This window comes from Pseudolabrys sp. Root1462 (genome assembly GCF_001426945.1).
Taxonomy (GTDB): Bacteria; Pseudomonadota; Alphaproteobacteria; order Rhizobiales; family Xanthobacteraceae; genus Pseudolabrys.
Map to the genome: position 1 here is coordinate 258,635 of NZ_LMFS01000001.1, position 55,585 is coordinate 314,219.

General features: G+C 62.4%; 54 protein-coding genes and 3 tRNA genes (1 of these 57 only partly in view). 32 read left to right on the top strand and 25 right to left on the bottom strand.

Going from position 1 to position 55,585, the window contains the following annotated elements; all coding sequences use genetic code 11:
- The first annotated feature begins 173 nt into the window (after window positions 1-173).
- From ASD45_RS01130 to ASD45_RS01140, 3 genes are all read left to right on the top strand, one after another.
- The gene (locus ASD45_RS01130; protein ID WP_056909801.1) at window positions 174-671 is read left to right on the top strand and encodes a phasin; all 498 of its coding nucleotides are present in this window, start codon (window positions 174-176) and stop codon (window positions 669-671) included.
- Window positions 672-897: 226 nt separating this feature from the next.
- A tRNA-His gene (locus ASD45_RS01135) sits at window positions 898-974 on the top strand.
- 51 nt (window positions 975-1,025) lie between these two features.
- Entirely contained in the window at window positions 1,026-2,225 is a 1,200-nt protein-coding gene (locus ASD45_RS01140) for an MFS transporter (protein ID WP_056909802.1), read from the top strand.
- A 58-nt stretch (window positions 2,226-2,283) separates the two neighbouring features.
- On the opposite strand, the gene ASD45_RS01145 is transcribed toward ASD45_RS01140, so the two are convergent.
- Complete coding sequence (locus tag ASD45_RS01145) at window positions 2,284-4,374, bottom strand: L,D-transpeptidase family protein (protein WP_244485141.1); 2,091 nt, start codon at window positions 4,372-4,374, stop codon at window positions 2,284-2,286.
- Window positions 4,375-4,410: 36 nt separating this feature from the next.
- On the opposite strand from ASD45_RS01145, the gene ASD45_RS23260 reads away from it, so the two are divergent.
- Window positions 4,411-4,644, top strand: coding sequence for a hypothetical protein (locus ASD45_RS23260; protein ID WP_156380664.1), 234 nt, complete (start codon window positions 4,411-4,413; stop codon window positions 4,642-4,644).
- Between the two features lie 322 nt (window positions 4,645-4,966).
- On the opposite strand, the gene ASD45_RS01150 is transcribed toward ASD45_RS23260, so the two are convergent.
- The 3 genes from ASD45_RS01150 to trxB form a co-directional block, all read right to left on the bottom strand.
- Complete coding sequence (locus ASD45_RS01150) at window positions 4,967-6,022, bottom strand: DMT family transporter (RefSeq protein ID WP_056909803.1); 1,056 nt, start codon at window positions 6,020-6,022, stop codon at window positions 4,967-4,969.
- Between the two features lie 62 nt (window positions 6,023-6,084).
- Window positions 6,085-6,975 (bottom strand): LysR family transcriptional regulator, encoded by an 891-nt coding sequence (locus tag ASD45_RS01155; protein ID WP_056912523.1) that lies wholly within the window; start codon window positions 6,973-6,975, stop codon window positions 6,085-6,087.
- Window positions 6,976-6,998: 23 nt separating this feature from the next.
- Complete coding sequence (trxB, locus tag ASD45_RS01160) at window positions 6,999-7,964, bottom strand: thioredoxin-disulfide reductase (RefSeq protein ID WP_056909804.1); 966 nt, start codon at window positions 7,962-7,964, stop codon at window positions 6,999-7,001.
- Between the two features lie 254 nt (window positions 7,965-8,218).
- On the opposite strand from trxB, the gene ASD45_RS01165 reads away from it, so the two are divergent.
- From ASD45_RS01165 to ASD45_RS01195, 7 genes are all read left to right on the top strand, one after another.
- Window positions 8,219-8,680, top strand: coding sequence for an Lrp/AsnC family transcriptional regulator (locus ASD45_RS01165; RefSeq protein WP_056909805.1), 462 nt, complete (start codon window positions 8,219-8,221; stop codon window positions 8,678-8,680).
- 376 nt (window positions 8,681-9,056) lie between these two features.
- Complete coding sequence (locus ASD45_RS23850; RefSeq protein ID WP_200949617.1) at window positions 9,057-10,337, top strand: ice-binding family protein; 1,281 nt, start codon at window positions 9,057-9,059, stop codon at window positions 10,335-10,337.
- The gene (locus ASD45_RS01175; RefSeq protein WP_244485143.1) at window positions 10,241-11,044 is read left to right on the top strand and encodes an autotransporter outer membrane beta-barrel domain-containing protein; all 804 of its coding nucleotides are present in this window, start codon (window positions 10,241-10,243) and stop codon (window positions 11,042-11,044) included. The genes ASD45_RS23850 and ASD45_RS01175 overlap by 97 nt, the downstream gene beginning before the upstream one ends.
- Before the next feature lie 351 nt (window positions 11,045-11,395).
- The gene (locus ASD45_RS01180; protein WP_162249380.1) at window positions 11,396-11,935 is read left to right on the top strand and encodes a chromate transporter; all 540 of its coding nucleotides are present in this window, start codon (window positions 11,396-11,398) and stop codon (window positions 11,933-11,935) included.
- Window positions 11,932-12,486 (top strand): chromate transporter, encoded by a 555-nt coding sequence (locus tag ASD45_RS01185; RefSeq protein ID WP_056909809.1) that lies wholly within the window; start codon window positions 11,932-11,934, stop codon window positions 12,484-12,486. Before ASD45_RS01180 ends, ASD45_RS01185 begins: the two co-directional genes overlap by 4 nt.
- Before the next feature lie 98 nt (window positions 12,487-12,584).
- Window positions 12,585-13,289, top strand: a complete 705-nt coding sequence (locus ASD45_RS01190) for an aspartate/glutamate racemase family protein (protein ID WP_082540907.1) — start codon at window positions 12,585-12,587, stop codon at window positions 13,287-13,289.
- A 221-nt stretch (window positions 13,290-13,510) separates the two neighbouring features.
- The gene (locus ASD45_RS01195) at window positions 13,511-15,478 is read left to right on the top strand and encodes a sel1 repeat family protein (protein ID WP_156380665.1); all 1,968 of its coding nucleotides are present in this window, start codon (window positions 13,511-13,513) and stop codon (window positions 15,476-15,478) included.
- Between the two features lie 34 nt (window positions 15,479-15,512).
- Here the strand turns inward: ASD45_RS01195 and ASD45_RS23935 are convergent, their stop codons facing one another.
- From ASD45_RS23935 to carB, 4 genes are all read right to left on the bottom strand, one after another.
- Entirely contained in the window at window positions 15,513-15,758 is a 246-nt protein-coding gene (locus ASD45_RS23935; RefSeq protein ID WP_348271236.1) for a YciI family protein, read from the bottom strand.
- Entirely contained in the window at window positions 15,759-15,902 is a 144-nt protein-coding gene (locus ASD45_RS23940; RefSeq protein WP_244485147.1) for a hypothetical protein, read from the bottom strand.
- Between the two features lie 83 nt (window positions 15,903-15,985).
- Window positions 15,986-16,459: a transcription elongation factor GreA gene (gene greA, locus ASD45_RS01205; protein ID WP_056909812.1), complete on the bottom strand. Its 474-nt coding sequence runs from the start codon at window positions 16,457-16,459 to the stop codon at window positions 15,986-15,988.
- Between the two features lie 255 nt (window positions 16,460-16,714).
- Window positions 16,715-20,191, bottom strand: coding sequence for a carbamoyl-phosphate synthase large subunit (carB, locus tag ASD45_RS01210; RefSeq protein WP_056909813.1), 3,477 nt, complete (start codon window positions 20,189-20,191; stop codon window positions 16,715-16,717).
- A 346-nt stretch (window positions 20,192-20,537) separates the two neighbouring features.
- On the opposite strand from carB, the gene ASD45_RS01215 reads away from it, so the two are divergent.
- The 3 genes from ASD45_RS01215 to ASD45_RS01225 all read left to right on the top strand — a co-directional run bounded on the left by ASD45_RS01215 (window position 20,538) and on the right by ASD45_RS01225 (window position 22,852).
- The gene (locus ASD45_RS01215; protein WP_056909814.1) at window positions 20,538-20,840 is read left to right on the top strand and encodes a hypothetical protein; all 303 of its coding nucleotides are present in this window, start codon (window positions 20,538-20,540) and stop codon (window positions 20,838-20,840) included.
- Between the two features lie 11 nt (window positions 20,841-20,851).
- A complete protein-coding gene (gene corA, locus ASD45_RS01220; RefSeq protein WP_056912524.1) occupies window positions 20,852-21,874 on the top strand; it encodes a magnesium/cobalt transporter CorA in 1,023 nt (340 codons plus the stop codon).
- A gap of 111 nt (window positions 21,875-21,985) precedes the next feature.
- On the top strand, window positions 21,986-22,852 hold the full coding sequence (locus tag ASD45_RS01225) for a YihY/virulence factor BrkB family protein (RefSeq protein WP_056909815.1): 867 nt from the start codon (window positions 21,986-21,988) through the stop codon (window positions 22,850-22,852).
- Between the two features lie 4 nt (window positions 22,853-22,856).
- Here the strand turns inward: ASD45_RS01225 and ASD45_RS01230 are convergent, their stop codons facing one another.
- The 6 genes from ASD45_RS01230 to ASD45_RS01255 all read right to left on the bottom strand — a co-directional run bounded on the left by ASD45_RS01230 (window position 22,857) and on the right by ASD45_RS01255 (window position 26,637).
- Window positions 22,857-23,063: a hypothetical protein gene (locus tag ASD45_RS01230; RefSeq protein ID WP_056909816.1), complete on the bottom strand. Its 207-nt coding sequence runs from the start codon at window positions 23,061-23,063 to the stop codon at window positions 22,857-22,859.
- Between the two features lie 72 nt (window positions 23,064-23,135).
- On the bottom strand, window positions 23,136-23,507 hold the full coding sequence (locus ASD45_RS01235) for a hypothetical protein (protein WP_056909817.1): 372 nt from the start codon (window positions 23,505-23,507) through the stop codon (window positions 23,136-23,138).
- Window positions 23,500-24,858: an acyclic terpene utilization AtuA family protein gene (locus ASD45_RS01240; protein WP_056909818.1), complete on the bottom strand. Its 1,359-nt coding sequence runs from the start codon at window positions 24,856-24,858 to the stop codon at window positions 23,500-23,502. The genes ASD45_RS01235 and ASD45_RS01240 overlap by 8 nt, the downstream gene beginning before the upstream one ends.
- 76 nt (window positions 24,859-24,934) lie before the next feature.
- Window positions 24,935-25,010, bottom strand: a tRNA-Ala gene (locus ASD45_RS01245).
- A gap of 90 nt (window positions 25,011-25,100) precedes the next feature.
- Complete coding sequence (locus ASD45_RS01250; protein ID WP_056909819.1) at window positions 25,101-25,793, bottom strand: class I SAM-dependent methyltransferase; 693 nt, start codon at window positions 25,791-25,793, stop codon at window positions 25,101-25,103.
- Between the two features lie 121 nt (window positions 25,794-25,914).
- Entirely contained in the window at window positions 25,915-26,637 is a 723-nt protein-coding gene (locus ASD45_RS01255) for a DJ-1/PfpI family protein (RefSeq protein ID WP_056909820.1), read from the bottom strand.
- Window positions 26,638-26,688: 51 nt separating this feature from the next.
- On the opposite strand from ASD45_RS01255, the gene ASD45_RS01260 reads away from it, so the two are divergent.
- Window positions 26,689-27,678, top strand: coding sequence for a GlxA family transcriptional regulator (locus ASD45_RS01260; protein ID WP_056909821.1), 990 nt, complete (start codon window positions 26,689-26,691; stop codon window positions 27,676-27,678).
- 45 nt (window positions 27,679-27,723) lie between these two features.
- On the opposite strand, the gene ASD45_RS01265 is transcribed toward ASD45_RS01260, so the two are convergent.
- The 3 genes from ASD45_RS01265 to carA all read right to left on the bottom strand — a co-directional run bounded on the left by ASD45_RS01265 (window position 27,724) and on the right by carA (window position 30,346).
- On the bottom strand, window positions 27,724-28,245 hold the full coding sequence (locus ASD45_RS01265; RefSeq protein ID WP_056912525.1) for a hypothetical protein: 522 nt from the start codon (window positions 28,243-28,245) through the stop codon (window positions 27,724-27,726).
- Window positions 28,246-28,392: 147 nt separating this feature from the next.
- Window positions 28,393-29,121, bottom strand: a complete 729-nt coding sequence (locus ASD45_RS01270; protein ID WP_156380666.1) for a hypothetical protein — start codon at window positions 29,119-29,121, stop codon at window positions 28,393-28,395.
- A 28-nt stretch (window positions 29,122-29,149) separates the two neighbouring features.
- A complete protein-coding gene (gene carA, locus ASD45_RS01275; RefSeq protein ID WP_056909823.1) occupies window positions 29,150-30,346 on the bottom strand; it encodes a glutamine-hydrolyzing carbamoyl-phosphate synthase small subunit in 1,197 nt (398 codons plus the stop codon).
- A gap of 91 nt (window positions 30,347-30,437) precedes the next feature.
- Here carA and ASD45_RS01280 point away from each other — a divergent pair, with 91 nt between their 5' ends.
- The 6 genes from ASD45_RS01280 to ASD45_RS01305 all read left to right on the top strand — a co-directional run bounded on the left by ASD45_RS01280 (window position 30,438) and on the right by ASD45_RS01305 (window position 37,567).
- Window positions 30,438-31,565 carry a cupin domain-containing protein gene (locus ASD45_RS01280; RefSeq protein WP_056909824.1) on the top strand — a complete coding sequence of 376 codons (1,128 nt, stop codon included), beginning with the start codon at window positions 30,438-30,440 and terminating at the stop codon, window positions 31,563-31,565.
- Window positions 31,565-31,792 carry a hypothetical protein gene (locus ASD45_RS01285; RefSeq protein WP_056909825.1) on the top strand — a complete coding sequence of 76 codons (228 nt, stop codon included), beginning with the start codon at window positions 31,565-31,567 and terminating at the stop codon, window positions 31,790-31,792. Before ASD45_RS01280 ends, ASD45_RS01285 begins: the two co-directional genes overlap by 1 nt.
- 12 nt (window positions 31,793-31,804) lie before the next feature.
- On the top strand, window positions 31,805-32,254 hold the full coding sequence (locus ASD45_RS01290) for a GatB/YqeY domain-containing protein (protein WP_056909826.1): 450 nt from the start codon (window positions 31,805-31,807) through the stop codon (window positions 32,252-32,254).
- Between the two features lie 328 nt (window positions 32,255-32,582).
- Window positions 32,583-34,589 (top strand): DNA primase, encoded by a 2,007-nt coding sequence (gene dnaG / locus ASD45_RS01295; protein ID WP_056909827.1) that lies wholly within the window; start codon window positions 32,583-32,585, stop codon window positions 34,587-34,589.
- 321 nt (window positions 34,590-34,910) lie between these two features.
- Window positions 34,911-37,025 (top strand): RNA polymerase sigma factor RpoD, encoded by a 2,115-nt coding sequence (gene rpoD / locus ASD45_RS01300; RefSeq protein ID WP_056909828.1) that lies wholly within the window; start codon window positions 34,911-34,913, stop codon window positions 37,023-37,025.
- 140 nt (window positions 37,026-37,165) lie between these two features.
- Window positions 37,166-37,567, top strand: a complete 402-nt coding sequence (locus ASD45_RS01305; protein ID WP_056909829.1) for an acyl-CoA thioesterase — start codon at window positions 37,166-37,168, stop codon at window positions 37,565-37,567.
- A gap of 90 nt (window positions 37,568-37,657) precedes the next feature.
- Here the strand turns inward: ASD45_RS01305 and ASD45_RS01310 are convergent, their stop codons facing one another.
- Window positions 37,658-37,969, bottom strand: a complete 312-nt coding sequence (locus ASD45_RS01310) for a hypothetical protein (RefSeq protein ID WP_244485149.1) — start codon at window positions 37,967-37,969, stop codon at window positions 37,658-37,660.
- Window positions 37,970-38,098: 129 nt separating this feature from the next.
- Here ASD45_RS01310 and ASD45_RS01315 point away from each other — a divergent pair, with 129 nt between their 5' ends.
- From ASD45_RS01315 to ASD45_RS01335, 5 genes are all read left to right on the top strand, one after another.
- Window positions 38,099-38,662 (top strand): type 1 glutamine amidotransferase domain-containing protein, encoded by a 564-nt coding sequence (locus ASD45_RS01315; RefSeq protein WP_056909830.1) that lies wholly within the window; start codon window positions 38,099-38,101, stop codon window positions 38,660-38,662.
- 167 nt (window positions 38,663-38,829) lie between these two features.
- Window positions 38,830-39,078: a hypothetical protein gene (locus ASD45_RS01320; protein WP_056909831.1), complete on the top strand. Its 249-nt coding sequence runs from the start codon at window positions 38,830-38,832 to the stop codon at window positions 39,076-39,078.
- A gap of 168 nt (window positions 39,079-39,246) precedes the next feature.
- Window positions 39,247-42,684 carry a P-loop NTPase fold protein gene (locus ASD45_RS01325; RefSeq protein WP_056909832.1) on the top strand — a complete coding sequence of 1,146 codons (3,438 nt, stop codon included), beginning with the start codon at window positions 39,247-39,249 and terminating at the stop codon, window positions 42,682-42,684.
- A gap of 314 nt (window positions 42,685-42,998) precedes the next feature.
- Entirely contained in the window at window positions 42,999-44,201 is a 1,203-nt protein-coding gene (locus tag ASD45_RS01330; protein WP_056909833.1) for an aminotransferase class V-fold PLP-dependent enzyme, read from the top strand.
- A gap of 121 nt (window positions 44,202-44,322) precedes the next feature.
- Window positions 44,323-45,138, top strand: a complete 816-nt coding sequence (locus ASD45_RS01335; protein ID WP_056909834.1) for a lytic murein transglycosylase — start codon at window positions 44,323-44,325, stop codon at window positions 45,136-45,138.
- A gap of 55 nt (window positions 45,139-45,193) precedes the next feature.
- Here the strand turns inward: ASD45_RS01335 and ASD45_RS01340 are convergent, their stop codons facing one another.
- The 3 genes from ASD45_RS01340 to ASD45_RS01350 all read right to left on the bottom strand — a co-directional run bounded on the left by ASD45_RS01340 (window position 45,194) and on the right by ASD45_RS01350 (window position 46,863).
- Window positions 45,194-45,481, bottom strand: a complete 288-nt coding sequence (locus tag ASD45_RS01340; RefSeq protein ID WP_244485151.1) for a hypothetical protein — start codon at window positions 45,479-45,481, stop codon at window positions 45,194-45,196.
- A gap of 98 nt (window positions 45,482-45,579) precedes the next feature.
- On the bottom strand, window positions 45,580-46,524 hold the full coding sequence (locus ASD45_RS01345; RefSeq protein WP_056909835.1) for an OmpA family protein: 945 nt from the start codon (window positions 46,522-46,524) through the stop codon (window positions 45,580-45,582).
- Window positions 46,525-46,608: 84 nt separating this feature from the next.
- Window positions 46,609-46,863, bottom strand: a complete 255-nt coding sequence (locus ASD45_RS01350) for a hypothetical protein (RefSeq protein WP_056909836.1) — start codon at window positions 46,861-46,863, stop codon at window positions 46,609-46,611.
- Between the two features lie 412 nt (window positions 46,864-47,275).
- On the opposite strand from ASD45_RS01350, the gene ASD45_RS01355 reads away from it, so the two are divergent.
- Window positions 47,276-47,509 (top strand): hypothetical protein, encoded by a 234-nt coding sequence (locus tag ASD45_RS01355; RefSeq protein ID WP_056909837.1) that lies wholly within the window; start codon window positions 47,276-47,278, stop codon window positions 47,507-47,509.
- Window positions 47,510-47,748: 239 nt separating this feature from the next.
- On the opposite strand, the gene ASD45_RS01360 is transcribed toward ASD45_RS01355, so the two are convergent.
- Window positions 47,749-48,999: an MFS transporter gene (locus ASD45_RS01360; RefSeq protein WP_056909838.1), complete on the bottom strand. Its 1,251-nt coding sequence runs from the start codon at window positions 48,997-48,999 to the stop codon at window positions 47,749-47,751.
- A 396-nt stretch (window positions 49,000-49,395) separates the two neighbouring features.
- Here ASD45_RS01360 and ASD45_RS22870 point away from each other — a divergent pair, with 396 nt between their 5' ends.
- A complete protein-coding gene (locus tag ASD45_RS22870) occupies window positions 49,396-50,031 on the top strand; it encodes a lytic transglycosylase domain-containing protein (protein WP_082540579.1) in 636 nt (211 codons plus the stop codon).
- Window positions 50,032-50,097: 66 nt separating this feature from the next.
- Here the strand turns inward: ASD45_RS22870 and ASD45_RS01370 are convergent, their stop codons facing one another.
- Entirely contained in the window at window positions 50,098-50,826 is a 729-nt protein-coding gene (locus tag ASD45_RS01370; protein ID WP_156380667.1) for a hypothetical protein, read from the bottom strand.
- A gap of 289 nt (window positions 50,827-51,115) precedes the next feature.
- Between ASD45_RS01370 and ASD45_RS01375 the strand changes: the two genes are divergently transcribed.
- Window positions 51,116-51,191 (top strand) — tRNA-Ile (locus ASD45_RS01375).
- A 45-nt stretch (window positions 51,192-51,236) separates the two neighbouring features.
- Here the strand turns inward: ASD45_RS01375 and ASD45_RS01380 are convergent.
- Window positions 51,237-52,250, bottom strand: coding sequence for a helix-turn-helix transcriptional regulator (locus ASD45_RS01380; protein ID WP_244485153.1), 1,014 nt, complete (start codon window positions 52,248-52,250; stop codon window positions 51,237-51,239).
- Between ASD45_RS01380 and ASD45_RS01385 the strand changes: the two genes are divergently transcribed.
- Together ASD45_RS01385 and ASD45_RS01390 are read left to right on the top strand one after the other, a co-directional pair.
- Window positions 52,239-53,606, top strand: a complete 1,368-nt coding sequence (locus tag ASD45_RS01385) for an aspartate ammonia-lyase (RefSeq protein ID WP_056909841.1) — start codon at window positions 52,239-52,241, stop codon at window positions 53,604-53,606. The genes ASD45_RS01380 and ASD45_RS01385 overlap by 12 nt on opposite strands.
- Before the next feature lie 103 nt (window positions 53,607-53,709).
- The gene (locus ASD45_RS01390) at window positions 53,710-54,933 is read left to right on the top strand and encodes an MFS transporter (protein ID WP_056909842.1); all 1,224 of its coding nucleotides are present in this window, start codon (window positions 53,710-53,712) and stop codon (window positions 54,931-54,933) included.
- A 79-nt stretch (window positions 54,934-55,012) separates the two neighbouring features.
- Here ASD45_RS01390 and ASD45_RS01395 read toward each other — a convergent pair whose 3' ends face one another.
- A complete protein-coding gene (locus tag ASD45_RS01395) occupies window positions 55,013-55,318 on the bottom strand; it encodes a hypothetical protein (RefSeq protein ID WP_056909843.1) in 306 nt (101 codons plus the stop codon).
- Between the two features lie 191 nt (window positions 55,319-55,509).
- Here ASD45_RS01395 and ASD45_RS01400 point away from each other — a divergent pair, with 191 nt between their 5' ends.
- Window positions 55,510-55,585, top strand: partial view of a dihydroorotate dehydrogenase electron transfer subunit gene (locus tag ASD45_RS01400; protein WP_082540580.1) — the start only. The gene runs 788 nt beyond the window's last position; only the first 76 of its 864 coding nucleotides appear in the window; the start codon lies at window positions 55,510-55,512; its stop codon lies beyond the right edge, outside the window.

Sequence of the window (55,585 nt, forward strand, 5' to 3'; positions counted from 1 at the left end):
TTATGTTGCAGTGCAATATTTTTATTGCAACGCACTCAATTCAGTATATATTGGTGTTCAAGATCGCTCCCCCAAGGTCGGGAGCGCGCAAGTCATTACTCGCATTCTTGCTCGGACCGGGAGAGGGCAGCGGTCCGCGCGTAGCCGGAAATGTCCTCACAAAGGATCATCCCATGTCCGACCAAACTGCCGTGGAAACCAAGCCGAAGCTGTTCGCCGTGAACGCCGATTCGATGTTCCAGATGCCGAAGTTCGAAATTCCGAAATTCGACGTTCCGACTATGGAAGTGCCGCCGGCATTCCGCGAATTCGCCGAAAAGGGTATCGCGCAGGCCAAGGACGGCTACGAGAAACTCAAAGCCAATGCCGAAAAGACGACCGAGACTCTCGAAGAGACCTATTCCATCGCTTCGAAGGGTTACGCCGACTACAGCCTCAAGCTGATCGAGACCGCGCGCGCTAACTCGAACGCCGCCTTCGACCTGATGGGCGAGCTGATGGGCGCGAAGTCGTATTCGCAGGTCCTGGAGCTCTCCACCGCGTTCATGCGCAACCGCTTCGACGCGCTGACGGCGCAGGCCAAGGAGCTGACGGCGCATGCCCAGAAGGTTGCGGCCGACTCGGCCGAGCCGATGAAAGAAACCTTCGCCAAGTTCAACCAGGCCGCCTGAGCGGCCCGGTTCGGATCAGACTGATCAATTGCCCGGGCCGGCCTGGCCCGGGCTTTTTGTTGCCTGAACGGCGCTGCCAAGGCCATTGTGGCCCCAAAAATCAAAGTTTTCGCTGGCGGCCAAAGCGCTTGCCAAAGTCGGACGCGGCTCTTAGGTTCGCGCCGCATCGGGGCCCTTTACGGGCCCCGTAAGGCTTGCGGCCCTGGTGCCGCCGGCGACGTGATATGCAGGCGTAGCTCAGTTGGTTAGAGCGCCGGTCTGTGGAACCGGAGGTCGGTGGTTCAAGTCCACCCGCCTGTACCATCTGCGAAGGTCGTGCAGACCGCCCCAAGTCGCCGAAAGAAGTCTGCGCCGGTGTTCTTTACGCTCCTCTTTCCCTACTTCCTCGGCAACTTCCATCGGCCTTTCCTGGCCGTGGTGGCGGGCGAGCTGTCGCGGGATCTCGGGCTCGATGCCGGCGGCCTCGCCAACATGCAGGCGACCTTTCTCCTGGCCTTCGCCTTGACGCAGGTGCCAGTGGCGTTGACCCTCGATCGTGTTGGACCTCGCCTGATCCTGATGCTGAGCCTCTGTGGTGCCGTCGGCGGCGGCATCCTGCTGTCGGCCTCGACCCAGCCTTGGCATGCACTCGTCTCGATGGCTCTGCTCGGCGCCGGCTTCTCGCCGGTGATGATGGTTGGCTTTTATGTCATCGGTCGCGTTTACGCGCCCCAGCAATTTGCAACCATGTCCTCACTGCTGTTCGGCCTCGGCACCCTGGGAGACCCCGTCAGCGGTGCGCCGCTTGCGGTAGCCGTTGGCATGTTCGGATGGCGTGTGACCATGTTCGGCATGGCCTGCATCACGGTCGTAAGCCTTCTGTTGGTCGTCGTCGTGCTGCGCGATCCTCCGCGCCTCGAAATCTCCGGAGGCAAGATCTCGGCTTTGGCGGCGACCCGGCAGATCCTGGCAACCCGCGCGCTGTGGCCCATCGTGCCGCTCGCTTTCGTCAGCTACGGCGTGGTGGCCGCAGTCCGCGGCTTATGGATCGCGCCTTATCTTGCGCAAGTGCATCACTTCGGCCCTTACGCCGTCGGACTCAGTGCCACCACGATGGGACTGGCGCTGGCGTTGGGCGGGATTTTCTATGCGCCGGTGAACCGCTATCTGCGTGACGCCAAAGTCACGGTGGCAGCCGGCGCGGCAGTGACGGTCGTCGCGTGGTTTGTACTCGGCCAGTTCGGTGATCGGTCGGGGTCACTCGCGCTGACGCTGCTGTTCGTCGTCGCCGGCTTCGGTGCAACCTTCGCGATCCTGCTTGCGCATTCCCGCGCCTTCTTGCCGGCACACGTTCTTGGGCAGGGGGTGACCATGATGAACCTGCTGTTCTTCGGCGGCGCCAGCCTCGGCCAATGGCTGTCCGGCCGCTACGTGAAGGCGTCGGTCCTCGCCGCTGTCCCGCCGGACCTTATCTACGGTCGGCTGTTCACGGCGTTTGCCTTGCTGCTCGCTGTAGCGCTTGTTGTCTACCTATTCTCCCCGCGCGAACGGTCGGCTTCAGCGGTCCATCGCTAACGAAAAACGCCGGCGATTGCTCGCCGGCGTTTTCGCATTTTGTCTGGGACTTAGGTGCTTAGCGTACGACGACCCGGCCGTCGCGGCCATAGCGCGGGCCGATATTGCGACCCGGGCGATAGACCGGCTCTGGCTGCGGGCGACCGAAGCCACCGAACAGCGCCTCGAAGAAGTTCGGGCCGCTGCTGTAGCCGCCACCGCCGCCACCGGCGAGCGCGCCGGGCGGCAGGCGCACCGGCTTGGACGAGGTGTTCGGCGGCCGCTCGACCGCGATATCGGCGACCTTGCGATCGCTGCCCTTGAGTATCGCGATCATGCGCTGGTCGCGGCCGTAGACGTCCTCACGGAATTGCAGCTTGCCGTCGGCATCGACAAAGGCGGTCTGATAGGTGAGGTGCACCCAGATCGGCTTCGGGAAGTTGAGGTTGATTTCCGAGCCGCCGAACATGCTCTCAAGCTTGGCCGCGGTGTAATGGCCGTCGGGCATCGCCAGCGACAGAATCTTCTCGCCATACACCAGCGGGTTTTCGACGCGCATGCAGCCGTGGCTGAAGGCGCGCTTCTCTTTCTTGAAGAGATACTTATCCGGGGTGTCGTGCTGATACACCAGGAACTTGTTCGGGAAGTTGAAGCGGATACGGCCGAGCGCATTGCCCGCACCCGGCGGCTGATAGATGCGCACCGTGCCATCCGGCGCCTGTTCGACTTTGAGGCCGATACGATCGAGCGCGCCCGGATCTTCCTGCAGCGCCGGGAGATATTCTTTTTCAATGATCGACGGCGGCACGTTCCAGGTCGGATTGACCGTGATGAATTTCATCTCGGCTGAAATCATCGGCGTGGCATGGCTGCCCGCCTTGCCGGCGACGATCTTCGTCGTCCAGTACACCTTGCCGTTATCCCACAGCGTCAGGCGATAATCGGGCACATTGACGATGACGTGCGGATTGCCGAGGTCGCGCGGGAGCCAGCGCCAGCGTTCCATATTCACGACGACGGTGTCGATCGGATCGTTTGAAGCGCGGTCGATCTTCGACGTCTCCTGCTTGTCGCCGTTGAGCGCCCGCAGCGTCGCCGGGCCGACATTGCCGTCGGTGTCGAGATCGGCTTGGGTCTGGAAGGTCTTCACCGCTTCAACGACGGCGTCATCATAGAGCGGGTTATTCTTATCGCCTGCGACGTCGAGCCGCTTGCGCAACTGTACGACGCGCTCGCCCTTCATACCGGGGCGCAGGATCGGCCCGGAAGCGATCTGCACCGTCGGCGCGGGCTTCGCGTCTTCGGTCGGGGTGGCCTGCACCTTGCCGGCGCGTAGTTCGGCGAGTTTGGCGCGCAACGCCTTGAACTCGGGCTGCGGCGGATTGTAGCCGTCGAGCGCCTTGCCGGCGTCGTCCGCCTTGGCCAGCGTCTCAAGCACCTTTTCCGGTTCCGGCGCCTTGAGGTCGAACTGGATATCGGCAGCAACGCGCGAGAAGTGGATGCGGCCAATCTGCGCTTGGCGCGCGTAGGTCAGCACCGCGTTGGTGAGCTTGAGTTCGTCCTCGGCCAGCGCGTCGGCGGTCGTTGCCGCGGCAAAATCGGGGGCGGGATAATCGCGGGCATCGAGGCCGGCGCTGTCGGCATCCTTCAATGTCGCCATCGCCGCCTTGGCACGGTCGGTGACTTTGCCATTGTCGAGCCAGAGCGGCGCGTAGTCGCGCGCCTTGTAGAAGGCTTCGATGCCGGAGCGCTCAGCCTTGCGGCTGACGACGCGATCGAGCGCCTTGCCGGTGACCATGTCACGCAGCTTGTCGGCCACGGCCTTGTTGGCCGTTGGGCTTTCGGCGGGAGCGGTGGTGGCGGCCGTGGTGGCGGCCGGAGCAGGGGTCGCGGCAGGCGCCGGGGCGGCGGCTTGCTGCGGCGCATCAACCGGCTTGACGTCGGCCGGTTTGGCGTCGGCCGACTTATCGCTCGGCTTGGCGGCCGGGGTCTCGGCGGCCGGCGGGGCGGTGAAGTCCTTCAAGGTCGGCGGCGCACCGGCATCGGTGAGCGGCACGGCGGCGTTGAGTTGGTCCTCGACGGATTGGGCGAGACTCGCCTGGCTGGTCAGAACCAGCACCAGTCCGATAGCAGTGGTTGCCAGCAGACGGTCAAAACTTACGACTTTCACCGCGGAATCTCCCAAGGGCTGTCGGGGAAGGCCCCAATGCAGGGCCTTTCCATTCTACTCGATAGGCTGTTGATCGTTACGAAATTTCCAAGACCGATGCCGCAATCCACCGGCCAGTGTGACTATTTTACACTGGTGCGGCGCTACCGCCGGCTGCCTGAACGGCTCAACCGTTGGCTCGTCTGCATGTTCCCGAATCGTGATGCCGTCGATGTCATGTCGGGTAAAAACCGCAAAATTCGGACCGCCGCTGTGACCGGGGTCACATGACCGGCAGCCGCTCTCCCCGCGGTGCGCTCACCGCCGGGGCGGCAAGCGCACCGCGGGACAAAAAAACCGGGCCCCATGCGGGGCCCGGTTGCAGATCGCCGGCGTGGGGGCCGGCAAACCTCAGAGGGGAACTTGCTGCGTCAGCGGCGACTCTGGGAGGATATACATCCGCCGTCGTAGCGTGATCGAACTATGCAATCTGCATTGCTTGGCAGCAATGGCACCGCGCGAATGTCAGCCATGCACTCATGGGTGCGAAAAAAGCGCACAGGTCGCACCGCGTTTCGCATGGCGTGACCGTGCGGTGGCACAGCGGCTATCTTCAGTGTCGGTGCGTGTGATGCATGTCGGGGACATGCGGATGGCTGTGACGCAGCGGCGCGTGACGGTGCACATGCGTGTGCGGCTCACCCGGCGGATCACGTAATTCGTGCGCGTGCCGGTGATGTTCGTCATGAACGTGCAGATGACTGTGCGTCATCGGCTCGTGCGCGTGCTCATGCTCATGATGCTCGGTGAGATGCAGGTAAACTCCCGCGGCCATGAGCGCGCCCGCGATGACGAGTTGAAGCGTTACAGGTTCATGCAGAAAGGCAAGTGCGACCGCCGCACCGAGAAACGGCGCTGTGGCGAAATAGGCGCCGGTGCGCGCGGTGCCAAGGTCGCGCAGCGCCAGCACGTAGAGCGCGAGACTTACTCCGTAGCCGATGAAACCGACGATCGCCGCGGTCAATGTGATGCCGAACGTCGGCCAATGGCCACCCACCGCGAACGCCAGAACGAGATTGACGGGGCCGGCGACCAGTCCCTTGATCGCGACGATCTGCAGCGGATCGGCCAGCGACACCTTGCGGGTCAGATTGTTGTCGAGGCCCCACGCGACACAGGCGGCGACGATCGCCGCCGGGCCGGTGATGGTTGCCAGCGTTGCTGTACCCGACCACGACAACAGGAGTGCGCCTGCGATCAGAAGCAACATGCCGAGGGCGATGCGCCGGTCGAAATTTTCGTGAAACACAAACCACGCCAGCAGCGCCGTGGCCGCGCCCTCGAGCGTCAGCAACAGCGATGCCGTCGAGGCCTCCGTGTGCGCCAGCCCGAACATTAGCAACAGCGGCCCGACGACACCGCCAGAGGCGATGGCGCCCGCAAGCCACGGAACATCGACGCGCGCCAACGGCGTTTCCTGCGCTGCCCCGTTCGATCTAAGTGAGCGCAGGATCCGGCGCAGGATGCCGGTGCCGATCCCCGCGCCGCAATAGAACAGGCCGGCCAGCAGGGCAGGGTCTACGGTGCCGAGCAAAGCCTTGGCGGCGGGCGTCGAGGCGCCGAACAAGGCGGCTGACAGAAGCGCTAATCCGGCGGCACGGCGGTTCATGATGCCAGCCTCGCTTCAGCCGCAGCCTCGGTCGTAATATCTATCCCGCACTCAAGGGCGGCTTAGAAATTCCAACGCTGCGCATTGGCGACGAGGAAGTCGCGGAAGACCTGGATACGAGCAACTGATTTCAGTTCTTCGGGGTAAACGAAGTAGGCGTCGAGCGCGAGCGTGTCCTGTTCGCCGAACAACTGCACCAGGCCGCCGTTTTCTTCCACCAGGTAATCCGGCAGCATGGCGACGCCGAGGCCGCGCTGGCAGGCCCGCAACAGGCCGAGCACGTTGTTAATGCTCAGTTGCGGGACGCGCGAATTCTTGGCTTCGCGGCCGACCTCGACCAGCCAGCGGCGGTTGGCGAAATGCGCCGGGACATTGCCGCCCAGCAGCAATATGCGGTGGTTATCGAGTTCGTCATGCGTGCGCGGCGTGCCGAAGCGCTTGAGATAGTCCGGCGACGCGTAGGCGTGGAAGTGCACCGAGAACAATTTACGCTGGATCAGGTCCGGCTGTGTCGGCTGACGCAGGCGCAGCGCCACGTCTGCCTCGCGCATGGCCAGATCGAGTTCTTCGTCCGTGGTGATCAGAGTGATCTGGATGTCGGGGTAAAGATCGAGGAATTCGCCGAGCCGCGGCGTTAGCCAGTGCACACCGATGCCGGCGGTGGTCGAAACCTTCAGTTCGCCGTTCGGCCGCTCGCGGGAGTCGGTCAGCTTGGTGCGCGCCGCCTCCAGCTTCATGAACACTTCATGCGCCGTGCGGTACAGCATGTCGCCCTGTTCGGTCAGGATCAGGCCGCGCGCGTGGCGATGGAACAGCGAGACATTGAGATCCGTCTCCAGCGCCGATACCTGGCGTGACACCGCCGATTGCGACAGGCCGAGACGTTCGCCGGCGTGGGTGAAGGAGCCGGCTTCCGCTGCGGCGTGAAACACCTTCAGCTTGTCCCAGTCCATCGTGTTGTTGGAGTGACTCATCGTCATTCTGCCGCCGCCCTTTGATCCTCTTGCGCCGCGATGAAGCGTTCGGTCTCGAGCGCCGCCATGCAGCCTTGACCGGCGGCGGTGACCGCTTGCCGGTAGATGTCGTCCGTGACGTCGCCGGCCGCGAACACGCCCGGCACGGACGTCGCGGTCGAGTGGCCCGCCGTGACGATGTAGCCGGACGGCTTCATCTCGAGCTGGCCGACAAACAATTCGGATGCCGGCTGATGGCCGATGGCGATGAATACGCCGTCGGCGTTGTGTTCGGAAACGACGCCGGTCTTCAGGTTCTTGAGGGCGATGCGCCGGACCTTGAGCGGGTTTTCGTCGCCGCTCACATCATGCAGTACGCTGTCCCAAACCACTTCGATCTTGGGATGCTTGAACAGACGGTCCTGCAGGATGCGTTCGGCGCGGAAATGGTCGCGCCGGTGCACGACGGTGACCTTGGAGGCGAAATTGGTGAGGAACAGCGCCTCTTCGACCGCGGTGTTGCCGCCGCCGATGACGAAGACTTCCTTGTTCTTGTAGAAGAAGCCGTCGCAGGTGGCGCAGGCCGAGACGCCATAGCCCTTGAACTTCTGCTCCGACGGCAAATCGAGCCAGCGCGCCTGAGCGCCGGTCGCGACGATCAGCGCATCGGCGATGTAGATGTCGCCGGAGTCGCAGGTGAGCTTGAACGGCCGGTTCGACAGATCGACGCTGTTGACATGGTCGTAGACGATGTTGGTGCCGACATGCTGGGCCTGGGCCTGCATCTGCTCCATCAGCCAGGGGCCCTGGATGACGTCGGCAAAACCCGGATAGTTCTCGACGTCGGTGGTAATGGTGAGCTGGCCGCCGGGCTGAATGCCCTGAATCAGGGTCGGCTGCAGCATGGCGCGCGATGCATAAATCGCGGCGGTGTAGCCGGCCGGCCCAGAGCCGATGATGACGACCTTGGCGTGGATAGTCTTGGACATGATTGTTCGCCCCCAATGGCTGAACAGGGAAAAGCAAAGACGGGGGCCCCGGCGCCGGTCACCGACCCCTCAGGGCCGGCTCCAAAGCTGCACCCAATCTATGGCTTTCTAGGAGCCATGCAAGATACGCAACCCCGCCGACCCACAAGCTTCGGTGAACGGTGAGCAAACTGCGCAATAATCTTTCGCGAAAGAATATTTCAAGGTATGGATATTCCGCCGGAGACGCCCTGATTCCGCGTGAGGAGATAGCCGTGCCTGCGACCCTTGATGCCATCGACCGCAAGATCCTGAAGGAACTTCAGGACGACGGCCGGATGACCAATGTCGAACTCGCGCGCCGGGTCGGCATTTCGGCGCCCCCATGCCTGCGCCGTGTGCGGGCGCTGGAGGAAGCCGGTTACATCAAGGGATACCGCGCACTGCTCGACGAGAAGCTGCTCGGTTACGAGGTCGTGGTCTTCGCTTTCGTGCATCTGTCGAGCCAGGCCGAGGCTGACCTCAGTGCTTTCGAGGCCTTTGTGCGTGCTCAGCCGCTGGTGCGCGAGTGCTGGATGCTCTCGGGCGAGATCGACTTCGTGCTGAAATGCGTGGCGCCCGACCTGAAGACCTTCCAGACCTTCGTCGAGAAGCTCACCTCGGGGCCGAACGTGAAGAACGTCAAGACCTCCCTGACGCTGCGCCAGTCCAAGGACGCGGCCATGGTGCCGATGTAGTTCCAACTTCGCTACAGCGCATTATCGATGGCGATCTCGACGCACAGTCCCGATTATCGCGCGCCACAGGCCGAATCGTCGGCAATGCAAGCCGGTGATTGCGCGGCCGCTGCCAACGCCGACTCGATTTATAAACGGTGAGCGATTCGGAACAAGGTAGCCGCGTATAGGCGCGTCTTGTTGCGTTCAATTGTTCCGTTTTTAAACATGTCATGAGGTTAGGGCACGGTTGTATGCTTGCACCACCGCCGACTCATGTCTCTGTGAAACAATAAAAATTGTCGTCGCCGTGGCGGCGTTTGATGTCGAGGAAAAGCTTTTGCGCGTTTTTTCGACCGAACGTGCACAGCTTGTATTGTCGGTGCGATCGCTTCGCATGCGAGGGGGCCTCGCCGCGCTTCTTGTCATGCTGGTGGCATCGACGACGCCGAGCCGGGCGCAGGCACCACCGCCTCTGGGGACGCTGATCGATTTTTCGGTGCTGGCCGGTTCGACGATCACCAACACCGGCACCAGTGTGCTGATGGGAAATATCGGCGTCAGCCCCGGCGCCGCGGTGACCGGATTCCCGCCGGGCATCGTTCTGGCGCCGGGGGCGATTCATGCCGCCGACGCGGCGGCGCTCCAGGCGCAGTCCGATCTCACCGCTGCATACCTCTCGCTCTTGGGAAGGCCGACCACCGTCGACCTGACGGGCCAGAATCTCGGCGGACTGACCCTCATTCCGGGTGTTTATAACTTCGCGTCGTCGGCTCAACTCACCGGCACGCTCACGCTCAATGCGCTGGGCAATCCCAGTGCGGTTTTCATCTTCAACATCGGTAGTTCGCTTACTACTGCCAGCGCTTCCAACGTTCTGCTGATCAACGGCGCCCAGGGTGGCAATGTTTTCTGGCGGGTCGGCAGTTCGGCTACGCTCGGCACCGGCACGATATTCAGCGGCGATATCATGGCGCAGTCCAGTATCACGCTGAACACCGGCGCTTCGATCAATTGCGGCGCGGCTTTCGCCCGCACGGGCGCCGTGACACTTGATACAAATACGATCTCGCTCTGCGCCCTGTTGCCGGCAGTGCCGCCTGGAACTCCAGTCGTTGTGCCAGGTGGCGGCGTCGTCATCATTGGTCCCGCCGGCGTGCCGCTGCTCGACTTTCTGCTGCCGTCCACCGCCAACAACAGCCAGCACGCCGTCGCCACAGCGATCGACAATTTCGTGTCGAGCGGCGGCCAGCTACCGCTGGCATTCCTCAATCTCTACAATCTTTCGCCGGCCGAGATGGCGGTGGCTTTCGCGCAGTTGCAAGGTGAAGCCGGGACCGGCATCGCGCAGGCCGGCACCCAAGCGATGAATTCGTTTCTGGCGCTGCTGACCAATCCGTTCAACTCGGCTCGCGGTCAGGTGCCGCAAATTCCGCTGGCGCCGCGGCGGCCATTGATTGTCAAAGCGCCGATCTACAAGGCCCGGCCTATAGGGCTGCTGACGCCGCGTCCCGTCAGGCGAGCCGCTGGAACGTCTGGAGCGCGGCCTATGGCGGCCATAACAGCACGGGCGGCGATGCGGTGGCGGGAAGCCATGACCGCTCGGTCCGCAACTTCGGACTCGCCCTCGGCCTCGACTATCGCCTCACGCCTAACACGGTCGTGGGCTTCGCGCTGAGCGGCGGATCGACCAATTACAGTCTGGCCGGCGGTTACGGCAGCGGCCACAGCGACATGTTTCAGGCCGCGATCTACAGCTCCACACATATCAACGCGGCCTATCTGTCCGCCGTGCTGGCCTATGGCTGGCATCACGTCACCACCAGCCGTTATGTAACCGTGGCGGGAAGCGACAACCTAACCGCCGATTTCAATGCCTATGATGTCGGCGGCCGGCTCGAAGGCGGCTATCGCTTCGTTGTTCCGGGCATCTTCGATTCCCGGACGATCGGTGTCACGCCCTATGCCGCCGTGCAGTTGCAGGCATTCCGCACCCCGGCCTACAGCGAAGTCGCCACCTCCGGCGCTCCGACGTTTGCGCTGTCATATGAAGCACGCACCACGACGACGCTGCGCACCGAACTTGGCACCTGGCTGGACAAGCGCTACGGCCTCGACCGCGACAGCGCGCTTTTGCTGTTCGGTCGCGTGGCCTGGGCGCATGACACCTATTCCGATCCGTCAGTCGTCGCCAGTTTCCAGGCACTGCCCGGATCGAGCTTCACCGAATTCGGCGCTGCGCCGGTGCGGGACTCGCTGCTCCTGACGGCCGGCGCCGAACTGTCGATGCGCAACGGTTGGGCCGTCATGGCCAAGCTCGATGGCGAAGTGGCCAATGGCTCGAATACTTATTCGGGGACGGTCCGGCTGCGTTATGCCTGGTGATCGCCGGATCCCCCGGACCATCTCAAGCTTGCCGCCGTTCCAAACGGACAAGCTCATCCTCACCCCGCATCCTGAGCCGCCCTTGCTGCGCGATGCTGCTTGCAGTCCGGCAAGATCAATTTCGAGCTGAAATGCGTGGCGCCCGACCTGAAAATATTTTAGATCTCCACGAAGTCATCTCGGGCCATAGGACGTCTTCAACACATCGCTGACGCTGCGCCAGCCCCGCGATGCCGGCAACGGTACCGATGGGACTCCTCACCGATCGCCCCGACCACGAACCAGCGGAATGAACGGTGCCGGCTATGCCCGCCGTAGAGAAATATGATCGAAAATTCGGCTTCCCCCGTCGTGCCCCCGACACTTCTCTCGCTCTTCACCGTCTTCCTGCGCATCGGACTGTTCTCGTTCGGCGGCGGGCTGAGCGGCTGGATCTTTCGCGAGGTGGTGACCTTGCGCGGTTGGATCGACGAAGACGAATTCATGTCGGGATTGGCCGTGGCGCAGATCCTGCCGGGAGCCAATGTCGCCAATCTCTCGCTCTATATCGGGCAGAAGCTGTTTGGCATCACAGGTGCGGTGGTGGCGCTGGTCGGTCTGCTGAGCGGGCCATTCTTTGTCGCCATCGCACTGGTCAGCGCCTATAGCGCGATGACGTCGTTCGACTGGACCGAGACTGTGATGGACGGTGTCGCCGCGTCCGCGATCGGGCTTTTGCTGGTCGTCGCCGCAAAGGGGGCCCGGCGTGCGTCGCGGCACCTCGGCGCGAGCATCGCGCTCATCGCGACATTCCTGGGCGTCGCGATTTTTCATCTGTCGCTGCTGCTTGTCGTCGCGGTCGTCGCGCCGTTGTCGGTGTGGGCGGCATGGCAGCGGAGCGCAAAGCCATGAAGGATGATCCACTCCTCGCGCTGATCGCGGTATTCGTGCCGTTTTCGCTGATCTCGATCGGCGGCGGGCCGAGCATCATCGCCGGCATTCAGCATCAGACCGTGGATGTGCAGCATTGGATGTCGTCGCGCGAGTTCATTAATTTCTTTGCCATTTCGCGGGCGGCGCCCGGGCCGGGCTCGATGCTGACCACCTTGATCGGGTGGCACGTCGCCGGATGGACCGGCGCGCTGGTCGCGACGCTGGCGTTGTTCGTGCCGTCCTCGATCATCTGTTATGCGGTGGCGACCGTCTGGCGCCAGCACCGCGGCAAGCGTTGGCACACTGCGCTCGAGCAGGGCCTGGCGCCGATCGGCATTGGGCTCATTCTCGCCGGCGCGGTCTCGATCCTGCGGATTGGCCATGGCGGGCCGTTGGCGTGGGCGGTGGCTGGGGGCGCCGGCGCGCTGCTGCTGTGGCAGCCGCGGCTGCATCCGCTGTTGCTGTTTGTGCTGGGCGGCGCAATTTTCGTAGCCGCGCGTCTTCTGTCTTCGGGCCTGCCGATGCTTTGAGGCGCGCGAGCCTCGACATCGCACGCGGGCGGATGCACGATGAACGCCATCGTGATCGCCGACAGCCGGGGGCGACCTTGAAGCGGATCTTGCTGGGCATGCTGACGCCGTCGTCGAACACGGCGCTGGAGCCGATCACACAGGCGATGGTCGCCGGTCTGCCGGAAGTGTCGGCGCATTTCTCGCGCTTCAAAGTGACGGAGATCGCGCTGTCCGACAGCGCGCTCGCGCAATTCGACGACAGCGAGATTCTACGCGCTGCCGAACTGCTGGCTCATGCCAAGGTCGACGTCATCGGCTGGAACGGCACCTCGTCCGGCTGGCTCGGCTTCGATCGCGACGTCAGGCTCTGCGAGCGCATCACGGCGGCGACCGGCATTGCCGCCACCACGTCGATGCTGGCGCTCAATGAGATCCTGCAAAAGACCGGCGTCACCCGGCTCGGTTTCGTCACGCCCTACCGCGACGACGTGCAGGCGAAGATTCTGGAGAACTACGGCAAGCTCGGCATCGGCTCCGCTGGCGAGCGGCATCTGCGGCTGCAGGACAATTTCTCGTTCGCCGAGGTGACGCCCGAGCAGATCGAGGAGATGACTTTGGCTGTGGCCAGGGACCAGCCTCAGGCCATCGCCATCATCTGCACCAATCTCCGCGCCGCGCCCCTTGTCGAGAAGCTGGAGCGCGCCACCGGCGTGCCGGTCTACGACACCATTGCAACGGTCGTGTGGAAGAGTCTGATCCTCGCCGGCGCCGACCCGAGGCGAGTCACCGGCAGGGGGGCGTTGTTCCAGCGCGTTACCTGAACGAGCCCTTTCCGCTGCCCGCGACCTGACCCCAGATTGTGCGGTCCGGCCCCCGGTATTGCCTTGGCAATCCCCGCCTGGGCTTGGCTTCCGACTGGCCGACCCCGGGGCACATTCGCCTGAAGCTTCGGTGAGGTGTCGATGCCTGTTTGGAACTTCTTTCCTACGCTTTTTGGTTGCGGTACTCTTGCCCCTTGGGGCTGGTCTTGGGGGCGTTAGTAATGTCGAACGAGTCGAGCGACGGTGCGTCGGATAGTCCAAACGGCAAGAGCGAAATAACAAATCACCAAGAGCCGAACGGGACTTCGACGAAATCGGGCAAGGAAAAGGCCAGCGAGTGGGCACGCAAGCTTTATGGCTTCCTTTCTCAATCGTTGGGCCGGACCGGCATCATCGTCGGTGTTGTTCTCCTCGTCATCTTGGCATTCGCGGCTTTCTTCGTCGTTGACAAGATCCTCTCCTTCTATTTGACCAAGGGATACGTCGAGCAGATAGGCGACGCGTTCGACCTCAATAGAAATCTGGTGCGTGCGCTTGTTCTGGCGAGTTTCGTTATCGTCGTTTATTTCGGGAATGCTGCCTGGTCGTTCTCTCGCCGGAAGAGGATGATCGGAATCGCCGGTATCCTCGCGTTGCTGATCGGTCATTCGCTCGTGCTGTGGGTGGCCACTCGACAGCAGTTTTTCAACCGCGAAGGAGCGGCGACCAAATGCTATGTCGTTACACGAGACGGGTCGGTGACCTACGGCGAGCGTGTTGGTATTGATCCTGCCACCGGGCGCCAATGCCGCCCCGTGACCGCAGAGGTGCTCGAGCGTCTTCGCGAATACGAAAAGGGCAAGCGGCCGCAGTTGGTCACGTCAAATGAACCTGTCTTCTTCGAGCCTCGTACTGGCGAACCTGTGGTTTGGTACTATCGGTCAAAAAACAATGGGATCGAAATATTCGACTTGATGGGTTTCCATCCAGAGACAGGCGAGGAGTTATTGCCTGTCGACAAGGATACTGTCGAAGCCTGGAAGGCGCAGACAAAGGCTCGCCTAGCGCGTATTCCAAAGCGCGTTGACCCCAAAGAGTATGCATTCTTCGACGCCCGGAGCGGGACGCCTCGCGCGTGGTATTGGAAGGATAAGGCGGGGCATTACGAATTCTTCGATAGCCCCGGATTTCATCCCCTGACCGGTCAAACTTTGCTCGTCGTGACTCCCGAGATTGTCGACGAATCTCGCTCAAAGGTCGAGCCGCGAGTTCCCAAAGCTGTCGACATCAAAACTGCAACCCCGTTCGACCCGCAGACTGGCGAAACAAGGCTGTGGTTTTCACGCGATGCGAAGGGACAACTGGAGTTCTTTGACGGACCTGGGTTCAATCCCAAAACCGGTGTGAAGCTGGAGCCCTTCACCAGAAGCGTGATGGAGCAATGGCAAAACGACCTGAAGGAGCAGCAAGAAAAGATCGAGCGCGAACGTCGCCAGCGTGCCGAAGAAGTCGAGCGGTTCAGGCGCGAGCAGGCCGAACGGGAAGCGGCCGAGAAAGAGAAGCAGGCGGCGCAAGAAGCGGCTGAACGCGACAGGGTGGCGCGCGAAAAGGAGCGGATTTCAAGGGCAGCAAACGATTGCGATACGCTGGCTGGTAACCCGAACGATACACAACATGTTGGCTCCGGTACCTCATTCGACTCGCTCAAGGCGCAGGCGAGGGAGGCGGTCACGGCGTGTGATCTCGCGGTCACTCAGAATCCGAACCAGTCCCGCTTCCGCTATCAGCTCGCACGTGCTCTGCATTGGACGGATCGTCCTCGGGCTGCGAGTATTCTCGAGCGACTTGTGCGAGAAGGATATCCGGCGGCTTACGACAATTTGGGCTGGCTCTATCTTACAGAGAGAAAAAATCCGCAGATGGCCATGCGGCTGTTTCAGGAAGGAATGGCCCGTGGCGATTCAGATTCGATTGTTAGCCTAGTTGAGATGATCGATCGAGGGCATTTGCAAGTCGCCAATCCGGCAGCCGAAAAAGCCAAGCTGCTCTGTCGCGCTGCTCAACTCGGCCATCAGGCGGCACAATTGTCATGTCAAACGGCGCTCGCTGAGGCCCAGCGTGCTGAACAAGAGCGGCAGCAGCAACTTCAAGCGCAACAGATGATGCTGCAGATTATGGGTGGCGCGATTTCCAACATCCCGCGCCGGTAAGCGCCTTGGGCGTTCGGAAGCGTCGGCCGACCGGCTACATCACCTCGAGCCGGCCGCCGTTCGAATAGGACAGCTTGACGGTGACCTCGTTGAGCAGCCAGGGCCGCACCGTGTAGCTGCGCGCGCCGGCCTTGTGCATCGGGTCGGTGGCGGCGATTGCCTTGGCCTCTTCGAGCGACGCGGCGCGGAGGATCACCATGCCTTCGCCTTCCCAGGCATCCTCGGCATCGTTCCACATCGGCCCGGCGCCGAACATGATGCCGCGCTTCTCCAGATCGATCTAGAAGGCGAGATGCTGCTCGAGGTTGGCGAGCACCGGCTCCATGCCGTTCGTCGGTTTGGTGAAGATGACGTAGAGCTGCTTGCGCAGCATCGCCTCGCAAGCCTTGAGAACTTCGGCTTTGGGCAGCGATTGCAGACTCATTGGCTCCTCCCGGTAAGCCATAATGAAATGGCCGGGACGAGCCCGGCCATCACAATCGCTTTATCGGCGGAAGCAGCGGAAGCCTACTTCCACTCCACCTTCTTGATTTCGTAGCCCTTGGCGCCGCCGGGAGCGTTGACTTCGATCGACGCGCCCTTGGCCTTGCCGATCAGCGCCTTCGCCATCGGCGAGGTGACCGAAATCTTGCCGGCCTTGGCATTGGCTTCCGGCTCGCCGACGATCTGCCACACCTTCCTCTCTTCGGTGTCCTCGTCGATCAGCGTTACGGTGGCGCCGAAGGTGATGGTGTCGCCCGAAAGCTTCGACACGTCGATGACGTCGGCGCGCGCCAGCTTGTCCTCGAGTTCGGCGATCGCGCCCTCGTTCAGCGACTGCTGCTCCTTCGCCGCATGATATTCGGCGTTCTCCGACAGGTCGCCATGCGAGCGCGCCTCGGTGATCTGCTGGATGATGCGCGGCCTCTCGACCGACTGGCGGTGCTTGAGCTCTTCCTCCAGCACGGCGTAGCCCGCGGCGGTCATCGGAATCTTATCCATCGTCTCTTCTCCTCCCGGCGGCCCTGCGTCGGTCCGATCTGGGATCGATCCGGCGGCGCCAAGCCTTTCCATCGAAAACGGCCGAACCCTTGCGGGGCGGCCCATCGTGATTGGACTCCGGGCACGGTATCCCGCTCCGGAGTCCCTCGAATCCTCACACCGACAAAACACTGACAAGCCGCGGCGAGCTTTGAGGCTCGCCCGCGACCGTCGGATCTGCCGGCCTTACGCGTACCGTCTGCCGGAAAGGCCTGTTCAGCCCCGCCCGGTAAAATAGCTTTGCAGCGCGCGGACCTCGAGGTCGCCCCCGAGATAGGCTTTTATGCCTTGCGCAGCCGCGACGGCACCTGAAAGAGTGGTGTAGTACGGCACTTTATGCAAGAGGGCGGCATGGCGCAGGGAGCGGCTATCGGACAGCGCCGCGGCGCCCTCGGTGGTATTGAAGACGAGCTGCACACCGCCGTTCTTGATCGCATCGACGATATGCGGCCGGCCTTCCAGAACTTTGTTGATCTTGGACGCTTCGACGCCGTGTTCGGCCAGATAGCGCTGGGTTCCGGACGTCGCGATGCATTTGAAGCCGAGTGACGTCAAAAGCTTGATCGACGGCAGGATGCGCGCCTTGTCGCCGTCGCGCACCGACACGAACACCGTGCCGGATCGCGGCAGGATGGTGCCACCGCCGATCTGGCTCTTGGCGAAGGCGGTGTCGAACGTCATGTCGAGACCCATGACTTCGCCGGTCGACTTCATTTCCGGGCCGAGCACGGTATCGACGCCGGGGAAACGCGCGAACGGGAACACGGATTCCTTGACGGCCTGGTGCTTGTAAACCGGCTGTTTGAGCTTGAAGCTCGCCAGGCTTTCGCCGGCCATGATGCGCGAGGCGATCTTGGCAACGGGCAGTCCGATCACCTTGGCGACGAAAGGAACGGTGCGCGATGCGCGCGGGTTCACTTCCAGCACATAGATGTCGCCGTCCTTGATGGCATACTGCACATTCATCAGCCCGCCAACGTTGAGCGCGAGCGCCAGTTCCCGTGTCTGCCGCTCGAGTTCGGCGATCATGTCTTTTGACAGCGAGTGCGGCGGCAGCGCGCAGGCCGAGTCACCCGAATGAATGCCGGCTTCCTCGATGTGTTCCATGATGCCGGCGATGAAAGTGTCCTTGCCGTCGGCCAGGCAGTCGACGTCGACTTCGGTGGCGTCCGACAGGTAGCTGTCGATCAGCAGCGGGCTCTTGGCCGACACCACAAGTTCGGACGGCTTGTCGAGCGTCGCGGCAAGCCGCTGCACATAGCGGTCGAGATGGGCGCCGTCGCGCACGATCTCCATGCCGCGGCCGCCGAGCACGTTCGACGGCCGGATCACGACCGGATAGCCGATCTTGTCGGCGATCTCGCGCATGGCCGTGAGCGATGTCGCGATGCCGTTGGCCGGCTGGCGGATCTTGAGCTTGTCGATCAGCTTCTTGAAACGGTCGCGGTCTTCGGCGAGGTCGATGGCATCCGGCGAGGTGCCGAGGATCGGCACATTGGCCTTCTCCAGCGCACTGGCCAACTTCAGCGGCGTCTGGCCGCCGAACTGCACGATGACGCCGTGCAGCGTGCCCTTCGAACGCTCGACGTCGATGATCTCGATGACGTCTTCCGGCGTCAGCGGCTCGAAATACAATCGGTCCGAGGTGTCGTAGTCGGTCGACACCGTCTCCGGATTGCAGTTGACCATGATGGTCTCGTAGCCGGCATCCTTCAGCGCGAAGCAGGCGTGGCAGCAGCAGTAGTCGAATTCGATGCCCTGGCCGATGCGGTTCGGACCGCCGCCGAGGATGACGACCTTCTTCTTGTCCGATGGCCGCGCCTCGTTGGCCATATGGCCGGCGAAGGCGGTCTCGTAGGTCGAATACATGTAGGCGGTCGGTGAGGCGAACTCGGCCGCGCAGGTATCGATGCGCTTGTAGACCGGACGCACGTCGAGCTTGCGGCGTGCCGCGCTGACATCTTCGTCGGTCTTGCCGGTCAGCTTGCCGAGACGCTTGTCGGAGAAGCCCATGGCCTTGAGACGGCGGAACGCGCCCGCGGTCGGCGGCAGGCCCTTGGCCGCGATCTCGGCCTCGGCCTCGACGATGCCGCGCAGTTCACGCAGGAACCACGGGTCGATCTTGCAGGCGTTGTAGATCAGGTCGTCGCTGGCGCCGAGGCGCATCGCCTGCGCCACCTTGAGCAGGCGGTCGGGCGTCGGCGTGCCGAGCGCGGCGCGGATCGCCGCCTTGTTGTCGGTGTCGTCGAGGCCCTTTTTGTCGTCGTAACCGTCGATCCAGATCTCGTCGAGCCCGGTCAGTCCGGTCTCGAGCGAGCGCAGCGCCTTCTGCAGCGATTCCTGGAAGGTGCGGCCGATCGCCATGGCCTCGCCAACCGATTTCATCGACGTCGTCAGCACATTCGAGGCGCCGGGGAATTTCTCGAAGGCGAAACGCGGAATCTTGGTGACGATGTAATCGATGGTCGGCTCGAACGACGCCGGCGTCGCGCCGCCTGTGATGTCGTTGGCGATTTCGTCGAGCGTGTAGCCGACGGCGAGCTTGGCCGCGACCTTGGCGATCGGGAAGCCGGTCGCCTTCGACGCCAGCGCCGACGAGCGCGACACGCGCGGGTTCATTTCGATGACGACGAGCCGGCCATCCGCCGGATTGACGGCGAACTGCACGTTGGAGCCGCCAGTCTCGACGCCGATCTCGCGCAGCACGGCGATCGAGGCGTCGCGCATGATCTGGTATTCTTTGTCGGTCAGCGTCAGCGCCGGCGCGATGGTGATCGAGTCGCCGGTATGCACGCCCATCGGATCGACGTTCTCAATCGAGCAGATGATGATGCAGTTGTCCTTCTTGTCGCGGACAACCTCCATCTCGAATTCCTTCCAGCCGAGCACTGACTCCTCGATCAGCACTTCGTTGGTCGGCGAGGCGTCGAGACCGCCTTCGACGATCGCGAGGAATTCGGCCTTGTTGTAGGCGATGCCGCCGCCGGTGCCGCCGAGCGTGAAGGACGGGCGGATGATGGCGGGCAGACCGACATAATCGAGCGCCTGCAGCGCCTCGATCAGCGCCTGCGCCTGATAGCGCTCAGCGCGCTCGGGTTCGCCCTTTCTCCAGCCGAGTTCGAAGTCGGCCAGCAGGCGTTTCTTTTCGTCGTCGGCGACCTTGCGGCCGATAATCTCGTCGCGCTGCGCCTTGTAGGTCTCGCGGTCCTGGCGCTTGAGTTCGGAGGCATTGGCCAGCTTGGAGCGCGGCGTCTCCAGGCCGATCTTGGTCATGGCCTCGCGGAACAGTGCGCGGTCCTCGGCCTTGTCGATGGCATCGGCGGTGGCGCCGATCATCTGCACGTCGAACTTCTCGAGCGTGCCGAGCCGGCGCAGCGACAGCGCGCAGTTCAGCGCGGTCTGCCCGCCCATGGTCGGCAGCAGCGCGAAGCCGCCCGGCAGGACGTTGCGCTCCTTCTCGATGATCTTGGCGACGATCTCGGGAGTGATCGGTTCGATATAGGTGGCGTCGGCAAGATCAGGATCGGTCATGATCGTCGCCGGGTTCGAGTTCACCAGGACGACGCGGTAGCCTTCTTCCTTGAGGGCCTTGCAGGCTTGCGTGCCGGAATAGTCGAACTCACAGGCCTGGCCGATCACGATCGGCCCGGCGCCGATGATCATCACGGTCTTGATGTCGGTGCGTTTGGGCATTCGGAAGTATCGGCTCCCGGAAACTGGGCACAAAAAAAGGGCGCGCTTTCGCGCGCTTTCTGGCTGAGAAAACCCGGTCAGCCGGCCGGAAAGCGCAAATCGAGAAGGTGAGAGGCCAGCAGGCCGTGCGGGGTGCTTAGACCAGAATCGCCGAGGGGGGAAGCCTTTAGAGCCCCTCCGGCCACAGCATTTCCCGGCCGCCGGCCCGGGGCCAGGGCGTTGATTTGGCGAAACTTTGGCGCGAATTTTCGATTCTACCGTGCGGCGCCCGTCTTTACACCGCGCTTATCGGGGCTCGGGTCAATCCATATGGATTTCCTACGCAGCGGGGCGGCATCGTTGCTGGATGGCATTTCGTGCGCTTCTCGAGCGGCCGGCGCGGTCCAGCGTCGGGCCGGAGCATCAGTCGGTTGGTCATGAGGAAGCGCCATCCCGCACGAGCGGGGCCACGCTGCCGCCCGTGTTGCGCTTCGCGGTCATGCGTGATCGGAGCGACCGTAACAGCGCCGCCGCGCGCCGCGCGTCGTTCACATTGTTCGTGCGCGCCAGCATCGGCATCGGCGACGCCATCGTTTCGCATGACAGCCTCACGCGCCACGCGGAACCTTCGCTCATGCGGGCACTTGGTACTGACGCTCAAACGGGGTGACGCCGGTGACTGTGACCGCCTTTCCAAAAGTCGAGCGCCATCCGGCAACGGCGGCGACGCAAGAGCCCGGCGTGGTCGCGGCCAGCGTCTATGCAAACGGCCGCCGCGTCGGCGATATCTCCATCGATGAGGCCGGCGCCTGGGCCCAGAAGCAGGGACATGTCGTCTGGATCGGCCTGCACGAGCCGAGCACGGAATTGCTCGAACGCGTCTCCGGGCAGTTTCAGCTGCATCCGCTGGCCATCGAAGACGCCAGCAAAGCGCACCAGCATCCGAAGGTCGAGCAATATGGCGATGCGCTATTCATCGTCGCCCGCACCGCGCAACTGGAGGGCGAGCACATCGCCTTCGGCGAAACGCATCTGTTCGTCGGCCACGGCTTCGTGCTGTCGGTGCGTCATGGCGCTTCGACTTCGTACACGAAAGTCCGCGAACGCTGCGAGTCGTGCCCTGGCTCGCTCGCGCTAGGCGAAGACTACATCCTCTACGCCATCCTCGATTTCATCGTCGACAATTACCGCCCGGTGATCGACGCCATTCAAAGCGAGGTCGATGAACTGGAGGAAGATGTGCTCAAGCGCTCGCGCGCGCGCCACCATTTCGACGACCTGTACCGGCTGCGCCGCGATCTCCTGCGCATGCGCCGCGCCGTCGGACCGGTGAGCGAGGTGTGCAAGCGGCTCCAGCACTCCGACCTGATCTCGCTCGACAAGGAGATGAAGCCCTTGTTCCGCGACGTGCTGGATCACGCCAAGCGCGCCGAGGAGGACATCGACTCGCTGCGCGAAATTCTCGCCTTCGTTTTTGAAGCCAACATGATGGCCGGCCAGGCGCAGCAGACCGACGTCGCGCGTCGGCTGGCGGCGTGGGCGGCGATCCTCGCGGTGCCGACGGCCGTGGCCGGCATCTACGGCATGAATTTCAAGAACATGCCGGAGCTCGACTGGCGGTACGGTTATTATGGCGTGATTGCGCTGATCTTAAGCGTGTGCTCGTTCCTGTTTTTCCGGTTCAGAAAGAACGGCTGGCTCTAGACGGCCCCGCGCCATGCGCTGCCCGCGGTCGAACAGGGCCGGTTTGCGCCCGGCTAATGCTCCGCGCCCTTCCTTCATGAAACCTTGGCGGCTGTTGCCCGTTCTTGTTGGATGGGCACGTTCTGGCGGCAAATTCTTGTCCGCACCTACTTTCAGATCAACGACGACCGGCTGTTGGCGCTCGCCGCCGGCGTCGTGTTCTATGGCCTGCTCGCTCTTTTTCCGGCGATCACTGCGCTGGTGTCGAGCTATGCGCTGTTCGCCGATGCGACGACCATCGGCAGCCATCTCAATCTGATTGCGCCGATGATGCCGGCGAGCGCTTTCTCCATCGTCGCCGAGCAAGTCACGCGCATTGTCACCCGCACCACCGGCGACCTGAGTTTCACGTTCCTGCTTGGCCTGGCGTTGGCCATCTGGAGCGCTAATGCCGGGCTTAAGGCGATCATCGACGCCCTCAACATTGTCTACGGCGTGAAGGAGCAGCGCTCCTTCATTCGCCTTAACCTGGTGTCGCTCGCTTTCACCGTCGGCGCGCTGGCGGCGATGCTGACCGCTTTTGCCGCCATCGTCATCGTGCCGGTGATCCTGTCGTATCTGCCATTCTACGGTTACGACGTGACGCTGCTGCCGCTGCTACGCTGGCCGGCGCTCTTTGTCATCGTCATGCTGGGGCTGGCAGTGCTGTACCGCTTCGGTCCGGACCGCCGACCGGCGCGCTGGCAAATCATCAGCCCGGGCGTGGTTTTCGCCACCGTGGCGTGGCTCGCCGGATCAGCGCTGCTGTCTTGGTATCTGGCGAGTTTCGCCGACTACGACGCGACCTATGGTTCGCTCGGCGCGGGCATTGGCTTGATGATGTGGCTGTGGATGAGCGCGATCGTCGTGCTGGTTGGTGCGGAACTCAATTCCGAGATCGACAATGCCCGACGCGCCGTGCCGCGCACCGACGAGGACGGCATCGGCACACCATCCTGAGGGCCTACATCGCCCGCTGTTCGTGCCCGCAATCCTTGCACTTGTACATGACGCGGGTCTCGCCAACCTTGGCGTTCACCTTGTTGACCGCGCCGCATTTCCCGCACTTGGTCTCGATGCGGGTATCGACCTGCTTGACCGCGAGACCCTTGCGCTCCATCGCCTCGCGCATCAGGCGCTCGGCCTCCGCACGCTGTTCCTGTTTCGACATGTCGCCTGCCTGCTACCCGGTAAAAGCCGCCCGGGTCTTACTATCCGCTCCGCGCCGTGTCCATGATCTGCCTCAGCTTTTAGCGTGGGCAAGCTTTGCGTATTTGACGAGGTTCTCCGGCACCGGGACGCGCATGCCCAGGAGGTGGAAGCTCAGCGTCTTGCCGTGGGAATCGAGGTTGAGCGCCTGGGTGACGCCGCCATCCAGCACGTCGTCGAGCACGAAATTGAGGGCATACATCTTCGGCAACAGGTAGCGCTTCACCGACGACGGCTTGCGCCAGGCGAAGCGCTTCGCCACCGCGGCTTCGGTGACCTGCGCGGCGAGCAACGGGTACAGCGCCGGGTCGTAGGCGATCAGCGAGATGTTGAGCCGGTTGCCCTTGTCGCCGGTGCGGGCGTGGGCGATGGCGTGCAGTTGCATCTCCGTCGTGGAATCAACCATTACGCACCTCCACGACCTCGACCTTGGGCCGCACCGCGCTGCGCGGGATGAAGCAAGAAGTCGCGGCGATGCGCGGCCGCAGCGACAGGCGGATGCCGCCGCCGGCTGCCGGTCCGGCGCAATACAAGGCCTCGACCTCCTGCAGGCCGCGCTCGACCAGCGCCTTGTCGTTGCCGGCAAAGGCGACGCGCAGGCGCACGTCGTTGGTCGGCTCGCCGAAACCGTCGAGTTCGCTCCAGGCGTGCCCAGAGTCGTCGGCCAGCACGCTGAGCACGCCGATGATATCGCAGCGGATGCGGATGTCCTTCGGGCTGCGCTTGCGCACCACGTCGGCGGCAAGGCGCGCCCGCGCCAGCGCATTGGGGCCGTGATAGGAAATCTCGCCTTCGGCGATATAGCCGCCATCGTAGCAGACGGTGACCTTGAGCGTGTCCGGCCGCTTGTGGCCGGTGATGCCATCGACACGAACGCGGTCGCCTCCGAGTTCGACGATCGAGGCGTTGCTGATATCGGCGGAGACGTCGGGCGTCAGATAGGCCGCCGGGTCGTGCACCTCGTAGAGCAGTTGCTCGGCGACAGTGCGCCGGTCTACCAGACCGCCGCCCTGCGCCTTGCCGATGACGAAGCCGCCATCGCGGCCGATGCTGGCGATTGGAAAACCGATATTTTCCGGCTGCGGCACGTCCTTGAAACCGGGGTCGGCGAAATAACCGCCGGTGACCTGCGCGCCGCATTCGAGCAGATGGCCGGCCATGGTGCCTTGGCCGAGGCGGTGCCAGTCGTCATAGCTCCAGCCGAAGGCATGGATGAGCGGCGCCAGCGTCAGCGATGGGTCGGCGACGCGGCCGGTGACGACGACATCGGCGCCTTCACCCAGGGCTTCGACAAGCGGCGTGGCGCCGAGATAGGCGTTGGCCGACACCAGCAGCTTGGCGTCGGGCAGGTCGTTGCTCGACGCGCGCAGCACCTCGATGCCTTCCGGCCCGAGCATGTCGTCACCGGTGACCACGCCGATCCGGACCGTTGTCCCGAGTTCGGTGGCGAGATCGCCGATCACCTTGGCGGCGGCCGGCGGATTGCCGGCGCCGAAATTGCCGATGATGGCGATCTTCGATTGCACGCAGTCCTTCAGCACCGGCGTCAGCAGCGGCTTCAACTTCGGTTCATAGCCGAGGTCAGGATTGTCGCGGCGGCGAAGTTGCGCCAGCGCCAGAGTGCGTTCGCCAAGCGTTTCGAAGATGATGGCCGCGCGTTCGCCGGACGCCTTGAGGTCACGCACCACGGCAATCGGCGCATCGATGCGGTCGCCGGAATAACCAGCGCCGGCGCCGATCAGCATTCGCTCCACCATCGCGCGTCCCGTCCCGTTTTCTTGTTCGGGGCAGTGTCGCGGGTTGCGGGGCGGGAAGTCAACGAGAGGAAAAGAATGGAGGCCCAGCCTGGATTTGAACCAGGGTGAAGGACCTTGCAGGGTCCTTTGCGTAATCGCTCCGCCACCGGGCCATAAGGCAAGCTTAGCCGGTCGCGATCACAAGGTCGTTAATCCGGTGCGACATTTTGGTTTTCGGTTAACGGCGGCTTTAATCGGCTAACTCACGCCGGCGTCGACAGAAACGTCATTCGGTGCTGATTGTGGCCGATATTGTGAGCGGCGCGCCGCGGCGCAAAACCAGCGGCTCTGAGTTTCGACAGCGCTTCGGCCTCCGTGTAATGCGACAGGCCGTGGGTCTTCTTCAGCGTGAAATAATCCGACACCAGGATGCGGATCAGCCCGCCGACTCCGGCCCAGAAGAAGCCGTTGGCCGCGCCGAACTTCAGCAGCGACAGCGCCGCCCAAACCGAGGCCATGCTCGGTGGTACGATGTCGCCGAGCACGAAGATGCCGGTCGGTTTGAGGAGGCGGCGGAACGTCGCCATCATGGCGTCGAGTTCCTCGCCCGTCAGATACTGCGCCACCGAGTGCAGCACGATCATGTCGACGCTGCCGGCCGGCGTTGCCGCGGCTTCCTCGGGGTTCATCACCGACATCTTCGGGTTCGACGCATAACGCTCGCGCAAGGCGGCGCGCACATTCGGCGCCGCCTCGACCAAGGTCAGATGCCGGCAGGCTTCCGCGACCAGCGCGGCGGATGTGGCTTCGCCGCAGCCATAGTCCATGACGATCGCGTCGGGCGAGGGCACCAGCGCGCGGATGTCCGTGGCGATGGTCCTGTAATGGACGTCGCGGTGACGCCCATTCACATAGATCACCGAGTGCTTGAAATCGTAGAAGCTGATCCAGTCCATGGCGGACGATATCCGGGCGGGCCATTGCTCAGCGGAGAGATGGCACACTCGGCAGCACGCCACAATGAGCTCAGTGGGCGATCCCCGTGGCGAGCTGCGGGCAGGCATGGGAACCCGCCGCTCAGAAGGCGCGCAGCGGCTCCGCCGTGATGCCGAGTCGCTCGGCAACACGCCGGGCGCTTCTCTCGCGCCGTTGCGTCAGTTCTCGTATCCCGTCGCGGGCCCCGGCGAGTATGGCGGACGGGGCGGTTTCCGGGGTGCCGGCGTTGAAGGGTGGCTCCGGCGCATAGGCCATATAGAGCTGGATGTTCTCGGCCACCGCCTGGCCGCGCAGGGCGGCGGCGAGTTGCAGCGCGCCGTCGATGCCGGCGGTGACGCCGGCGGCGAAGATATAGTTGCCGTCCTTGACCACGCGCGCATTCACCGGCGTGGCACCGAACAGCGGCAGCAGGTGAAACGACGCCCAGTGCGTCGTCGCCTTGCGGCCGACCAGGAGGCCGGCGGCGCCGCACAGCAGGGCGCCGGTGCACACTGAGAACACCGCATGTGCGCCCTTGGCCTGGCGCGCGATCCAGTCGAGCACCTCGGCATTCTCCATCAGCCGCTCCTGGCCGAAGCCACCGGGCACATGCAGCACGTCGAGCTGCGGCGCGTCGGCCAACGTTGCGTCCGGCGTGATGCGCAGGCCCTTGATGTCCTTTACTGGCGCGGCCGTCGGCGCATAGAGCCGGTACGTCGCATTGGGGACGCGCGACAAGACCTCGAATGGGCCGGTCAGGTCGATCTGGTCGAGATCGTCGAACAGCAGCGAGCCGATATTGAGGTGCTTGTCGGTGGCGAGCATGGCGATCTCCAGGTTGCGGCTCCCGTCATAGGCCGTTACGCTCTGGCGGGAATGACAAAGACCCCACGAATCCCGCCAAAGCCGCCGCGGCGCATCGAATTGCTGGCCTTTCCGGCGGTGCAGTTGCTCGACGTCGCCGGGCCGCTGCAGGTATTCGCCACCGCCAACGAAGCCGCCGTCAAGGCGGGATCGCCGCCGCCTTATGAAGTGCATGTCGTAGCTCGCGCCGCATCCATGGTGCGCAGTTCGAGCGGTCTTGCTTTGGCGAGCGAGAAGCTCCCCGCCGCGAAGCCGCCGCATACGCTGATCGTCGCCGGCGGCCCCGGCGTCGAAGCCGCCGCTGCCGACGGCGCCTTGCGTGACTGGTTGCGGCGCCGCGCGGCCAAGGCCGACCGCGTCTGTTCGGTGTGCACCGGCGCCTTCCTGCTCGGCGCCGCCGGGCTGCTCGATGGTCGCCGCGCCACGACGCATTGGTCCTATTGCGCCGAGCTCGCGACGCGCTTTCCGGCGATCCGGGTCGAGACCAATCCGATCTTCGTGCGCGACGGCAAGTACTGGACCTCGGCCGGTGTTACCGCCGGCATCGACCTGGCGCTGGCCCTGGTCGAGGAAGATCTCGGCCGCGCCATGGCGCTGGCGGTGGCGCGCTATCTCGTCGTCTTCCTGAAGCGGCCGGGCGGGCAGGCGCAATACAGCGCGTTGCTGTCGCTGCAATCGGCCGATGACCGGTTTACCGGTCTCAATGAATGGATCGGCCGCAATCTGTCGTCCGATCTTTCGCTACCGGCGCTCGCCGATCGCGCCGGCATGAGCGAGCGCAGCCTGATCCGCCATTACGTCAAGGCCAGGGGCCTGACCCCGGCGCGCGCCGTCGAGAAGCTGCGCGTCGAGGCGGCTTGCAATCTGATGACGAATGCGCGCTTGCCGCTCAAACGCGTGGCGCAACGCTGCGGCTTCGGCTCCGAGGAAACCATGCGCCGCAGCTTCCTGCGCCAGGTCAGGGTGTCACCGCAGGAATATCGCGCGCGCTTCGGCACGTAGCGGCGAAGCGCCGGCCGGCCGGCGATGGAATGGAAGACGTGACGTTCAGGCCGGACGCCACAACGTCACCAAGGCCCCGTCCTTGCCCTCGACCGGATCCCTGCCGGGCGCCGGCACCTGCGGGATGGTCTTCAGCGCCGCCTCGCGGTCGGCCGGCCGATCGCCGCGGCATAGATTGTAGGTGCCACTCGGCGGATAGCCACCGATGACGACCAGATCGGGCGAAGCCGCCAGCCGCTGATGCCCGGTGCCGGCCGGCAGCACCGCGATGTCGCCGGGCGCGAGCTCGAGCACCTCGCCGTTATCGCCGCCGAACCGCACCGTGGCGGTGCCGCGGGCGATGCCGAGCACCTCGTGGATCATCGAATGATAGTGCGCGTAGGGGAAGATGCCGTTGCGCCAGCGGTCATGGCCCCAGTCATTGGCGTCGAACAGCTTCTCGATCTCGGCTTCCGGATCGCGCGCAGCGGACAGATCGAGCGCGGCCTTATAGACCAGCATCGGCAGCGCCGGGTTGTTCGGCACCGCGCCGTCGTCCTTGAAGAAATAGGTGATGGGCGTTTGCATGCGTTGGCAACGCGGCGCTTGCCGATCGGTTTCACCGAGCTTTCTCATAGGCATATTCGTTGGCGTTTTAGCGTAAGGTGAACCTGCTACTTCGTTGCATTGCGCTGCTTCAATCGTCCCACCGGCTAACCTAGATGGGAGCCGCCGCTATTTGAAAAGATCATCTAAGAAATTGATGCCTTTTGATTTCAGCCAAGTCGTGAACGCTTCACGTGCTGCTGTCGCCGCCACGCCAAGCGCGGCAGAACCAAATCGCTTTATCAGCCTGCTGAGGGGCTCAACAATAAATGCCTGCGCGTAGGCGAGGGATATGCTGGCCTCTTCTTTAAGCGTCTTTATCGCTACGGTTAGCTTGTCTTGGACGTAACGCCGTTCCTCAGGATGTTCGGCTGAGTAGCCGTTATCTCCGTGGACATCATCGATCACTTTTTCAAGCGTTTTAATGACTGAGTTCAAATTCGGATCAGTTCGATCTAAAGGGAGTGGCTCCCAGTCGGCGTTATCCTCTCTTGCATCTGGAATTTGGGTATGAAGGCCGTCTAGCAACTGATTGTAGTATTCATCCTCGAATTTTTCGACAAAGGATATTCCATACTTTGAAATTTTGTAGCCATCTACCTTGGCGGTATAATTTGTCTCTGGGCCGATAGCGCCAAGTATGCTCGCCCGTGCTCGGGTTTCTGTTTCTTGAATCACTTTATTCGCTGAAATCAAGCCTTCAAGCTCAAGCTTGACGGCATTGGCGGGCTCAGATGGAATTCCGAGTCGAATTTCAGCAAATGGCACATACTCGTAGCCGTCGTCGAAGAAATGGCCATGCAGAAGCAGCAGAATTTGATCGCTGAGCCGTTCCAAATTCAGGCGGCGACGATTCATTTCTTTAGGTTCCTATTAACTCCACGCATCAGGCCTTCTTCCTCGCGCGCATCAGTTCGACGAAGCGCTGGAACAGATAATGCGAGTCGCGCGGGCCGGGCGACGCCTCGGGGTGGTACTGCACCGAGAACACCGGCTTGTCCTTGAGCGCGATGCCGCAGTTCGAACCGTCGAACAGCGAGAAATGCGTCTGTTCGACATTCCCCGGCAGCGAGTCCTTGTCCACCGCGAAGCCGTGGTTCATCGACGTGATCTCGACCTTGCCGGTGGTCACGTCCTTGACCGGATGATTGGCGCCGTGGTGGCCCTGATGCATCTTCATCGTCACGCCGCCGAGCGCGAGGCCGAGCATCTGGTGGCCGAGGCAAATGCCGAAGGTCGGCGTGCCGGAGTTCACCACCTGCTTGATCACCGGCACCGCGTATTTGCCGGTCTCGGCCGGATCGCCGGGGCCGTTCGACAGGAAGATGCCGTCCGGCTTCAGCGCCACGATGTCCTCGTAGCTGGTGGTCGCCGGCACCACGGTGACTTTGCAGCCGGCGCTCGCCAGCAGGCGCAGGATGTTGCGTTTGATGCCGTAATCGACGGCGACGACGTGGAATTCCGGATCGGTCTGGCGGCCGTAGCCTTCGCCCCAGACCCACTCGGTCTCGTCCCAGGTGAAGCGCTGCGCCGAGGTCACCATCGGCACCAGATCCATGCCGACGAGGCCCGGCCACTCGCGGGCTTCCTTCTTCAACGCGTCGATGTCGAACTTGCCGTCGGGGGCATGCGCGATCACGGCGTTGGGCATGCCCTTCTCGCGGATCAGCGCGGTCAGCGCTCTTGTGTCGATGCCTGACAGGCCGATGATGCCGCGCGCCTTCAGCCAGTCGTTGAGCGGGCGGGTCGCGCGGTAGTTCGAAGCCTGGGTGATGTCGGTGCGCAGGATGACGCCGCAGGCGCCCGGGCGGGCCGCCATGTTCAGCGACTCGATGTCTTCCTCGTTGGTGCCGACATTGCCGATATGGGGGAAGGTGAAGGTAATAATCTGTCCGGCATAGGACGGGTCGGTGAGGATTTCCTCATAGCCCGTCATGGCGGTGTTGAAGCAGACCTCGCCGACGGCGTGGCCTTCGGCGCCGATGCCGAAACCTTCCAGCACGGTTCCATCGGCCAGCACGATGAGCGCGGTGGCCTTGGGCTCAGCCCAGGCCCCTACGGGGGCGGTTTTGTCCTGTGTCATAAGCCTCTTAGTTGCGTATTATGGCGGGCGAGGCAAGGGGCGGTTTAGGGCCGTCCCCGCGCATTTCGAATAGTGCAGGGAGGTCAGGGCGATGACGGCGCAACCGAGACACGACCAGTACCGCGAAGACGTCGCCGGCCGCGCCAATGTCGAGGACACCGCCGACCTGGTGGCCTACTACAGCGATCTCGCAAAGGTCGAGGCCGCGGCGCTCTGGACCGTGGCCAACAAGATCGAGCCCTGGGAGCCGAAGTCCGAGTCGGTGCCGGTGCTGTGGCGCTACCGGGATCTGCGCGAGCCGGTGCTGCGCTCGCTCGAGCTGGTGGCGCCGGAAAAGGCCGGCCGCCGCGTCATCTATCTCAACAATCCCGGCCGGCGCGAACAGGCCGCCGCCGTCGGCTGGCTCTATTCCGGCCTGCAGGTGATGAAGGCGGGCGAAACCGCCTCGGCGCATCAGCATTCGGCTTCCGCCCTCAGGTTCATCATGGAAGGCAAGGGCGCCTATACCGTGGTCGACGGCCACAAGATGACGCTCGGTGAAAACGACTTCGTGCTGACGCCGAACGGCTCATGGCACGAGCACGGCGTCGACGCTTCCGGCACCGACTGTATCTGGCAGGACGGCCTCGACATTCCGCTGGTCAATGCGCTGGAAGCCAATTTCTACAAGGTGCACCCCGACCTGAAGCAGCCCATCAGTTACGCCGTCGATGACGCGACGCTCACCTGGGGTGCGCCCGGTTTGCAGCCGGCAATGCAGGACTGGCAGAAGCCTTATTCGCCGCTTCTGAAATACGAGTGGGAGCCGACCTACGACGCACTGTCGAAATTTGCCAAGGCCACCGACGGCTCGCCGTTCGACGGCGTGCTGATGAACTACGTCAATCCGCAGACCGGCGGCCCGGTGATGCAGACTATCGGCGCCTCGATGCAGATGCTGCGCCCCGGTGAGAAGACGCGCGCCCACCGGCATACCGGCTCGTCGATCTATCAGTGCGCCAAGGGCGAGGGCTTTTCGATCATCGGCGGCAAGCGCTTCGACTGGAAGAAGCGCGACATCTTCTGCGTGCCGTCCTGGGCTTTCCATGAACACGGCAATTCTTCGTCGAGCGAGGACGCCTGTTTGTTCTGCTTTAACGATTTGCCGGTCATGCATGCCCTCGGCCTGTACCGCGAGGAAGCCTTCGGCGAGAACCAGGGCCACCAGCCGGTGACGTGATGGACGGACTCTCGGCTTTCGGTCTATTCGCCGTCACGCTGATGGTGGTGTGCTATGCGTTCGACGAGCGCAGTCCGTGGGTCGTCCTGGTATTTGCCGCGGCCTGCGTATTGGGGTCGATCTACGGGTTTCTGCAGGGCGCCTGGCCCTTCGGGCTTGTCGAGGCGGTCTGGGCTGTGATTGCACTTTTCCGCTGGCGCGCGCGTGCCGCTGCGCCCGCAATATGAAGGAGAGATGACTTGATCCGCGACGACATCAACAAGGCGCTGACCGAGGCGCAAAAGGCCAAGAACGAACGCACCGTGTCGACGCTGCGCATGGTCAATTCCACGCTGAAGAACGCCGACATCGAAGCGCGCACCACCGGCAAGCCGCTCGGCGATGCCGAGGTGCTCGGCATCCTGCAGAAGATGATCAAGCAGCGCCAAGAGTCGGTCGAGATGTACAAGAAGGGTGGCCGCGCCGATCTGGTGAAGCAGGAGGAGGAAGAGATCGCCGTGATCTCCGCCTATCTGCCGAAGCAGATGTCCGACGCCGAAGTGACCGCCGCGATCGAGGCCGCCATCGCGGAGACCGGCGCCGCCGGCATGAAGGACATGGGCAAGGTCATCGGCATCCTGCGCGGCAAATATGCCGGGCAGATGGACTTCGGCAAGGCGAGCGGGTTGGTGAAGGCGAAGCTGTCGTAATCTATCCGCTGATGCGGCGTCACTCCCCGTTCATTCCCGCGCAAGCGGCAATCCGGGTCGTTCTGGGCTGCGGCTTTGCCGGGCGAGCGGAGCGCCGGGCGGTCCCTCAGTCCTCGTGAAAGAAGGCCGGGCAATGCCCGGCCTCGTCTTTTGCAGGCGCCGTCAGCGTTGCCCGGCTCCCCCGACGGCGGCTCTTGCCGCGCACCCCTGTGCATAACTAGGAAAACCCGCGAAAACCCGAGCGTTTCGGCCGCGCGGCTCCGGTTCGGGAAACGCCGCCCCGGACTCCCTATATTAAGGGAGGTTCGAATCGGACTCATCCGCAGCCATGCGCTTCACGCCACAGTTCCTCGAAGAGCTGAAATCCCGGCTTTCGGTCTCGGAAGTCGTGGGCCGCCGCGTCAAGCTCATCCGCTCGGGCCGCGAGTACAAAGGCCTGTCGCCATTCAACAAGGAGAAAACGCCGTCCTTCTTCGTCAATGACCAGAAGGAAGCCTGGTTCGATTTCTCCTCGGGCAAGAACGGCTCGATCTTCGACTTCGTCATGATGACCGAGGGCGTCAGCTTTCCGGAAGCCGTCGAGCAACTGGCGCAGATGGCCGGTATGCCGCTGCCCAAGGTATCGGAGGACGATCAACGCCGCGATGCCAAGCGCAAGACGCTGCACGACGTCATGGAGATCGCGGCCAAGTTCTTCGAGACCACCTTGTCGTCGCGGTTAGGCGCCAAGGCGCGCGGCTATCTCGCCGATCGCGGGCTCGATGCCGCGACGCAGGTCAAATTCCGCCTCGGCTACGCGCCGAACGACCGTTACGCGCTGAAGGAGCACCTCGGCTCGCACGGCATTTCGACACAGGACATGGTCGAGGCCGGGCTGCTGATTGCCGGTGACGATATTCCGGTGCCGTTCGATCGCTTCCGCGATCGTGTGATGTTTCCGATTACCGACATCCGCGGCCGCATCATCGCTTTCGGCGGCCGCGCGCTCGAGAAAGACGTTCCGGCCAAGTATCTCAATTCGCCCGAGACGCCGCTCTTTCATAAAGGCCACACGCTCTACAACATCGCCGCCGCCCGTCAGGCCGCGCATGACGGCGCGCCGGTCGTCGTGGTCGAAGGCTATGTCGATGTCATCGCCATGGTGACGGCGGGTTATGCCGCCGCGGTGGCGCCGCTCGGCACCGCGTTGACCGAGGACCAGATCACGCTGCTGTGGAAGATGGCGGACGAGCCGATCCTGTGCTTTGACGGCGACAAGGCTGGCGTGCGCGCCGCTTATCGCGCGGTCGATCTGGCGATGCCGCGGTTGAAGCCCGGCAAGAGCCTCAGCTTCGCGCTGTTGCCGGAGGGGCAGGACCCGGATGACCTGCTGCGCTCGGCCGGCGCTGACGCCATCCGCGACGTCATCAATGCGGCCAAGCCTCTGGCGCAGATGCTGTGGGCCCGCGAGACCGAAGGCCATTCATTCGATACGCCGGAGCGCCGCGCCGCGCTGGAAGCGCGCATCAACGAAGTCACGCAGCAGATCGCCGATGAATCCGTGCGCAAATATTACCGGCAGGATTTCAACGACCGGCTCCGCGCCTTCTTTCAACCGGCGCAGAACCAGGGCTTTGCCGGGCGCAGCCAATTCGGCAACGGACAGCGTGGCCAATTTGGCCGGCAAAACGGCTCGTTCGGCGGGCAGGGCGGTCGTTCCGGTAAATGGCAGCCGCGTATCGTTGGCCAGCGAGGCGGCGGCCCCGGCGCCGCGAACGCGCCCTATGTCGTGCTCAGCCAGCAAATGGCGGGCAGCGCGGTCCATCGCGGTCATCGCACCGCGGTGCCGACCCGGGAAGCGCTGATCCTGCAGGCCACGATCAATTACCCTTGGCTGCTGCACGACCATCTGGAGGAACTCGTTTCGCTGGAGTTCCGCCATGGCGAAGCGGAAAAGCTCAAGGCCGCCCTGATCGACATCGCGGCCCATTCGGTGGACCACGGCGCCGGGCTCGAACCGGAGACTTTGCGGGCGGAGCTCGCCGGCCGCGGCCTGGCCGAGACGCTGGACCGGGTCTTTGCCTCGGTGACCACGGCTTCGGTCTGGGGCGTTCGGCCGGACGCGGCTCCGGACGATGTTTTGGTGACCTGGCAACAGCTTGTCGCCTTGCATCGGCAGTGGCATTCCCTACTTAAGGAGCTCAAGGACGCCGAAATGGCCCTGGGCCACGACGCCAGCGAGGCGAATTATTTGCGGCTCCGAGATGTCAAAGACCGGCTGTCCCGCATGGACGGCACCGAGGCCCTGATCGAGGGGTTCGGCGCTTCTTCCGGCCGGGGCGCCAAAACGCTCTGAAAGCTACTCTAGCGAACGCTCGAAATGAGCGGTTTTTCGAGCCTTTTGGCTTGACCGGAGCGACAGGCCGAGTCACGGACTAGGACGGGGACTTGGGGATAGACGGATACAGCCTTCGGGGAAGCCAGACCGTTTCCCGTTGGATTCATTCGGTTAATCGGGGCTTAAGCGGGCTCCGACGACACTGCGGTCTGATTCGGGCCCTGCCTTTTCCCTGGCGGCGGCCCTTTTTTGGCATCCGCGCCGGGGATGTCGGGTTTTAGAGTTAGTGGCTTAGCGCAGGCGGAGTACGCGATGGCTGGGAAGGTCCAGGAGAAACAGATGGCGACAAAAGCGAAGGCTACCCAGGCCAAGGACGAGGCGCCGGAAAAGGAAACCGAAGGCGCCCCCGATGCGCCGCTGCCGTTGCTCGACCTCTCCGATGCCGCCGTCAAGAAGATGATCAAGGCCGCCAAGAAGCGCGGCTACGTCACCTACGAACAGCTCAATGCGGTGATGCCGTCGGAGGAAGTCAACTCCGAGCAGATCGAGGACACGCTCGCGATGCTGTCCGAGATGGGCATCAACGTGGTCGAGACCGAAGAGGCTGACGAGGACGGCGAGAAGCCGGCTGACGAGGCCGACGACGATGACGACGAGGACACCGGCCGCGAGATGGTCGAGGTCAAGGGCAAGGCGCTCGCGACCGTCGAGAAGAAAGAACCGTCCGAACGCACCGACGATCCGGTGCGCATGTATCTGCGCGAGATGGGCTCGGTCGAGCTTTTGTCGCGCGAGGGCGAAATCGCCATCGCCAAGCGCATCGAGGCCGGCCGCGAGGCCATGATCTCGGGCCTGTGCGAAAGCCCGCTGACGTTCCAGGCCATCATCATCTGGCGCGACGAACTCGCCGAAGGCAAAGTCTTCCTGCGCGACATCATCGACCTCGAGGCGACCTATGCCGGTCCCGAGGCCAAGCAGATGCAGACGCCGGTCGGCCCCGACGGCAAGCCGATGAACGGCGGCGCCAACGGCGCGCCGCATCTGCAGGTCGTGCAGCCGGCCGCGGCGCCGACCGCGCCCGCCGGCGCGACACCGTTCAAGGAAGCCGGCGACGACGAGAAGGATCCCGCCGAGACCGCGGCGGAGGGCGATTACGACGACGACGACATGGAAGGCTCGATGTCGCTCGCCGCCATCGAGGCCGAGCTGAAGCCGAAGGTCGTCGAGACCTTCGACAACATCGCCGACCAGTTCAAGAAGCTGCGCCGCCTGCAGGAGCAGGACATCGAGAACCGGCTCAAGGCCGGCGTCGGCGCCTCGCTGTCGCCGAACCAGGAGCGCAAGTACAAGAAGCTCAAGGACGAGATCATCGGCCACGTGAAGTCGCTGCGCCTCAACCAGGCGCGTATCGACTCGCTGGTCGAGCAGCTCTATTCGATCAACAAGTCGCTGGTGTCGAACGAAGGCCGCCTGATGCGGCTCGCCGAATCCTACGGCGTCGCCCGCGACGACTTCCTGAAGAACTACATCGGCTCGGAGCTCGATCCGCGCTGGCTCAACCGCATTTCCAAGCTGTCGGCCAAGGGCTGGAAGAAGTTCACCGCCGACGAGAAGGACAAGATCAAGGACATCCGCTCGCTGGTCCATGATCTCGCCGCGCAGACCGGCGTCGAGATCGGCGAATTCCGCAAGATCGTGCAGATGGTGCAGAAGGGCGAGCGCGAAGCCCGCCAGGCCAAGAAGGAGATGGTGGAAGCCAACCTCCGTCTCGTCATCTCGATCGCCAAGAAATACACCAACCGCGGCCTGCAGTTCCTCGACCTGATCCAGGAAGGCAATATCGGCCTGATGAAGGCGGTCGACAAGTTCGAGTACCGCCGCGGCTACAAGTTCTCGACCTACGCGACGTGGTGGATCCGCCAGGCGATCACGCGTTCGATCGCCGACCAGGCGCGCACCATCCGCATTCCGGTGCACATGATCGAGACGATCAACAAGATCGTGCGCACCTCGCGCCAGATGCTCAACGAAATCGGCCGCGAGCCGACGCCGGAAGAGCTCGCCGAGAAGCTCGGCATGCCGCTGGAGAAGGTCCGCAAGGTTCTCAAGATCGCCAAGGAGCCGCTGTCGCTCGAAACCCCGATCGGTGACGAGGAAGACAGCCATCTCGGCGATTTCATCGAGGACAAGAACGCGGTGCTGCCGATCGACGCCGCGATCCAGTCCAATCTGCGCGAGACCACGACGCGCGTGCTCGCTTCGCTGACGCCGCGCGAGGAGCGCGTGCTGCGCATGCGCTTCGGCATCGGCATGAACACCGATCACACGCTGGAAGAAGTCGGCCAGCAGTTCTCGGTGACGCGCGAACGTATCCGCCAGATCGAGGCCAAAGCGCTGCGCAAGCTCAAGCACCCGAGCCGCTCGCGCAAGCTGCGCAGCTTCCTCGATAACTAACCTCACCGGTCATCCCCGCGAAAGCGGGGACCCAGCTCTGAATCAAAGCGGCGGGCCTGAGGCCCGCCGTTTTTCTTATTGCTCTCGCCGCCATGGCGGGCTTTTCTCCGTCGCCGGACCGAGATCGAGGAATCACCCCCATGCCCGACGACAACCGTAATGGCGATTTGGCGCCGACCGGCCATCTCACCGTGCGCATCAGCGCCATGCCGGCCGACACCAACGCCAATGGCGACATCTTCGGCGGCTGGGTGCTGTCGCGCATGGACCAGGCCGGCGGCATTGCCGCCATCGAGCGCGCCCACGGCCGCGTCGTCACCATCGCGGTCGACGCCATGAAGTTCATCCGCCCGGTCAAGGTCGGCGACGTGCTCGAGGTCTACACCCATGTCGACTCGATCGGCCGCACCTCGATGAAGATCCATGTCGAGGCCTGGGCCCGCCGCTTCCAGACGCGCCACCACGAGAAGGTCACCGACGCGCATTTCACCTTCGTCGCCATCGACGACAACGGCCGGCCGCGGCCGATCCCGCCGTCCTGAGGCCGGCGCGCGGCGCGAATCGAAAACGGCGGGCCATGATGCCCGCCGTTGTTTTTTGCTGTGCCGTTTGTCCGGGCGCGCTGCGGCGCGCTACTTCACCTTGGCGCTGCCGCCGACGCTGGCGCCGGTCGTGGCGCGGCTGTGGCCGGCCTTGACGTCGGCATCGCTGTTCACCGCGGCGCCGGTCGTGGTGTGGCCGGGCGCATAGCCGGAAGCGCCGGTCGTGCCCTTCACCGAACCCTTTTCCTGCATCTTATGACCGGGCGCATAACCGGACGCGCCGGTGGTGCCCTTCACTGAACCCTTCTGTTGCATGTCGAGGCCCGGGGTCTGCGCCTGTGCGGCGAAACTCGAACCGGCGAGAAGCGCGACCGCGGTGGCCGTAGCGAGCAAGCTCTTCATGGTGTCACTCCTGTCATTCGCCCCGTCGGTCAATCCGCGCCGCTGCCACACGTTCCTCAAGTTCCATGCGAAACCTCCGGCGCGCGACGTGGTTGTCTTTGAGACACCCCGAACAACAGGAGATGAACCATGGCCGCAGCGCTATCGGGCAAACGTATTCTCATTCTCGCCACCAACGGCTTCGAACAATCGGAACTCGAAGTGCCGCGCGACCGTCTCAAGGCGGCCGGCGCCGAGGTGGACGTCGTCTCGCCGGAGGCCGGCGAGATCAAGGGCTGGGACAAGAAGGACTGGGGCCGCGCCGTGAAGGTGGATCGCCCGCTCAAGGAGGCCAAGGCCGCCGATTACGACGCCATCGTGCTGCCGGGCGGCCAGATGAATCCCGATCTGCTGCGCGTCAACGCCGACGCGCTCAAGCTGATCAAGGCGTTCTATGACGCCGGCAAGACGGTGGCGGCGGTGTGCCACGCGCCGTGGCTGCTGATCGAGACCGGCATCGCCAAGGGCAAGAAGATGACGTCCTATTCCTCGATCAAGACCGACGTTATCAACGCCGGCGCCAAGTGGGAGGACAGCGAGGTCGTCACCGACAACGGCGTCATCACCTCGCGCAATCCCGGCGACCTCGAGGCCTTCTCGAAGAAGATCATCGAGGAAGTCCGCGAGGGCAAGCACCAGCGCCAGGCGGCCTAGCCGCTTCGCCGCGACTCGCGCGCTCTACGGATCCCGGGCGCGCTGCAGCATCGAATGTTGCAGCGCGCCCGGGCCCGGCGCGCCCCGGGCCTTGGCATGCGCGCAACGCGAGCTATGCTCGGAACCCGCGACGCCTCGCGTCCGTTATCGCCCGGGAGACTTCAGCGATGTCAGAGAACCACGTTTTCAGCGGCAACGACCTCACCGACGACGACGTCGCGCTGATGTGCGACATCGGCGAATATTCGCACGACGAGGCCAAGCCCGAGCGGCGCGCGCGCGTCGCCTCGCTGATCGCGCGCGATTACGTCACCTGTTCGCATCAGGACATGGCGGCGCTCGGCGCCAAGTTCATGCTGACCGGCAAGGGCCAGGACACCCTGTCCGCAAGGGGCGCTTCGCTGAACGAGGCGTAACGCGGCGCTACCGGACAGCAGGTTGCTGCAGCGCAAGATCATAATATTAGAATCAGTCGATAACTCACCGTTCTGCCGAACGGGCGCCTCGCCTTCTTGCATCCCCATGATGTTTTTGGGAAGTTCGAGTTGTTCCCAAAAAAGAATACTACGTGGGGTGGCGGGGATATGAAAAGGCTAGACTACTACAAGGATGCAAAATTTCTTAAGGACGAGCCAGCGTCCAAAGACGAATTTGAAACGGGCGCCCACGCGAGGGTCGCCAAAACGCTCGTCGACTTAATTACGACGGGGGACGGCGGCCGAGCGATCGGAATCGAGGGAACGTGGGGTAGTGGAAAATCTACGATCGTAGATTTGGCTCGTGAGCATTTTGCCGCGTGGAACGATACCCACCAACAGAAACATGCAATCTTCGTCTTTGACGCGTGGGCTCACCAAGGAGACCCGATGCGTCGGGTATTTCTAGATTCACTAATTGCTGAACTCTCAGGCAAAGTTGTCTCTGAAAAAAAATGGGCTACAAAACTTGAATCACTGCGTTCCATTAAGAAGAAAGTAACAGAAAGGAGGTCGGAGAATCTTAGCTGGGTTGCAAAGATATCTCTGTTTGTCTTGCCGCTATTGCCGCTCGCATACCTCGGCATCTCTGAATGGATAAAGCCAGGAGCAACTCCAGTTACGTTGCCAATTGTCGGCGAGGTGTCGAGAGGGCTCATAGCTACGGCTGCAGCGGCAATAATATTTTCTCCTTATTTGGCGGCGCTCATAACTTTGATCTCCCGGATCGGCAACGAAGAAATGAAAGGGCGGAGCATAGTCGTCGCCTTCAATAGACAAACTGATGAAGTCACCACCGAGCAGCTTATTCGTGAAGATGAGGCTACAACCCTTGAATTCAACGCGGTTTTTGATGAGCTAATCGAGGACGCAAGTAAGCGCGGTAGTAGGATTGTGTTGGTTTTGGACAATCTGGACAGGCTCGCGAATGATCAAATCAGAGATATGTGGGCAACGATGCGAAATCTCTTCGCGTCGACGCACGGGACAGAGCGAAAAGAGCTTTTGAAAAATGTTTGGCTCATAGTACCGATTGATCGTCAACACATAGAGGCGGTGTTTTCTGATGGCGACCACGGGATAGATGAGCGTAGGACGCGAGGTTTTGTAGAAAAAACGTTTGAGATACTGTTGCGCGTTCCCCCGCCTTTGCTCTCAAATTGGCGCGAGTTTTTTTCGCAGCAGCTATTAGCTGCATTCTCAGACAAGATTGATCCCAATACCGTCTATCGGATCTTTCGGCTGTATGAATTGCATCATTTGGTTCATCCACGTCCAATTACGCCCCGTGCGATAAAATCGCATATTAACAAGGTGGTGGCCCAGGCAAAACTGTCTGGCGACACGATCCCGCTTGAATATCAATCGCTCTATGTCCTCTACAAAGACGAGATAGCGGAAGACATCAGAAAGCTGCAAAACTCTTCGCTTTTGGACCAGCAAATTCTTGCGACAGTAGCGACTGCTGATTGGACGAAATATCTGGCGGCAGCGCATTTCAATGTGGCTCCCGAAGCTGCGCTTGAGCTGCTTCTTTCAAAGGAAATTGAGGCGGTGCTGTTGGCTGGCGACGTTGATCGTCTGGCTGATCTTTCAAAGACGCATGGCTTTTCGTCGGTGCTCCATGACGTAGTTGCGACGAACGTTTACAAATGGGCTTCAGAAGCCCCAGGAGTGTTTTTTGATGTCGCTGCTACCCTTGACGCGGTTGGGCTGGCGGATGTTGCGTCGAGCCATATTTGGCAAGACTTTGCCGAGGCTGTGGCATCGATTGTTGCCCCCTTCGTGCCTAATGAAAGATCACCAGTCGGTGTTTCGAGTGTGGTTCGTCATGCGGCCGATGGAAGGAGGGCGACCATTGCCAGACTGGTAATGAATTGCTTAACGAGGAGTCGTGATAGCCTGAAAGAAGGCGTTGTAGAAATCGCGAAAGCTGGCGATTTGTGGTTTTCAATGGTCGATGCATTGCTCGAAGCGGCGAACGGCATCAATCAAAAAGATTTTGAATATCTATCTACCGATATTCAGTTGTATGATCGAGTGGAGTTCATTTTCAGTGTTACGAGGCGTCTGTCTAAATCACAGAAGTTGAGTTTGGCGAATTTTAAAACGAACTTAGCGCCAAATGATATTGCAAATGGAATAGTAAGTATGGTGACGGCGGTGGAGCCGCCGACGGATATTCGAGAGATTGTGCTTGCGTTTATCCAAGTGCCAAGGCTAGCAAACTGGCAAATTGTTATTTCTGCGATCAAGCAGAGGCTTGCTACAGATAACCCAAAGCTCAATTCATCGGGTGCGCTAAGGCTTATTGAAGTGCTTAGCGATCTCGCCTTGGATCTGAATGAAGCCGGAAATGCTCTGAATGAGCTTGGTAGTGACGGTAGCCTCCAAGGGTTGATCCAACTAGGTCGTGGCGACAATCATGCGGCATTGATAGCCCGCGTAATAGACAAGCTTATCGATTTAAAGTCAGACAATTGGACTGGGCCGAATGAGCACCCGCATTATGGTCAACTGGCTCAGACTAATTTGTTTTTGTCCACTCTTTTGGAAAATCCTAATTCGGAGCCGGACGTCATTTCGGCGCTTTCCAATATTACGTTTGATTTAAATGGATTTGACCAGACGCTTGATCTGGCATTGCCGGTGGATAAAAAACGGGAAGTATTTCGCGAGATGTTTCGAAGGATGGCGCGGCGGGCGACGTTCGATGATGTCAATCTCGCGCAAATCGCGTGGAATTATCCAAGAGTGGCCGCTATCCTTGGGGACGAAGGGATGGCGTCCTTTTTTGATGTGATTGAGAAGATTAATTTCGATAGCGCGATCGCCGGCGACAAATGGAAGCTAGTGAGGCCGGAGTTTCTAACCGCTCTTAGGGCGCGTAAGTCGACAAAACAAACCGACCTTGTGCGAGTTCTTCAGTTGGGGTTGGAGACGTTGACTGGAGCGCGATGGTTAGAAGTGTTGAAAAGCAAGTCAAATGAATTCAACCTCTTGGCTGCGCTAATTGAATCGAACGAAATTCACCCATTGGCTACTGCCTTTTATGACGGCTTATTGGGGGTGACGGCCGAAGTCGTTAACGGGGCAAAGGTTATTGGCGAGCGGGTGCCTATATGGAAAAATCTTCCGCGTGTGCTTTCTGAATCTCTCCGTCCATATTTCTATAAGAGTGTTCGAGATGAGCTTCTAAGCAAGCAGCCTAAGGCCGATGTTATCGAATATTTGCTGGACCTCTTGGGGGTAGAGTTTCTGGGTCTGGCGGAACTCGGCGAAAGAAGTAACAATACTATTATACGGACGCTTATAGATCCGTTGTTGGCGTCAGGCGGAGAGGGTGCCCTGCGATGTGTAGAGCAAAACGTTTCGAGCTTCGCAGCGGTCATTTCACGGGCGGACGAGAACGACGTCGACTTTGTTGTAGGTCGCCTTTCGGAATTACTCAAAGGTGCGAATGAGAGCAAACGGGATCAGCTCAAGAAGATTGCGGAGTCATTCGGCCTGTCTGATAAAATATCAGGGGGAGACGGCGCCGAATAACCGACTTATGAGTTGATGTTCTAGACTATTATCCTAGGCCTATCTACGTTAACCCCCCGCCTGGCCCAGGCAGTGGCCCTCCTGCTCACGCTCGGCCAATGTCGCGCCTGCGGGCGGGCGCGTAACCCCGTCGTGGGAAATCGCGCCGCGTCAGGCCTCGCGAAACGCTGATAGATCCGATCAAGATTCGTGATCTCTCGGCCCCGGCAAATCATGCTAGGCAGGCCGCCTCCCTGTTCGTTTGTCGCGTTTTCCTGGCGCGAGCCGGCTCCCGCTTCGCTTGAAAACGCCCCCGGAAAGGCCTTTCCCCGACCATGTCCGAAACCGTCTCGTCTGTCGCCGCCGGCCGTGAATTCCTCGCCATTCCGGGCCCGACCGTCATTCCCGATGCCGTGCTCCAGGCGATGCACCGCCCGGCCATGGATATCTACGCCGGGCCGATGGTCGATCTCACCGACACGCTGCTGCGCGATCTGAAGCGCGTCTTCGCCACCTCCGGCCGCTGCTACATGTACGCCGCCAACGGCCACGGCGCCTGGGAAGCCGCGCTCACCAACGTGCTGTCGCGCGGCGACAAGGTGCTGGTGCTGGAGAGCGGGCGCTTCGCCATCGGCTGGGGCGAGGCCGCCAAGATGCTGGGCGCCGAGGTCGAGATCCTGCCCGGCGATTTCCGCCGGGCCGTGCAGCCCGACCAGGTCGAGGCGCGGCTGCGCAAGGACACCAAGGGCGAGATCAAGGCCATCCTGGTGGCGCAGATCGACACCGCGTCCGGCGTCATCAACGACATCAAGGCGATCGGCGAGGCGATCCGCGCCGCGGGCCATGACGCGCTGTTCTGCGTCGATACGGTGGCTTCGCTCGGCTGCGTGCCGTTCGAGATGGACAAGTGGGGCGTCGATGTCGCGATGTCCGGCTCGCAGAAGGGCCTGATGACGCCGCCCGGCCTCGGCTTCACCGCCGCCGCGCCGCGGGCGCTGGAGGCGCACAAGAAAGCCAACATGCGCACGCCCTATTGGGACTGGACCTTCCGCGACGGGCCGGTGCACTACCACAAATATTGCGGCACGCCGCCGGAGCAGTTGCTGTTCGGCCTGCGTGCCGCCTTCGATCTGATGTTCAGCGAAGGCGAGGCCAATGTGTTCGCGCGGCATCGCGCGCTCGCCGAAGCGACGCGCCGCGCCGTGGCGGTGTGGTCGGAAGGCCAGACCTTCGATTTCAACGTCACCGAGGCGAGCGAGCGTTGCGACACGGTGACGCCGGTCATCACCCGCGGCGGCGAGAGCGCGCAGGCGCTGGTCGATTACTGCAGCGTCAAATGCGGCGTCGTGCTCGGCCGCGCGCTGGGCAAGACCGAGGGCCGCGGCTTCCGCATCGCCCATATGGGCCACGTCAACGCGCCGATGCTGCTCGGCACGCTGAGCGCCGTGGAAATGGGCCTCAAGGCGCTGCGCCTGCCGCACGGTTCCGGCGGCGCCGCCGCGGCGATCGACTATCTGGCGGGTGCCGTGCCGGCCTGAGCTCCATGTCCTTCGCCGCGCTCCCGTTCTCCGTTCGTCCCCGCGAAAGCGGGGACCCGGTTTTTGAACAAGATGGGTTCCCGCTTGCGCGGGAACGAACGGGTGTGCATGGGTTACGGCCATGAAAAAACACCTCGCCGCGGCTGCCCTTCTCCTCACCTCGCTGTTCGCTTCATCGGCCCAGGCGGCCAAGTGCGGCGGCGATTTCCACGTCTTCGTGTCGCAGATCGGCCGCGAGGCGCAGGCTGCCGGCGTGTCGGCCGCGGTGGTCAATCAGGCGCTCGGCGGCGTCAGCATCGATCCTGAGGTGCTCGCCTTCGACAAGCGCCAGCGTTACACCTTCCGCAAGAGCTTCGAGGAATACGCCCGCACCCGCGTCATTCCCGCCCGCATCAAGCGCGCCTCGGCGCTGATGCAGCGGCACGCGCAGTTGCTGTCGCGCATCGAGCGGCAGTTCGGCGTGCCCAAGGAAATCCTGATGGCGGTGTGGACGCTGGAGACCGACAACGGCGGCGGCGACATGGGCAAGCTGCCGGTGGTGCGCACGCTGGCGACCTTGGCGCATGACTGCCGGCGCACCGAGCTGTTCCAGGGCGAGCTGATCGCGGCGCTGCAGATCGTCAATCGCGGCGACCTGCCGCTGTCGGACCTCAAGGGCGCCTTCGCCGGCGAGATCGGCCAGACCCAGTTCCTGCCCTCGAGCTACATCAAGTACGGCGTCGATTACGACGGCAACGGCCATGTCGACCTGCGCCATTCGGTGCCGGACGTGCTGGCCTCGACGGCCAACCTGCTGCGCGTCAACGGCTGGCGCACCGGGCAGCCGTTCGGCGAGGGTTCGGAGAATTTCCAGGTGATGCGCGAGTGGAACCGGTCGGAGATCTACCGCAAGACCATCGTGCTGTTCGCCGAGAAGCTGGGCGCCAATCCGAACTAGCGCATGATCCCGAAAAGCGGGAACCGGTTTTCGGGCAGGATCTTGCGCGATAAATCTAGCGGGCGCGCACCGGCACGGCGACCGGGGTACCGCCGCCGGGCCCGCGGCGGCGTTCATGACCGAGGGTCATGATTGCGGCGCCCATGGCAACACTGCCGAACGTCACCCCCAACCCAAATAGCAACAGCACGAAGGCCGCGACGCCGCTGCGGTCGGCGAGAATGAGGTCGCGTAGATGCGCCGGATTGAGCCACATCAGTCCAGCGACCATGACGATCGCGGCAACAATGCCGATTGCGAGATTGATCGCCAGCAGACGGAGCAGGGGAAGGCGGCGCAGCATTTTCATGCGCGACAGATTACGCGCATGGCCGCGCCGCGACAATCGCGCCCTGACGTCATTGTTTCATATCAGTCACGCGCACCCGTCTTTGGATACCTTCACGGTTCAACCAATTCCACCCGGCGGTTGAGCGCGCGACCCTCTTCGGTGGCGTTGGAGCCGACCGGCGCCAGGAAACCGAGGCCCGCGGTCTTCATCCTCCCGCGCGCGATCTTGTAGCTCGTCGCCAGCGCAGCAGCGACTGCCTCGGCGCGCTGGCGGGATAATGTCATGTTGTGATCGTAACTGCCCTGGTTGTCGGTATGGCCGACGATGTAGACGTTGAGCGTGGGCTGGCTGTTGAGCAGCTTGGCCATCTCGCCCAGAGTCGGCGCGCTCTCCGCCTTGAGCGTCGCCTTGTCGGTGTCGAAGTAGATGCCATAGAGCGCGATGTGGCCCTTGTCGCCGAGGCCCTTGGCCATCGCGGCCGCATCGACCATCTTGTTGTCCATGGCGCCCACCACGGCGACGATGAGTTGCGCTGTGATGGCGTCGTTGTTCTTGCTGGTCAGCACCGTCGCGTAAGTATCTACATTTCCGTCGCGCTTGTGAGCGGCGACGTAGCGGAAGTCGAAGCCGTCGATCCACATCGCCGGGATCGGCAGCACGTCGATGTTCTCCGTGAAGGGGATGCCGCCGCAATCGTCGGTATTGCAGGCGAGCAGCGGCTCGAAGCCGGCCTTGCTCAACTGGTTTTCGAAATTGCGCGACACTTCGAGGATCGAGGGCCCCGGCCCAGTGCGGTAGGCGATGCGGGTGACTCGGCCTTCGACCGTGCGGGCGTCGGTCGCCTTGCCGTCCTTGAACGGCGCGGTCTGCAGTTTCACCGCGTCAAAGTCTTTCGTCTGATAGCCGGTGATGATGCTGCCGCCGAAGCGGCCGATGCCTGGATAATCACGGGCGCCGGCGACGTCACGGTCTTGGGCGCGGGCGAAGTTTGTAAAAAGGAGGGGTAGAACGACGGCGGCGGCGAAGGTAAGCGGTCGGGCGGCAATGCGGCGCATGGCGGAGCCTCGCGGTTCAAACGGACCGACCCATTGAACCGCTAAATCCGCGCGCCCGATGTGATAGCCATCATGTGATGGCCGTCATTTGACGTTCATGGCTTTCTTCGGCTTAGCGCCGACCCGCACGATTGATTTAATAGCCAGCGGAGTGCGGCCCGACTTCTCGGCGATGTCGCGGTCCTGCTCGATCAGGAAGCCGAGCGCCGGCTCGTCCTTTTCGAGGCCCGCGAGGAGTTCGGCCGGCACGCGGCGGTTGGAGCGCTGCGAGCCGTCTTCATATTGAACGTCGAACAGGACGAACTCGCCTTTCGGATTAGTGCCAGGTTTCTTGGCCATGGGTCGTTCCTCAACTGTCAGCGCCGCCGCGGCCTGATTATAGCCTGCGTGGTCCCGGGTCGATTCGGGGTGGCAAAGGCGCCAGATTTCGGATGGAGCGGCCAAATCTTCAGCCGCGCGGGTATTAGCTATGCACTTGTGGCCTAGATCCAAGGCAGCGGAAAGCCCCGGATTAGTTAATTTATCGCTAAATAGCGCCGGAAGCGGCGTAGTTTCCAACGAAAGTCGACGATCCACCGCCATATGCTTCCAACCTGCTCAATTTGCTGAATGCTAGTGCATGCGTAAATCGCATGCGTCGCATGTTGCAGTGCACCTAGCTCAATATTCACCGCGGACTATATTGCGTTGCAACAAGGTTTTGATGCTCTGCACCATGAATGGAGCGGAGCTGGATTAGGAGCTGAATGTTATGTCCTACACCCCGTCTGCCGTCGAAGCGGCGTTCACCGCCACCTACGCCCCGGCCAAGGCGACCCGGAAGCGCGGCCTCGTGGCTCGCATGCTCGACACACTGATGGCCGCCCGTATGCGTCAGGCCGAGCGTGACGTTGCGCGGTACTTCTCCGAGACCGGCGGCAAGTTCACCGACGAAGCGGAGCGCGAAATCGAGCGTCGCTTCCTTTCTTCATCGTCGCGCCTGTAAGCCCGGGATCAAGAACGATGACTGTTGCCAATCTAAAGCTTGCAGATGGGTCGCCCGATGTGGCGCCCCTCGCGCAAACGGGCCATAAGTTCGCTCATTATGTCTCGATGCTGTGCGAGGTCCTTTCCGAGGCGCTACAGCAGACGCAGGAAGTTCGCCGCAAGTATCCTTTCGCGGACGTCTAAAACTCCGTGACTGTCAATTGTAATGCCGGATGGGCCCAGCCCGTCCGGCATTTTTTATGACATGACGCGGTCGGAAGCCGGGGGCGGATCAGACGTTTCGCCAGTGCTCATGGTCGTCACCGGCGTGCTCGCGGCCATGCCAAAGCCGACCTTCTCGTCCGCCGCGGCCGAGGACTGCACCTTGGTGCGATAGAACACATACGCCGCCAGGAGCGCATGTGTCGCCGATGTAAAGAGGAAGAGGGCGCGCGGATCGACTGCGCCCATGATGGCTGACGCGATCAGTGGTCCAATGACGGCGCCGGCGGCATTGGCGAGCAGGATCGTTGCGGCGGTCGGCACCGTTTCGCTGGCCGGCGTCCGGTCGTAAGCATGTGCGGCAGCCAGCGAATAGGTCGGCAGCGCGAGCGCGCCAAACAGCAGCCCGAACAGAATCAGGATGCTGCCACTTGCCGCCGTCAGCCACAGCAGGAAGCCGACCACCGACGCGCCGTTGAGCAGCGCGAGCAGCACCATGCGCCGATCGACGCGGTCGGACAGGCGTCCGACGGGCCACTGACTGACGGCGCCCGCCAGCGTGGCGGCGCTCATGAACATCGCGACATGAGCGACGTCGAGGCCGCTGCCGGCCGCGGAAATCGCGCCCAGGCTCCAAAATGAGCCGCTGACCATGCCGATCATCGAACTCGCAACCAGCCCTACCGGCGCGGCGCGATAGAGTTGTACCGGCCGAAAGCGGACGACCTTGATTGGCGCTGGCTGCGCGGACCGCGTCAGCGCCACCGGAATGATGCCGATTGCGCCGAGGATCGCGGCTATCATGAAGTTTCCCGCGGCGTCGATCGGGTACAGCGTCACCAGTGACTGCCCGACGGTGAAGGCACCGTAGTTCACGACAACGTAAGTCGACATCACCAAGCCGCGCGTCTCATTATTGGTGCGGCTGTTGAGCCAGCTTTCCACCACCAAGTAGATGCCCGCCAACGAGAAGCCGTTGATCAACCGCAGAGCCGCCCAGGCGTAAGGGTACGGCGCGAGTTCGTAGGCGAGCGACGCAGTCACGGCGAGCGCCACCAACGCTGCGAAGGCGCGGATGTGACCGGAGCTCTGCACCACGAAGGGCGCCAGGACACAGCCGGCGACAAAGCCGACATAATAAGACGAGCCGATGAGGCCGAGGGCGAAGGCGCTGAAGTGTTCCGCAGTGCCACGCAGCGGCAGCAGCGTGAACAACATGCCGTTGCCGGCCAGCAGAAATCCGATACCGAGCAGAAGCGATGCGATCGGACGCAGACTTTTCCGCATTCGGCGCAACGCCTCCGGAACCCGCCTGAACTGGCGCGCCCGCACGTTTCGCGCGGCGGTCAGGAAACCGGAATTAGCCGGATTTGCGGATTCCGCCAACCACAAAAGCGCTGGCCTGACGCCGAATTCAGTCTTGCGGCTTCTGGGTCCGATAACCGCCCCACGCCAAGACGACGGCGAAAACAGCGAAAGCCACGACGATACCCACGGTAATGGCAAGTGAATCTGCCGGCATGAACAGGCCCCCGGTTCCATTTCTCACGAAATTAGGCAAATCCGGCCATTTTCATTTTGATCTGCGTCAATGACGGGGTCCTTTGCAGCGGATTCCGGCCACAAAGTCGCCCCACTCCGCCGCCACAAGGCGGTCACCCCAACAACCACGGAGACGAGATCATGCGCGGCGTTTGCCACCGATTTTCGTTTGCACTGCTCCTGGTCGCCGCCTTCTCGACTTCGTCGGCGCTAGCCCAATCCCGCAGCAAGAACATCGATGGCAATGGCAATGGTCTCGACGCATTGATCGCCAAGCATGCCGCGGCGCATAACGTGCCCGAGGCGCTGGTGCGCCGTGTGATCCATCGCGAAAGTCGCGGCAATCCGCGCGTCATCAGCAAGGGCAATTATGGGTTGATGCAGATCCGTCTCGGCACTGCGCGCGCGTTGGGTTATCGCGGCACCGCCGCGGGCCTGCTCGATGCCGACACCAACATGACATACGCGGTGAAGTATCTCGCCGGCGCCTACCAGGCGGCCGGAGGCAATCTCGACCGCGCCGTTCGCTACTATGCTGGCGGCTATTACTATGTCGCCAAGCGCAAGGGCATGCCGATGCCGACGGCGGAGACCGCCGCGGCCCTGTCTCCTGGCAAGGAGGCGGCGATCGCGGCCAATGCCGAGGCGACCGCGAGCCAGAGCACGGCCGAAGCGACCATGGGTCAGGCCGTGGCCGACGAGGACGAGACCGGACCCAGCGAAGTCAGTGCCGACCGCGTCGACACTGGTGATGCGGCCGTAGTCAGCTCGCACTGATGCGAAGGCGGCGCTCGCGCCGCCTTCTTCTTCTAATCAAGGATTCGACGCTCGTGTGGCCCGCCGCTAACGCGCCGCGACGGCGCGATTGGCGGCCGTCGGCTTATTGGCCGCCGCTGCGGCCCCGGAACGGCCGAGGCTGCTGAAGATCGCGGCGATCAAACTGAATGGCGGCGGCACCTGCGGGGCCGCGGCCTGCGGCGCCGGCGGTGGAGTCTTCTTGTGGCGAGCCCGGCGTTGCGGCACGCGCATTTTGGGCTTGGCCGGTGGCAGCACCGTCTCGCGAGTCTCGACCGCGGGCACCGTCGACGGCAGCGCTATGTCCGGCTCCGGCACACGCGAATCCCGCACGCCGCTGACCGGCGGTCTTTCCTCCAATGGCGCGACTGGCAGCTCCGTCGATGACGCTTCGCCGATATCGATCGGGATGGTTGCACCCGACGTGTCGGTGATCGAGCCGGTGACATCCTCGGAAGACGTGGAATGGCTGCCGGATTGCAAACCCGCGACCGCTTCCTCTTGATTGGCCGGCGCGACAGCGGCCGCAGCGTCATCCGCCGGCAGCGCGGCCTCAGGCAGGCGAACAGGATCGCTGCGCAGGCTGCGCAGTCGCTCCAGTTCATCGGCGCGGCGCAGCGCCGCCTGGATCATGAATTGCCGCCATTCCGGATGCTGGCCAGGGTCCATCATGGCGCCGCGCGCCACTGTGTCCTGACGACCGAGGAGCAAATGCGTGCCACCCGGCGGGAGGAGCGCCAGGGCCAGAATTGAAATGGCGAGAGATACGCCGCCCACTGAAATGATTCGAAAGATCGGCAGCATCACCTGTGAATAACTGAGTCGGCAAAAACGCCATAGCCTTGCGACTCATATTTTCGCGTGACGCGAAACGGCGACGTTACACGCAAAAAGAGTCGTGCCGTCCGATGGTCGGCCATTGGCAAAGCGGCCGCCGCGCCACGCCGCTCGCTCGGCAGCGACAGCCCGCGCTGGGCGATTGCATGAGGGGGCCTCGCCTTGTTACATGAGACGCTTGCCGCCGCGTCCTTCTCCCGACTGTGCTTCCTGGCTTGCCGGTGGCAATGGGCCCGTAGCTCAATGGTTAGAGCCGACCGCTCATAACGGTCTGGTTGCAGGTTCGAGTCCTGCCGGGCCCACCACGCGTTCCCAGCGGCGTGAAAGCGCCGTCACAACACGGGCGCGGTTCAGGGTGGCGTGCGGGCCAGCACAGCTTCTAGTATTTTTGCGCCGCGATCGCCCTTGTGAGCCCGGTCCCACTGGTCGTTGATGATATCCTTGAACATGCGCACTGCCTCGGGCGCCGACGTGACCATGGCGATGCCGGCGGAGATGTTGGGAAGATCGCCGAGACGATAGGGACTCATGGTGACGAATGTCGCGTCCTGCTTTTCGAACACCTGAAATGTCTGTTCGGGCGCAAAATTCTCGACGACACCGATCTGCACGCCGATGGGCTGCTTCCTGAAAATCTCCACGAGGCGTTCGATCTCGCGGCGCGCAAGCGCGCGTCGGGCGCGCATTTCGCTGGCACTCAAGTCGTAACGTCCGATCAGTCCCGAGCGCAGGAAGCGCTCAATCGACTGGCTGTTGACGATGCTCACGACCGGCGGCCGCCGACCCAATCCTCCGCCGCGCCGCTCCTTCAGGATATTGAGAACGCGCTCGACGTAATCGGCAAAGTCCGCGTGATCAAGCCGCCGCGGTCCCGCCGACTCCAGCAGCATCTTGCGCAGATGGCCGATATATTCGTCGGACAGCAGCAGGAACGAGATCGGCGTGAAATTGCCGAGAATCTGGACGACGTTCTCTTCAAGTTGCCGCATGCGCTCGAAGAAGGCGACAGCGTTGCTATAATATTCGACGCCGACGCCCATCAAAGACGGCAGCGAAACCTCCAGCAGATCCGCCAGTTTTTCCAGCGTTTCAATTTTTACCAACTCGCCTTTTTCAAGCCGATAGAGCGCGGCCCGGGAGACGCCGATGCGCTCCGCCATGTCACTGGCGGTGTAGTTCTTGCCGAGCCGATAGGCGCGCAGGCGGTTTCCGATTTCTTCCCAGTGAGCTGGCATCCGTCGAGCGCCTTGCCGAAATCGTCTAAGTTTTGATACAATCCGTATCCCGGCACCTGTAGAGGCCGGAAAATCCGACGATATCAGAATCTCATAAATTTCAATATTGGGCGGCGCATGACCAGGCAAGGCTTCCGTATTGAGCAGGACACGCTCGGCGTCCGCGAGCTTCCAACGGGGGCGCTCCACGGCTCCCAGACCGATCGGGCGATCGAGAACTTTCGCATTTCCGGCCGGACGCTGGCCGAGTGGCCGGACTTCATCGCCGCCTTCGCGTCGGTCAAGGAAGCTTGTGCGTTTGCGAACCACGCTCTGGGAAAGCTTCCGGATAGTAAGTACCGCGCGATCGTCATGGCCTGCGGTGAGATCAGGTCAGGTCAACATCGCGATGCGTTCGCGGTCGATGTCTTTCAGGGCGGCGCGGGTACGTCCACCAACATGAACGTCAACGAGGTAATTGCGAATGTCGCGCTGAGGCATCTGGGGCGACCTCCAGGGTCCTATGATGGCCTTCACCCCATCAATGATGTGAACATGTCGCAGTCGACCAACGATGTTTATCCAACGGCTGTTCGGCTCGCCGCGATCAAGGCCAGCGTCGCACTGACCGCCGAACTCGCGCGGCTGGTGTCAGCGTTCCAGCGCAAGGGGCAGGCTTTTCAGGCGATCGCCAAACTGGGACGGACGCAATTGCAGGACGCTGTGCCGATGACGCTCGGCCAAGAGTTTATGGCGTTCGCGGTGACCTTGGCCGAAGATGCGAGAAAACTGCCAGAAGTGGCGGCGAATTTCACCGAGGTCAGCCTGGGCGGCACGGCGATCGGAACCGGTCTCAATGCTCCTGAAGGCTATGCGGAGATCGCGGTAAGGCGGCTGTCCGATCAGACGGGCATTCCGTTCGTTCGGTCGCAGAATCTCATCGAAGCGACGTGGGACATGGGTGCCTTCGTCCTCTACTCGGGGATGCTCAAGCGCACGGCCTCGAAGTTGTCGAAGATCGCCAATGACCTACGCCTGCTGTCGAGCGGGCCGAAGGGAGGTCTCGGCGAGATCAGACTGCCAGCGCGTCAGCCCGGCTCATCGATCATGCCGTCGAAGGTCAATCCGGTGATCCCTGAGGTGGTCAATCAGGTCTGCTTCCACGTAACCGGCAACGACATCACGATCACGCTGGCAGCGGAAGCCGGGCAACTGCAGCTCAACGCGATGATGCCGGTACTGGCACTCAAACTCTTTGAGTCGATCGAATACATGACGACCGCGATCAGGACGTTCACGGATCTCTGTGTCGAGGGCATCGAGGCTGACGTCGAGAACTGTGGGCGCGCGCTGAGCTCGGGTGTGTCGCGAGCAACGTCACTGGTCCCGAGCATCGGATACGAAGCGGCGGCGGCGGTTGCCAAACTGCTCGACGAGGGTGAAACCTTCGAAGCGGCTCTGGAAAAGGTGCAAAAATCGCTCTCGCCGCAGCAATCTCAGGCGTGAGATGCTTATAAAATACCAGCTTGACTCTCACTTCCCGGATGTCTCAATAATGATACTTTGGTAATGCGTCCGCTCAGGCGGCCGATAAACAGGGGTAGGTGGCATGTCTGCTGTAACGACGGAAGTAACTGACGCGTCCCAAGAAAGTTACGCCAGGAAAGCGCTGATCGGCTCAACGATTGGCTACGCGATGGACGGCTTCGACCTGTTGATCCTCGGCTTCATGCTTTCGGCCATCGCTGCGGAACTGCATTTCACGCCGGCGCAATCGGGTTCGCTCGTCACATGGACGCTTGTCGGCGCGGTTGCGGGCGGCGTTATTTTTGGAATGTTGAGCGACTACTTCGGCCGTGTCCGCGTTCTGACCTGGACTATCCTGGTTTTCGCCGTGTTCACCGGCGCCTGTGCCTTCGCGCACGGCTACTGGGATTTGCTGATCTACCGCACCATCGCGGGCCTCGGCCTCGGCGGTGAATTCGGTATCGGCATGGCACTGGTGGCCGAAGCCTGGCCGGCTTCCAAGCGCGCGCGAGTGTCGTCCTATGTCGGTCTCGGATGGCAGGCGGGCGTGCTGCTGGCCGCCGTTGTGACGCCAATACTGCTGCCGCTAATCGGCTGGCGCGGGATGTTCATGGTAGGCGTTCTGCCGGCCGTGGCCGCCTTCGTCGTGCGCTATGCCATCGGCGAGCCGCCCATCTTCGTGGAGAAGGCTGCGAAGCGTCAGGGCAACCCGCTTGCCTTGTTGGTGAAGGATGTGCAGACCACGAAAATCAGCGTTGGCATGTTCATCCTCTGCTCGGTGCAGAACTTCGGTTACTACGGCGTCATGATCTGGCTGCCGTCGTATTTGTCGACGCGATTCGGCTACACGCTGACCCGTTCGGCCGTGTGGACCGGCGTCACGATCCTCGGCATGGCCTTTGGCATCTGGCTTTTCGGCCAACTCGCCGACAAATACGGCCGTCGCCCGATCTTCTTCCTTTATCAAGCCGGTGCCGCGATCTCGGTCGTGATTTACTCGCAACTCGTCGACCCGATGCATCTCCTGATCGGTGGCGCGATCATGGGTCTTTTCGTCAACGGCATGCTGGGGGGCTACGGCGCCTTGATGTCGGAGTTGTATCCGACCGAGGCGCGGGCGACCGCGCAGAACGTGCTTTTCAACCTGGGCCGCGCCGTCGGCGGCTTCGGTCCGCTCGTTGTCGGAACGCTCGCCGCGCAGTATTCCTTCGCCCTTGCGATCGCGCTGTTGTCGGTGCTCTACGTCGTCGACATTCTGGCGACGGCGTTTCTGATTCCTGAGAGAAAGGGCGCGCCGCTCACTTGAGCGACGCGGTCCGCGCAAAGCAAAAGAGAGGAGCGAAAGCTCCTCTCTTTTTTATTCACTCGCGTTGAGGGATAATAAATCAATTCAGGTCGGAGGCGGCGATCTCGTTGAGCAGCCCGAGCCGTTCATCGCTGGACATTGAATTGAATCTGACCGCGCTGTCGGCGAGGGCGACCAGCCGCTTATGAGCTTCGTCGGCGATGTCTAACGTCAGCGGCGATTCCTCATAGGCTTCCACGAAGCGACCAACGAGGACGGCTAGCAGCGAGTACAGCGCGTACTGATCGCGATGCTTGGACCCGGCCTCCAGAACCTTCTGCTGGAACTCCTTGTAGGTGCGCAAGCCCTTGTGCTGCGACTTCAGCCATAGCGCTAATTCGTCCACGTGCCTTATCTCCGGTTAGTCCCGATCCTGTCGGTGAAATGAAGAAAGAACAAGTCTATCAGAAAGATATGAATAAAAAATGGAAATTTTGTTCCCTGATATCCATATTAGATTGCAAAATGAATGGCTTGTCGTCGTCTCAAAAATGAGATAAACGGAAATTTCGCGGAGATTTCAAAGGGATTCGGACCATGCTGAGTGCACCTCCCGTGGAGGCCGAGACCGTGGAAGTGGCGCCGATCGAAGCTTCTCCGGCTTTTGACGTGG

What these genes read in the sequence shown, in the direction of transcription:
- ASD45_RS01130 (WP_056909801.1), top strand. Translation starts at nt 174, where the DNA reads ATGTCCGACCAAACTGCCGTGGAAACCAAGCCGAAGCTGTTCGCCGTG.
- ASD45_RS23260 (WP_156380664.1), top strand. Translation starts at nt 4,411, where the DNA reads ATGCAGGGCCTTTCCATTCTACTCGATAGGCTGTTGATCGTTACGAAA.
- ASD45_RS01150 (WP_056909803.1), bottom strand. Translation starts at nt 6,022, where the DNA reads ATGAACCGCCGTGCCGCCGGATTAGCGCTTCTGTCAGCCGCCTTGTTC.
- ASD45_RS01155 (WP_056912523.1), bottom strand. Translation starts at nt 6,975, where the DNA reads ATGGACTGGGACAAGCTGAAGGTGTTTCACGCCGCAGCGGAAGCCGGC.
- trxB (WP_056909804.1), bottom strand. Translation starts at nt 7,964, where the DNA reads ATGTCCAAGACTATCCACGCCAAGGTCGTCATCATCGGCTCTGGGCCG.
- ASD45_RS23850 (WP_200949617.1), top strand. Translation starts at nt 9,057, where the DNA reads ATGCGAGGGGGCCTCGCCGCGCTTCTTGTCATGCTGGTGGCATCGACG.
- ASD45_RS01185 (WP_056909809.1), top strand. Translation starts at nt 11,932, where the DNA reads ATGAAGGATGATCCACTCCTCGCGCTGATCGCGGTATTCGTGCCGTTT.
- ASD45_RS01190 (WP_082540907.1), top strand. Translation starts at nt 12,585, where the DNA reads ATGCTGACGCCGTCGTCGAACACGGCGCTGGAGCCGATCACACAGGCG.
- ASD45_RS01195 (WP_156380665.1), top strand. Translation starts at nt 13,511, where the DNA reads ATGTCGAACGAGTCGAGCGACGGTGCGTCGGATAGTCCAAACGGCAAG.
- ASD45_RS23940 (WP_244485147.1), bottom strand. Translation starts at nt 15,902, where the DNA reads ATGAGTCTGCAATCGCTGCCCAAAGCCGAAGTTCTCAAGGCTTGCGAG.
- greA (WP_056909812.1), bottom strand. Translation starts at nt 16,459, where the DNA reads ATGGATAAGATTCCGATGACCGCCGCGGGCTACGCCGTGCTGGAGGAA.
- carB (WP_056909813.1), bottom strand. Translation starts at nt 20,191, where the DNA reads ATGCCCAAACGCACCGACATCAAGACCGTGATGATCATCGGCGCCGGG.
- ASD45_RS01215 (WP_056909814.1), top strand. Translation starts at nt 20,538, where the DNA reads ATGGCATTTCGTGCGCTTCTCGAGCGGCCGGCGCGGTCCAGCGTCGGG.
- ASD45_RS01225 (WP_056909815.1), top strand. Translation starts at nt 21,986, where the DNA reads ATGGGCACGTTCTGGCGGCAAATTCTTGTCCGCACCTACTTTCAGATC.
- ASD45_RS01230 (WP_056909816.1), bottom strand. Translation starts at nt 23,063, where the DNA reads ATGTCGAAACAGGAACAGCGTGCGGAGGCCGAGCGCCTGATGCGCGAG.
- ASD45_RS01235 (WP_056909817.1), bottom strand. Translation starts at nt 23,507, where the DNA reads ATGGTTGATTCCACGACGGAGATGCAACTGCACGCCATCGCCCACGCC.
- ASD45_RS01240 (WP_056909818.1), bottom strand. Translation starts at nt 24,858, where the DNA reads ATGGTGGAGCGAATGCTGATCGGCGCCGGCGCTGGTTATTCCGGCGAC.
- ASD45_RS01250 (WP_056909819.1), bottom strand. Translation starts at nt 25,793, where the DNA reads ATGGACTGGATCAGCTTCTACGATTTCAAGCACTCGGTGATCTATGTG.
- ASD45_RS01255 (WP_056909820.1), bottom strand. Translation starts at nt 26,637, where the DNA reads ATGCTCGCCACCGACAAGCACCTCAATATCGGCTCGCTGCTGTTCGAC.
- ASD45_RS01260 (WP_056909821.1), top strand. Translation starts at nt 26,689, where the DNA reads ATGACAAAGACCCCACGAATCCCGCCAAAGCCGCCGCGGCGCATCGAA.
- ASD45_RS01265 (WP_056912525.1), bottom strand. Translation starts at nt 28,245, where the DNA reads ATGCAAACGCCCATCACCTATTTCTTCAAGGACGACGGCGCGGTGCCG.
- ASD45_RS01270 (WP_156380666.1), bottom strand. Translation starts at nt 29,121, where the DNA reads ATGAATCGTCGCCGCCTGAATTTGGAACGGCTCAGCGATCAAATTCTG.
- carA (WP_056909823.1), bottom strand. Translation starts at nt 30,346, where the DNA reads ATGACACAGGACAAAACCGCCCCCGTAGGGGCCTGGGCTGAGCCCAAG.
- ASD45_RS01280 (WP_056909824.1), top strand. Translation starts at nt 30,438, where the DNA reads ATGACGGCGCAACCGAGACACGACCAGTACCGCGAAGACGTCGCCGGC.
- ASD45_RS01285 (WP_056909825.1), top strand. Translation starts at nt 31,565, where the DNA reads ATGGACGGACTCTCGGCTTTCGGTCTATTCGCCGTCACGCTGATGGTG.
- dnaG (WP_056909827.1), top strand. Translation starts at nt 32,583, where the DNA reads ATGCGCTTCACGCCACAGTTCCTCGAAGAGCTGAAATCCCGGCTTTCG.
- rpoD (WP_056909828.1), top strand. Translation starts at nt 34,911, where the DNA reads ATGGCGACAAAAGCGAAGGCTACCCAGGCCAAGGACGAGGCGCCGGAA.
- ASD45_RS01305 (WP_056909829.1), top strand. Translation starts at nt 37,166, where the DNA reads ATGCCCGACGACAACCGTAATGGCGATTTGGCGCCGACCGGCCATCTC.
- ASD45_RS01310 (WP_244485149.1), bottom strand. Translation starts at nt 37,969, where the DNA reads ATGAAGAGCTTGCTCGCTACGGCCACCGCGGTCGCGCTTCTCGCCGGT.
- ASD45_RS01315 (WP_056909830.1), top strand. Translation starts at nt 38,099, where the DNA reads ATGGCCGCAGCGCTATCGGGCAAACGTATTCTCATTCTCGCCACCAAC.
- ASD45_RS01320 (WP_056909831.1), top strand. Translation starts at nt 38,830, where the DNA reads ATGTCAGAGAACCACGTTTTCAGCGGCAACGACCTCACCGACGACGAC.
- ASD45_RS01325 (WP_056909832.1), top strand. Translation starts at nt 39,247, where the DNA reads ATGAAAAGGCTAGACTACTACAAGGATGCAAAATTTCTTAAGGACGAG.
- ASD45_RS01330 (WP_056909833.1), top strand. Translation starts at nt 42,999, where the DNA reads ATGTCCGAAACCGTCTCGTCTGTCGCCGCCGGCCGTGAATTCCTCGCC.
- ASD45_RS01335 (WP_056909834.1), top strand. Translation starts at nt 44,323, where the DNA reads ATGAAAAAACACCTCGCCGCGGCTGCCCTTCTCCTCACCTCGCTGTTC.
- ASD45_RS01340 (WP_244485151.1), bottom strand. Translation starts at nt 45,481, where the DNA reads ATGCTGCGCCGCCTTCCCCTGCTCCGTCTGCTGGCGATCAATCTCGCA.
- ASD45_RS01345 (WP_056909835.1), bottom strand. Translation starts at nt 46,524, where the DNA reads ATGCGCCGCATTGCCGCCCGACCGCTTACCTTCGCCGCCGCCGTCGTT.
- ASD45_RS01350 (WP_056909836.1), bottom strand. Translation starts at nt 46,863, where the DNA reads ATGGCCAAGAAACCTGGCACTAATCCGAAAGGCGAGTTCGTCCTGTTC.
- ASD45_RS01355 (WP_056909837.1), top strand. Translation starts at nt 47,276, where the DNA reads ATGTCCTACACCCCGTCTGCCGTCGAAGCGGCGTTCACCGCCACCTAC.
- ASD45_RS01360 (WP_056909838.1), bottom strand. Translation starts at nt 48,999, where the DNA reads ATGCGGAAAAGTCTGCGTCCGATCGCATCGCTTCTGCTCGGTATCGGA.
- ASD45_RS22870 (WP_082540579.1), top strand. Translation starts at nt 49,396, where the DNA reads ATGCGCGGCGTTTGCCACCGATTTTCGTTTGCACTGCTCCTGGTCGCC.
- ASD45_RS01385 (WP_056909841.1), top strand. Translation starts at nt 52,239, where the DNA reads ATGACCAGGCAAGGCTTCCGTATTGAGCAGGACACGCTCGGCGTCCGC.
- ASD45_RS01390 (WP_056909842.1), top strand. Translation starts at nt 53,710, where the DNA reads ATGTCTGCTGTAACGACGGAAGTAACTGACGCGTCCCAAGAAAGTTAC.